A 56,079-nucleotide genomic window follows, 5' to 3' on the forward strand; every position below is an offset into this window, starting at 1 on the left:
GCTCGCCGAAAAAGGCTGGACCACCCGCACCAACGCCCGCGGCGAAACCGAATGGCTACCACCACCACACCTCGACCGCGGACAACCCCGCACCAACAGCTATCACCACCCCGAAAGAATCCTCCGCGACGGTGACGACGACGAACCCGATTGACGCAACGCCCAGCTTCGCCGCGCGCGGCAGCTCAGAACGCCGCTAGCTCACTCCCGCGCGGCCGCCTTCTCCAGCTCGGTGAGCGCCGGCTCGATGCGGTCGGCCATGTCGTCGATGTCGTTGGCCACCTCGGGCGTCGTCACGAAACCGAAGTCCAGATAGTCGGTGTAGGAGAAGCAGGTGATGTTCAGGGCGACGTCCATGACGGGCGGCCCAAGCGGCACCAGCGAATCCAGCCTGGCGCCGGCCATGTACAACGGGAACGGCGGACCCGGCACGTTGGAGACAACCAGGTTGATGGGGGCCAGGTTTCGCGACAGCCCGCTGGCGGTGTAGGCCCGCGCGGCCAGCCCGAGCAATCCCGGCGGCGTCGTTTCGGTCAGCCCCATGATCTGGTGCGCCGACAACGCCTTGGCCATCAGCTTGGCGTTCTGGGTGCTTTCGTGGATGGCCCGCAGCCGCTCGGCGGGATCGTCGACGTCGGTGGCCAACGAGACAGTCATCGAGCTCACCTGGTTGCCGACGTCGTCCTTGTTGTCGTCGGTGCGGGTGGAGACCGGGATCTGCGCGATGAGCGGCTTGGCCGGCAGCTCGCCGCGCTTCTGCAAGTACTCGCGGGCCGCCCCGGCCACGAGCGCCAGCACCACGTCGTTGAGCTTGACGCCGTAGGCATCTTTGACGGCCTTGGCCCGGGCCAGTTCGACGCGGCACCCGGTGATCCGCCGGTGCGGCGTCACGGGCGCATTGAACCGGGTCTTGGGCGCCTCGAAGTAGCGCGGGGGCCGGCCGCTGCTCACACCCAGCGCGGCGATCTGCTGGCGCACGGTCTGCTCCATCAGCCGGGCGATGCGGAAGGGCGTCTTGACACCGAGGTTGATGAGCGCACCCACCGCGCGCCGCTCCAGGCCCGGAATCTTCGATCCCACCAGCGATCCCACCGTTTCCTGTTGCGGCGGCCGCGGTTCCGGCGTGACATCCAAAAGAATTTCACCCAGGCCGGCACCCGAGACGCCGTCGACGATGGCGTGGTGCATCTTGGTCAGCGACGCGACCCGGCCGCCCTCGACGCCCTCGATCACCCACATCTCCCACAGCGGCCGGGCACGGTCCAGCTTGTAGGACATCAACCGGCCCACCAGCTCCTCGAGCTCGCGGCGGCCGCCGGGCGCGGGCACCGCGATGTGCCGGATATGGAAGTCGACGTCCAGGTCCTCGTCTTCGACGAACCACGGCCGGTCCAGCCCGAGCGGCGCGCCGGTGACCCGCCACCGCAGCTGCGGCAGTTCGGGCAGCCGCTCGATGATCAGTTCGCGAAGCCGCTGGAAGCTGTACTCGGGTGTTTCCTTCGGGTCGCAAATCGCCAGTGCGCCCACATGCATGTGCCAGCCCGCAGTTTCGGCCGACCAAAACGCCGCATCAACGCTTGAAAGCCGTTTCATCCCCCGACCGTAGCCCCCGCCTACTCGTTGCGAACAGCAAATGACGCGACCAGTTACGCGTCTTCCAGCAAGTCCGGTGTCACCGCCGACTCGGTGTCCGGAATGCCTTCGATCTTGGCCTTGCGGTCGGCCATCGACAGCAGCCGGCGAATGCGCCCCGCCACAGCGTCTTTCGTCATCGGGGGGTCGGCGAGGCGGCCGAGCTCCTCCAGCGAGGCCTGCCGGTGCTCGACGCGCAGCTTGCCGGCCGAGGCCAGGTGGTCGGGGACGGTGTCGCCGAGGATCTCCAGCGCGCGTTCCACCCGGGCGGCGGCCGCGACCGCGGCCCGCGCCGAGCGGCGCAGGTTGGCGTCGTCGAAGTTGGCGAGCCGGTTGGCCGTCGCCCGCACCTCGCGGCGCATCCGGCGCTCCTCCCAGATCAACCGGGTGTCCTGGGCGCCCATCCGGGTCAGCAACGCGCCGATCGCCTCGCCGTCGCGCACCACCACCCGATCGGCGCCACGCACCTCGCGGGCCTTGGCGCTGACCCCGAGCCGGCGCGCCGCGCCCACCAACGCCAGCGCGGCCTCCGGGCCGGGGCAGCTGACCTCCAGAGCCGACGACCGTCCCGGCTCGGTCAGCGACCCGTGCGCGAGGAAGGCTCCGCGCCAGGCGGCTTCGGCGTCGGCGACGCTGCCGCCCACGACTTGGGCGGGCAGACCGCGCACGGGCCGGCCGCGGTTGTCGAGCAGTCCGGTCTGGCGTGCCAGCGCCTCGCCGTCGTTGGCCACCCGCAGCACGTAGCGGGTGGTCTTGCGAATCCCGCTGGCCGACAACACATGCACGACCGCGTTATAGCCGTAGAGCTCGAAGATGTCCTTGCGCAGTCGCCGCGCGACGTTGCCCAGGTCCACCTCGGCCTCCACGACCACCCGACCGCCGACGATGTGCAATCCGCCGGCGAACCTCAGCAGGGACGTGACCTCCGCGCGACGCGCACTGACCGATTTCACGACCAGGCGGCTGAGCTCGTCCTTGACTTCGGTCGTCATCGCCACGCGTCGTCACTCCTCGGTCCGCTGCCGCCCGGTCCATCTCCACCGGTCTGTGGACTTGCACCGTCGACCCGAATTTCCGCGGTGGCCGTGACCGGAGGCGCTCCCGGACCCTTGTGGGCCGCCCGGACCCCGTCCAGGGCCGCCGCGAGTTTGCCTGGATCATGTAAAGGTGTACCAGGTCGGGCCACGTCGGCGAAGTGGACCTCGGCCGAAAGCAGCGTCGCCGTGCGGCGCAGGTGCTCCCGCTCCCGCTCACTGGGCACGCGCTCGGCGTCGATGATGATGTCGTGCACGGTGAACCCCGGCGCGTGCTGGGCCAACACGTGCAGATGACGCTCCACGGAGAAGCCGGCCGTCTCCCCCGGCTCGGCCATCAGGTTGAGCACCAGCGCCCGCCGGGCGGTGGTGGCCCGCAGCGCCGCCGCCAGACCCGGCACCAGCACGTGCGGGATCACGCTGGTGAACCACGAGCCGGGACCCAGCACCACCAGGTCGGCGGCCATGATGGCGTCGACGGCCTGCCGAGTCGCCGGCGGATCGGACGGCAGCAGGCGCACCCGCCGGACCTTGCCCGGTGTGGTGGCGATCGCCACCTGGCCTCGAATCAGCCGGAATATCCGCGGATCGGTCTCCAGGCCGGACACGTCCGCCTCGATCTGCAGCGCGATCGGACACATCGGCAGCACGCGGCCCTTGACGCCGAGGATGCGGCCCAGCTCGTCGAGGGCGGCCACCGGATCGGCCAGCACCTCCGACAGCCCGGCGAGCAGCAGATTGCCGATCGGGTGCCCCGCCAACGCCCCGTTGCCGCCGAAGCGGTGCTGCAGGATGGTCGCCCAAAGGCGCCCGTGTGGGCTGTCGGATGCCAAGGCCGCCAACGCCATTCGCAGATCACCCGGTGGCACGACATCCAATTCGCTGCGCAGCCGCCCGGAGGAGCCACCGTCGTCGGCGACGGTCACCACGGCGGTGACGTGCGGAGTCAGCCGGCGGGCCGCGGACAGCGTCGCGTACAGACCGTGCCCGCCGCCCAGCGCGACGATGCCCTGATTCGTCGGCGCGTTCATTCGCGACCCAGATCCCGGTGCAACACCCGCACCGAAAGTTGAGCTTCGCCCTCATCGGCCTTGAGGACCTGCATCAGCGCCTCGGCGATCGCAACGCTGCGGTGCTTACCACCGGTGCAACCGATGGCGACCGTCATGTAGCGCTTGCCCTCCCGGCGGTAACCGTCGACGACCAGAGACAGCAAGCGATGGTAGGCGTCGAGAAACTCCGCGGCCCCGGGCTGACTCAACACGTATTCGCTGACGGCCGGGTCTTGTCCGGTGAGCGGGCGCAGCTCGTCGACCCAGTGCGGGTTCGGCAGGAACCGCACGTCCATCACCATGTCGGCGTCCATCGGCAGGCCGTACTTGAAGCCGAACGATTCGACGGTGACGCTGATCGATGTGCTGGCTTCGCCACCGAACGCGCGCTCGATGCTCTCCCGCAAGCCCCGCACCGACAGCGTCGACGTATCGATGATCAGGTCGGCCGTAGCGCGCACCGGGGCCAGCATCCGGCGCTCGGCGGCGATGCCCTCGGCCAGGGTCTGGTCGCCCTGCAGCGGATGGCTGCGGCGGTTCTGTTCGTAGCGGCGCACCAGCATGTCGTCGGATGCCTCCATGAACACCACCCGCGGGCTGATGTTGCGGGTGGCCAGCTCGTTGCGCACCTCGTCGAGGTCACCGGTGAAGCCACGCGACCGCGCGTCCATCACCACCGCCAGCCGGGTGATCCGCGACCCCGCGTCCATGCCGAAATCCACCATCCGCGTAATCAGCTGGGGCGGCAGGTTGTCGGCCACATACCAGCCCAAGTCCTCGAGCACCTTGGCCGCAGTACCCCGCCCGGCACCCGATAGCCCGGTCACCAGAACCACATCGATGCCGGCCGGGGCATCTCTGGTGTGGCCCTCCGCCAATTCACCCGTCATTCGGCTTCTCCGGGCGGGTCAGGTCGCAACGCCTCCAGGACGGCGGTGGCGGTGGCCACACCGATACCGGGAACGGCCGTGATCTGGTCGACGGTGGCCTCCTTGAGGCGGGCTATGGATCCGAAATGGGTTACCAGCGCCTTGCGGCGATGCTCCCCCAATCCTGGCACCGAATCCAGCGCCGAGGCGGTCATTCGCTTGGATCGCTTGCTGCGATGGTAGGTGATCGCGAACCGGTGCGCCTCGTCGCGAATCCGTTGCAACAGATATAGCCCTTCGCTGTTGCGCGGCATGATGACGGGATCCGGCTCGGACGGCACCCATATCTCTTCCAGCCGCTTGGCCAGGCCGATCACCGCGACGTCGGTGATGCCGAGGTCTTCGAGCACGGCGCTGGCCGCGTTGACCTGCGGGGCTCCGCCGTCGACGACGTAGAGGTTGGGCGGATAGGCGAATCGGCGTGACTTTCCCTCGGGCGAAAGCATATTCGGATCGTTTTGTTCACTCAGGTGTCGCGCGAACCGGCGCCGTGTCACCTCGGCGATCGAGGCAACGTCGTCAGAGCGCCCCTGCCCGGCGGCTTCGCGGATCCCGAAGTGGCGGTAGTCGGACTTGCGCGGCAGGCCGTCCTCGAACACCACCAACGAGCCCACCACGTCGGTGCCCTGCACGTGGCTGATGTCGACGCATTCGATGCGCAGCGGCGCATCGGCCAACCCGAGGGCTTCCTGAATGTTCTGCAGGGCAGCCGATCTGGCGTTGAAGTCGCCGGCCCTTCTCAGCTTGTGTTGCTGCAGCGCGTCTTTGGCGTTGCGCTGCACGGTTTCGGCGAGCGCCCGCTTGTCGCCGCGGCGCGGCACCCGCAGCGCGACCCGAGAACCGCGCAGGCCGGACAGCCAGCTGACCAATTCATCGGAGTTGGACGGCAGGCAGGGCACCAGCACCTCGCGCGGCACCGGGTTGGCGGCTTCGTCGGCCCCTTGGTTGTCCTGGCCGCCCAGTTCGGCCTGCTCGCCGTAGAACTGCGTCAGGAACTGCTCGACCAACTGCTCCTCACCGGAATCACCTGCCTCCGCGGACTTTTCGACGATCCAGCCGCGCTGACCGCGCACCCGGCCGCCGCGGACATGGAACACCTGGACCGCCGCTTCCAGCTCGTCGTCGGCGAAGGCGACCACGTCGGCGTCGGTGCCGTCACCGAGCACCACCGCCTGCTTTTCCATGGCGCGCTTGAGGGCGCCGAGGTCATCACGAAGGCGCGCGGCCCGCTCGAAGTCGAGTTCGTCGGAGGCCGCGTGCATGCGCTGTTCCAGCTCGCGGGCGAAGCGGTCGGTCTTGCCGGACAGGAAGTCGCAGAAGTCGTCGACGATCTGGCGGTGCTGCTCGGCGCTGACCCGCCCGATACAGGGCGCCGAGCATTTGTCGATGTAGCCGAGCAGACACGGACGGTCGATCTGCTTGTGCCGCTTGAACACACCGGCCGAACAGGTGCGCGCCGGGAACACGCGGGTGAGCAGGTCCAGCGTCTCCCGGATCGCCCACGCGTGGGAATAGGGCCCGAAGTACCGGACGCCCTTGCGCCGCGGGCCGCGGTAGACCATCAGCCGGGAAAATTCTTCGTTGAGGGTGACGGCCAGCACCGGGTAGGACTTGTCGTCGCGGTAGCGGACGTTGAAGCGCGGGTCGAACTCCTTGATCCAGTTGTATTCGAGCTGCAGCGCCTCGACTTCGGTGTTGACCACCGTCCACTCGACCTTGGCGGCGGTGGTCACCATCTGCCGGGTTCGCGGATGCAGGCTGGCGACGTCGGCGAAGTAGGACGTCAGCCTGCTCCGCAGGCTCTTGGCCTTGCCGACGTAGATGACTCTTCCGTGCGTGTCCCGGAATCGGTAGACGCCTGGCTCGACCGGGATGGACCCGGGCGGGGGGCGATACGTGGCGGGATCTGGCACCCATCCAGGCTAGTAGTCGCGAGAGGGGTGCCGGCCCGGCGGGAGCACCGCCCGGCATGCCGGATTCGGCACCCCGGGCTTCGAGCCGCCCCGCGCTTGCCGCCCGTAACGCATTCGAGCGCTTGTTCGATATACAGGTCGGCCGCCGAGGGATCCGTCATTTCCCAAAAGGGCCGTCGACCTCGGGTTACGACGAGTAACCGACCGTGTGGACGGTTTGGGCGGCTCTTGTTCTGGTTACCAAGGGGGTAGCTGGACGTTACAGTGGGTGGCAATCAATGGAGGGAGTCCACAGATGTTCAAGCGCTCGTTGACCAGGCTCGCGATCGGCGTTGGCGGTCTGGCATTGGCGTCGACCGCCGCCGCCGGGGTCGCATCCGCTGCCCCCGATTACGGCCCGATGATCAACACGACCTGCAGCTACGACCAGGCGATGCGGGCGGTGCATGCGGAAAACCCGATGGCCGCCCAGTACCTCGACCAGTCGCCGCCGAACCAGCAGTTCTTGCAGCAGTACCTGGCGTCATCGCCGGATCAGCGCGTGAACCTGCTGCACGCCATCGAGCACAACCAGGGTGCACAGCAGGCTTTGCCGATCTTCCAGCAGATGATGACCGACTGTAAGAACTTCTGACGCATCCACCTGACGGGCTATCCGTGCGCGCACGGGTAGCCCGTTCAGTGGGTAGGCAGGTCGGGCCGATACCGCGCCAGTAGCGACCGCACGGAGTCCATGGCGTCGACCGCGCGCTCCTTGTCGACGGCCTGGATGGCCATCACCGGGATGTACTCGTCGTCGGGCAGGTCGATGCGCGCCCAGCGGTTCCCCACCGGGAACGAGACACCGGCGACGTCCGGCCACTCGATCAATTTGTCGCCCAGCAGGTTACGCACCGATATGCCGGCGGCCCCGACGCGCAACCGGGGCCGGGCAAACAGCAGCACCACCCCCGCGAGAACCAGGCCGAGCAGCGCCATCGCCACCTGGTCGCTGGTCTGGAATACCACCCCGGTGGATCCGACCTTGAGTAGAAAACCGATCGCGATGTGCACCGCGGCGATGGTGAAGGCCGCGCCGTAGGCGAACATCGGTGTGCGGTGGGGACGCAGTACGACGTCCCACCCCTGGCGCTCAGTCACGACCGAGCGCGCAGGTCACGCAGCGTCAGCGCCGCGGTCAGGGCCGCCCCGGCGGCCTGGGCGCCCTTGTCCTCGACCGACTCCGGAAGCCCGGCGCGATCGAGCGCCTGCTGTTCGGTGTTGGTGGTCAGCACCCCATTGGCAACGGGCGTCGACGCGTCGAGCGCCACCCGGGTCAAGCCCTGGGTCACCGCATCGCAAACATACTCGAAATGTGGTGTTCCGCCGCGTATCACGACGCCCAGGGCGATCACCGCGTCGTGGTTGCGGGCGAGCTCCTGCGCCACCACCGGGAGCTCGATCGCGCCGAGCACGCGGACCACCGTCGGGTTGTCGATGCCCGACTCGGCGGCCACCTTGCGCGCGCCCGCGAGCAGGGCGTCGCAGATCGTGCTGTGCCAGGTGCTCGCCACGATGCCGAGCCGCAGACCGGACGCGTCGAGCGCCGGGATTGCCGGCTCCCCGCTACCGCTCACAGAGCGCCACCGAATTCGCCTGGCAGATGAACCGATTCGTGAAAGTCGTCGAGGCCGGCCAGGTCATGGCCCATCTTGTCGCGCTTGGTCATCAGGTAACGGATGTTCTCCGCGTTGGCGCGCACCGGCAGCGGCACCCGCTCGATGATGTGCAGGCCGTAGCCGTCCAGCCCGACCCGCTTGGCCGGGTTGTTGGTCAGCAGCCGCATGGAGCGGACGCCGAGGTCGACCAGGATCTGCGCCCCGATTCCGTAATCCCTTGCGTCGGCTGGCAATCCGAGTTTGAGGTTGGCGTCGACGGTGTCCTCGCCGGCGTCCTGCAGCTGGTAGGCCTGCAGTTTGTGCATCAGACCGATACCGCGGCCCTCGTGGCCGCGCATGTAGAGCACGATGCCGCGGCCCTCCCGCGCGACCATCGCCATCGCGGCGTCGAGTTGGGGCCCGCAATCGCACCGGCGGGAACCGAACACGTCACCGGTCAGGCACTCGGAGTGCACCCGGACCAGCACGTCGTCGCCGTCGGCGTTGGGCCCGGCGATCTCGCCGCGCACCAGCGCCACGTGTTCGACGTCCTCGTAGATGCTGGCGTAGCCGATGGCGCGAAACTCTCCGTGCCGGGTCGGTATGCGGGCCTCGGCGATCCGCTCGATGTGCTTCTCGTGCTTGCGCCGCCACTCGATCAGATCGGCGATGGTGATCATCGCGAGGTCGTGCTCGTCGGCGAAGACCCGCAGCTCGTCGGTCTGCGCCATCGAGCCTTCGTCCTTTTGGCTGACGATTTCGCAAATCGCGCCCGCGGGTTGCAATCCCGCCATCCGGGCGAGGTCGACGGCGGCCTCGGTGTGGCCGGGGCGGCGCAGGACGCCGCCGTCCTTGGCGCGCAACGGAACCACGTGACCGGGGCGCGTGAAATCGTTGGCGATGCTCGCGGGATCTGCCAGCAGCCGCATGGTGGTGGCGCGATCGGAGGCCGAAATACCGGTGCCCACACCATTCTTCGCGTCGACGGTAACGGTGTAGGCCGTCCCGTGCTTGTCCTGGTTCACCGCGTACATGGGCAGCAGCCCGAGCCGGTCGCAGATGGCGCCGTCCAGCGGGACGCACAGGTACCCCGAGGTGTAGCGGACCATGAACGCCACCAGCTCGGGCGTCGCCTTTTCGGCGGCGAAGATCAGGTCGCCTTCATTCTCGCGATCCTCGTCGTCGATGACGACCACGGCCTTTCCGGCCGCAATGTCGGCAACCGCCCTCTCGACGGAGTCCAACCTCGTCATCGTCGCTACCTTGCTGTCTCAGGGGTCCGCGGGAAGAGCCCAAGTGTTGCATTCAGTATGAACCACCGCGGGAGGCCCGTTATCGCGATGCTGTTCACAGCGACCGCCGGCGCCCGCGAACCCGGGAGCTTGCGTATGTATACATACGGCGCGCAAAGGTCGACAATGGGTGTCATGGCGAGTCGAACCGCCAGGATGATTGCCGCGGCCTGCGGTGGCGTCGCCACGTTGGCCCTGACGCTCGGCGGTGTCGGCGGAGTCATTGGAGCCAATGTTCCGGACACGCACATCGACGCGGACCCTTCGCCGACCGTGGATCCGGCGCCTGCGGCGCCGGACGACCAATGCTGTGACCCGGTCCAACCCCAGGCGGCTGGCTGGCACTGCATCATCGGCCTGAACTGTGGGCAAATCCGCCCCCGTCCGCGGTCGCCCACGCCCGCCGCTCCCAGTGCGCCGCAGCAATAGGCCGGCGGGGCAAAACGGCTCCTGATCCGGTGCCAGCAATCTAGGCTGAGCGGATGAAAATCGCGGTAAGACTGGCGGCACCGGCCGTGACCTTGATGTTCGCGGCCGGATTAGCAGCGGGCGTCGCCTGCCCGCAACGGGCGACGGCCGATGCGTGCGCTGACGTCGGCGGTCGGCATGTGAGCGTCGGCGGGTGCACGGACCCGGGGCGCTGGGGTAACTGGGTCCTTCCGGCCGGCGCGATGACGGTCCCGCCACCCGACGCACCACCACCGTGCTACACCCCGTCCGGCGAGCCGTACTGGACGCCGCCGGGCGAACCCTGCTGAGCGAACCGGGGTGGGGCGGACTTTTCCGAACGCGACCTAACGCGGGGTGAGCAACCGCTCAACGTATTTGGCGATCACGTCGACTTCGAGGTTGACCTGCGTTCCGACCGGAGCGCGGCCCAGCGTGGTCAGCTCGCGGGTGGTGGGGATCAGCGAAACCTCGAACCAGTCCCCCGGTCCGGCACCGAGCCCGGAGACCGTCAATGAAATGCCGTCGACGGTGATCGACCCCTTCTCGACCACGTAGCGGGCCACCTCCGCGGGGATCTCGATCCGCACCACTTCCCAGTGCTCGGACGGCGCCCGGCTCACCACCTGGCCCGTCCCGTCCACGTGCCCCTGCACGATGTGCCCGCCGAGCCGGCTGTTGACCGCGGCGGCGCGCTCCAGGTTGACCGGGCTGCCCACCTGCACGGAGCCCAGGTTGGACCGGTTGAGGGTCTCGGCCATCACGTCGGCGGTGAACTGGCCGTCCGGCAGCAGCTCGACGACGGTCAGGCAGACGCCGTTGACGGCGATCGAGTCGCCGTGCCCGGCGTCGGAGGTCACGATCGGTCCGCGGATGGTGAGCCGGGCGGCGTCGGCGAGCATGTCGCAGCCGGTCACCTCCCCGAGCTCCTCGACAATTCCGGTGAACATTCCATCAGGTTATCGGCCGTCCGGATGCCGTAGTCGCACTGGTGAGCAGGCCAAAGCTTCAGCGCCGGGCCGACACCGCGGCCCCACGTCTCCCAAGCCGGTCATGGGCACCCACTACGATGCAAGATATGCAGACCCGCCGCCGTCTATCGGCCGTCCTCGCATCCCTGACCCTCGCCACCGCCTTGATCGCCGGCTGCTCGTCGGGCTCAAAGCAGAGCGGCGCCCCGCTGCCCGACGGCACGACCCTGGTCAAGCAGTCGGCCGACGCCACCAAGAATGTGAAGAGCGTGCATCTCGTGCTGAGCATTCAGGGCAAGATCCAGGGGCTGCCCATCAAAACGCTGACCGGTGACCTCACCACGGCGCCGGCCACCGCCGCGTCTGGCAACGCCACGATCACCCTTGGGGGATCCGACATCGACGCCAACTTCGTGGTCGTCGACGGAAACCTGTACGCCACGCTGACGCCCAACAAGTGGAGCGACTTCGGAAAGGCGTCCGACATCTACGACGTGTCGGTGCTGCTGAACCCGGACACCGGGCTTGCCAACGCGCTGGCGAACTTCACCAACGCCAAGGCCGAGGGCCGCGACACCATCAACGGTCAGAACACGATTCGCGTCAGCGGCAACGTCTCGGCGGATGCGGTGAACAAGATCATGCCCCAGTTCAACGCGACGCAGCCGGTGCCGAGCACCGTGTGGATCCAGGAGACCGGTGACCACCAGCTGGTCCAGGCCAACATGCAGAAGAGCTCCGGCAACTCCATCCAGGTGACGCTGTCCAACTGGGGCGAGCAGGTTCAGGTCACCAAGCCCCCGGTGAGTTCATGAGTTCGCAGACCGGCCGCCGCGTCGCCATCAGCGCCGGCAGTCTGGCGGTTCTGCTGGGCGCCCTGGACGCCTATGTCGTCGTGACGATCATGCGCGACATCATGAGCGACGTTCACATCCCGATCAACCAGCTCCAGCGCATCACCTGGATCATCACGATGTACCTGCTGGGTTACATCGCCGCCATGCCGCTGTTGGGGCGGGCCTCCGACCGGTTCGGCCGCAAGCTGGTGCTGCAAGTCAGCCTGACCCTGTTCATGGTGGGGTCGGTGGTGACCGCGCTGGCCGGGCACTGGGGCGATTTCCACCTGCTGATCGCCGGCCGCACCATCCAGGGTGTGGCCAGCGGCGCGCTGCTGCCGGTCACGCTCGCCCTGGGCGCCGACCTGTGGGCACAGCGCAACCGCGCCGGCGTGCTGGGCGGCATCGGCGCCGCACAGGAGCTCGGCAGCGTGCTGGGCCCGCTGTACGGGATCTTCATCGTCTACTTGTTCCACGACTGGCGCTACGTGTTCTGGATCAACGTCCCGCTGACCCTGATCGCGATGGCGATGATCCAGTTCAGCCTGCCGTCGCACGAAAAGGTCGAGAACCCTGAGAAGGTCGACCTGGTCGGCGGTGTGCTGCTCGCGGTCGCCCTCGGCCTTGCGGTCATCGGCCTGTACAACCCGCAACCCGACGGCAAACAGATCCTGCCGAGCTACGGTCTGCCGCTGGTCATCGGGGCGGTCGTCGTCGCGGTGCTGTTCCTGCTCTGGGAACGGTTCTCGCGCACCCGGCTGATCGAGCCGGCGGGGGTGCACTTCCGCCCGTTCCTGGCCGCGCTGGGCGCATCGCTGGCGGCGGGCGCGGCGCTGATGGTGACGCTGGTCGACGTGGAGCTGTTCGGCCAGGGCGTGCTGCAGATGGACCAGACGCAGGCAGCCGGGTTGCTGCTGTGGTTTTTGATCGCGCTGCCGATCGGCGCGGTGCTGGGCGGCTGGATCGCCACCCGGGTCGGCGACCGGGTGATGACCTTCATCGGGCTGCTGATCGCGGCCTACGGCTACTGGCTGATTCACTTCTGGCGCCAAGACGTGTTGAGCCAGAAGCACGACATCTTCGGGGTCTTCAGTGTTCCCGTGTTGCACGCCGACCTTCTGGTCGCCGGCGTGGGCCTGGGCCTGGTGATCGGCCCGCTGACCTCGGCCGCCCTCCGGGTCGTTCCCTCGGCCCAGCACGGCATCGCCTCCGCGGCGGTCGTGGTGGCCCGGATGACGGGCATGCTCATCGGTGTGGCCGCGCTGAGCGCGTGGGGCCTTTACCGGTTCAACCAGATCGTCGCCGGGTTGACGGCCGCGATACCTCCCAACGCCTCGCTGCTGGAGCGGATCGCCGCGCAGGGGACGATGTACCTCAAGGCGTTCGCCATGATGTACGGCGACATCTTCAGCGCCACCGTGGTCATCTGCATCGTGGGTGCGCTGCTGGGCCTGTTGATCGGTGGCCGCAAGGAACACGCCGAGGAAACGGAAGTGCCCGAGCCGCAAACGATCTCATTGGGCGAGCGCTAGGCGCTCCTACTCGCCGCGCGGCACCAGGCTGAGCAGCAGATCCGGGCCCACGCGGTCGACTCCGTCGAATTGCCAGCGCAACGCCCGCGCGATGGTGGGCACCCCGACGTCGTTGACCGCCGAGACCGGGCCGCCGAGCAGCATCGGCGCGACGTAAACCAGCATGCGGTTGACCGCCCCGGCCCGCAGAAACGCGCCCGCGAGGGTGGGGCCGCCCTCCAGCAGGACGTCGGTGCGGTCCGAAAGCGCCTTGATCACCTCCATGGGATCGTGCGTGCGAATCACCATGGTCCGCGAATCGTCGTTGAGAACCTTTGCCTCCGGCGGTATCTCGCGCATGCCCACCACCACGCGCAGCGGTTGCCGGTCGGCCAGCGAGCCGTCGGGCAGCCGCGCGGTCAGCACCGGATCGTCGGCCAGCACGGTGCCGGTGCCCACCACGATCGCGTCCGCGGCCGCGCGGCGGCGATGCAGGTCCAACCGCGAGGCCTCGCTGGAGATCCACTGACTGGTGCCATCGGCGGCCGCGCGGCGGCCGTCGACGCTGCTGGCGTACTTCCAGGTCAGGTGCGGCAACCCGGTCCGCTGCTTGTGCAACCACTCCCGCAGCGGTCCACCGGCCACTTCGTCGGCCAGCACCCCGGAGGTCACCCCTACGCCCGCTTCCGTCAGCCGGGCCGCGCCCCCGGCGGCGATCGGGTTCGGGTCGGCGACGCCGTAAACCACCGCGCCCACCTTGGCGTCCAGCAGGGCGTTCACGCACGGTGGGGTCTTGCCGTGGTGGTTGCAGGGCTCCAGCGTGACCACCGCGGTCCCGCCGGCCGCCAGCTCGCCGGCCCGCCGCAGCGCCAACACCTCGGCGTGGTCGCCACCGGCGGGTTCGGTGCCGCCGACTCCGACGACCTCGCCGTCGACGTCCAGGATGACGGCGCCCACCGGCGGATTCGGATAGGTGGCGCCCTTGACGTGGTTGGACTGCTCGATCGCCAGGCGCATGGCCGCGTCGAGGCCGCCGGCGGGTTGGTTCATCGGCGCAAGTGCGGCGACGCGGCGGCGGCCTGCCTCCGCAGCGCCACGATGGCGGCCTCCGGGTCCTCCGCGCCGTAGACGGCCGAGCCGGCGACGAAGCAGTCGACGCCGGCCTCGGCGGCCTGCTCGATGGTGTCGTCGTTGATGCCGCCGTCGATTTCGACCAGGATCGTCAGCTCCCCCGCGTCGATCAGCTTGCGCGCGGTGCGGACCTTGCTCAGCACCTCGGGGATGAAGCTCTGGCCGCCGAAGCCGGGCTCGACCGACATGATGAGCAGGGTGTCGAACTGCGGCAGGATTTCCAGGTACGGCTCCAGCGGGGTTCCCGGCTTGACGCTGATGCCCGCCTTGGCGCCCGCGGCGCGGATGTCGCGCGCCACCGCGACCGGGTGGTCGGTGGCCTCGGCGTGGAAGGTGACGTTGTAGGCGCCCGCCTCGGCGTAGCCGGGCGCCCATCGGTCGGGGTCCTCGATCATCAGATGGCAGTCCATCGGGATGGCCGTGGCGGTGAGCAGGCTCTCGACCACCGGCAGGCCGATGGTCAGGTTGGGCACGAAATGGTTGTCCATCACGTCGACGTGCAGCCAGTCGGCGCCCACCACCGCGGCCGCTTCGTCGGCCAGCCGCGAGAAATCGGCGGACAAGATGGACGGCGCGATCAGGGGCCTACCGGTGTTACCAGGCATGTGCGCCACACTACTGAGCCGCGCCGGACGGTTCACGCTTCGCGGCGCAGCGCGGCGGCGAACATCGCGTCGGTGCCCTGCCGGTGCGGCCACAGCTGGACGTGCGGCCCATCCCCCAGCCCGGTGACGGGATCGAACAGCGGCCGGGTATCCAAGGCGCACACCGGGTGCCGGCGCAGCGCGTCGGCGACCACCCCGACGGTTTCGGCGAGGTGGGGCGAGCAGGTCGCATAGAGCACCACACCCCCAGGCCGGGTGAGCGCGATCGCGGCGCCCAGCAGCTCGCGTTGCAGCTTCGTGAGCGTCGGCACGTCGGCCGGCTGCCGCCGCCACCGCGCCTCGGGTCGGCGCCGCAACGCGCCCAGCCCGGTGCACGGCGCGTCGACGAGCACCCGGTCGAAGGTCGGCTCGAGATCGGTCTGCCGCCCGTCGACCCGCAGCACGTCGACCGGGAGCCCCCGGGTGTTCTCGGCCACCAGGTCGGCGCGGCGCGGGTTCGGCTCCACCGCAGTGACGCGGGCCCCGGCACCGGCGCCCAAGGCGGCCAGCAGCGCGGTCTTGCCGCCCGGTCCGGCGCACAGATCGAGCCACCGTCCGGTGTCGTCCTCGACCGGTGCCAGCGCCAGCGCCCGCGCCACCAGCTGGCTGCCCTCGTCCTGGACCAGCGCGGCGCCGTCGCGCACCGGCGACAGCCGCCCGGGGTCGCCGCCCGGCAGGTACACCGCATAGGGCGAATACCGGCCGACCGTGCCACCCACGGCGTCGGCCAGTTCCGCGGCCGTCAGTACCCCGGGACGGGCCGCCAGGTGCACCTGAGGCCGTTCGTCGTCGCTGGCCAGCACCGCGTCGAGCTCGGCCGCGGCAGGCCCCAACGCGTCGGCGAAGGCCTGCGCGATCCAGCGCGGGTGCGCATGCATGAAGGCGGCATGCCCGACCGGATCTCGCGACGGGTCGGGCGCCAGTTCCCCGACCCAGGACTTCTCGTCGCGCGCGGAGATTGCACGCAGCACGCCGTTGACGAAACCCGCTCGGGCTGAATCGAATTCGATGCCGGCCTGCTCGACCGTGGTGGACACCGCGGCGTACTTGTCCACCCGGGTACGCAGCAACTGGTACGTGCCGAGCCGTAGCAGGTCGAGCAGCACCGGGTCGATAGTGTCCGGCGACCGGCCGGCGGCGGCGCCGATGACCGCGTCGAGCAGGCCCCGGGTGCGGCAGGTGCCGTACGTCAGCTCGGTGGCGAACGCGGCATCGCGGCCGCTGATCCCGCGCTCGCGCAGCAGCGCGGGCAGCGCCAGGTTCGCGTATGCGTCGCGCTCGCTGACCGCCCGCAGCACCTCGAACGCCGCGGCGCGCGCGGGGTCGAGCGGCTTGCGCCGCTTGCCGTGCCCGCGAGCCGGCGGTCGGGGCCGGCTCACGTCGCCCGCACAGCGGAGTCGAGTCGGGCACCGCGCGCCCAGTCGACGGCATTCATGCGTTTCTTTCCGGGAGGCTGTATCTGGCCCAGTCGCACGGCTTGCGAACCGGTGCCGATCCACACGCCTTTACGGTCGACGTGAATAGCGCCGGGCGCCAACGATTCTGGGCCGTCCGCATCGACGTGCACCGGACCGAGCTTGACGCGAAGGTCGCCGATCAGCGTCCAGGCGCCCGGGCTGGGCGTCACCGAACGGATCCGGCGCTCCACGACGAGCGCCGGAAGGTCCCAGCGCACCCGGGCCTGCTCGACGGTGATCTTCGGCGCGATGCTGACGCCGTCGGCGGGTTGCGGCCGTGGCGTCAACGTCTGATCGGCGATGCCGTCCAGCGTGGTCGACAGCAGCGCCGCACCCGAAACAGCCAGCCGCTCAAGCAATTCGCCCGCGGTGTCGGTGGGCCGGATCGTCTCGGTGACGACGCCGTAGACGGGGCCGGAGTCCAGGCTGGGCTCGATTTGGAACGTGGTCGCCCCGGTGATGGCGTCCCCGGCCGCGATCGCCGCCTGCACCGGGGCCGCCCCACGCCAGGCCGGCAGCAGCGAGAAATGCAGGTTGATCCACCCGTGCGGGGGCACCGCGAGCAGTCCGTCGCGCAGCAACGCACCGTAGGCCACCACCGCGCAGCAGTCCGGCGCCAACTCCGACAGCTCGGCGACGAACTCCGGCGCGTTCGGCCGCGCCGGTCGCAGCAGCGGGATGCCACGGTCGAGCGCTTCGCGGGCCACCGGCGAGGGCTGCGGCTTGCCGTGCCGGCCGACGGCCGCGTCGGGCCGGGTCAGCACGGCGATCACCTCGTGACGCGGCGAGTCGATGAGGCGGCGCAGCGCGGGCAGCGCGGGTTCGGGGGTGCCGGCGAAGACAAGGCGCACCGGCACAGTCTAGAAAGCCCAGACGGCCGCCCCACCCGAAGTTGCCCGTGTACATTGTTTCTAACGCATACTATTGCTACAGGTCACCATCTCGCTCGGTGGCCGAACTGCCTTGCTAGGGACGACGAGGTCGAGTGGGCAGCCCTTTCCTTACCTTCAAGGAGGTCTGATGACTCTCGACACCACGATCAGCGATGCCGCCCCCCATCGCGCGGTATGGGCTCTCGGCGACTACGCCCTGATGGCGGAGGAAGTGATGGCCCCGCTGGGTCCGGTGCTGGTCAAGGCCACCGGCATCGGGCCGGGCATGCGAGTGCTCGACGTCGCGGCCGGCTCGGGCAACATCTCGCTTCCGGCCGCCGCGACGGGCGCCGCCGTGGTCTCCAGTGACCTGACGCCCCAGCTGTTGCAGCGGTCGCGGACCCGCGCCGCGGCCCGGGGCCTGACGATCGACTACCGGGAGGCCAACGCGCACGCGCTGCCGTTCGGCGACAGCGAGTTTGACGCCGTCATCTCCGCGATCGGCGTGCAGTTCGCGCCGGACCAGCAGCGGGCCGCCGACGAATTGGTCCGGGTCTGCCGGGCGGGCGGGACGATCGGCCTGATCAGCTGGACCCCGGACGGGTTCTTCGGCCGCATGCTTGCCACCATCCGGCCGTACCGGCCCAGCCTGTCGCAGGCCGTGCCGCCGGCCGCGCTGTGGGGACGTACGGGCTACGTCACCGGATTGCTCGGCGAGCGCGTAGGCCCGGTGACCGCGGTGCGGGGAATGCTGGAAGTGAACCGGTTCGACGACGCCGAGGCGGTGCACACGTACTTCAAGAACCACTACGGTCCGACGATCGAGGCCTACGCGAACATCGGCCACAACCGGGTGCTGGCCGCCGAGCTCGACGCCCAGCTGGTCGAGCTCGCGCAGCACTACCTCTCCAACGGCACCATGCATTGGGAGTATCTGCTGGTCACCGCCGAGAAGCGCTAGAGGTCGAGCTCGGCATCCAGGTGCACATCCGGTTCGCCGCCGGCGGCGGTGAACGCGGTCAGGGCCCGCACCAGCCCGTGGCGTTCCGGCGGCGGCATCTTCTCCACGATGGTGGCGATTTCGTTGCGCCGGTACGCGGTGACCTGACGAACGACCTCCCGCCCCCGCTTGGTCAGCGCGGCCAACAGCTCGCGACGGGACGTCGGGTGCGGTAGGCGATCGATCAGCCCTGCCGCGACGAGTCGGTCGACCATCCGCCCCGTTGCGGATGGTTGCACGCCGAGCAGACCGGCCAGGGTGGCCAAGTTGACCGGGCCCCGATTGGACAGGATCACCAACGTCCGGAATTGCGGGATCGTGATCGTCTCGTCCACCTGACCGATCGAGCGCGCCGAAATGGCAACCAGCAAGCGGGAAGCCGTCAGCAAAGCGTCAGTGATGACGTCCAGCGACTCGTCCGCAGTCGTCGCGTTGTCCGCTGCCATGTCGCCCCTTCTCCGGACCGTCTCCGGCATATCGGCGGCTAAAGATCAGGAAGTGTAACAACCTTCCAATGTCGTACCCAGGGATTATTTCCGACGCATACTATCCCCTCGGGCAGGATTTGGCGAGGTCACCCGATGTGCAGGGGGTCGATCTGGACCCGGACCGGCTCGTGGGTCTGGCGGGCGGACAGCACGCTCACACCGCGACGCAGCGCCGCGGCCAGCGCCAGGCCCTGCTCTCGCCGGGCGCGCACCAGCATGCGCGTCACGGGGACGCCGGCCGGTGTCCCCGCCGGGCGGCGCACACCCGCCGGCAAATCCACCGGCCCCAGCACGTCGGCCCCGTCCGGCAGCCCGGCCTCGTCGAGCAGTGCCGCCACCGCATCGGCCGCGCCGTCGAGCGCCGCCATATGCACGCTCGGCGGCAAGCCCACCTCGGCCCGAGCCGCCAGGTCGGCGTCCGCGTGACCCACCGGATCCCAGCGGATCAGCGATTGGACTGTGGGAATTGATGATTCGGCCACCACCAGCACCACCCCGCCTTCGCCGCGGGGACGCACCAAGGCGGCGGCGGTCATCCAGCGCCACAGCGCGTCCTCGGCGGCACGCAGGTCTTGTCGCCCCAGCAGCGCCCAGGTGTCCAGCAGCAGTGCCGCGCCGTAGCCGCCCGCCGCGCCGGGTTCCGCCCCCGGGGTGGCCACCACCAGGGCCGGGCCGGCGGCGACCGACGGCACGACACCTTCCCCGGACGAGGTGACCACCGCGGTACCGGGAAACGCGCGCCCAAGCTCCTCGGCGGTGCGGCGGGCCCCGACGACCACGGCGCGCACCGCGTCCGAACCGCAGCGCGCGCACCGCCGCGTCGGGTCGATGCGCCCGCACCACCGGCAGATCAGCGCCTGGCCGCCCTCCTGCAACGACAAGGGGCCCGTGCAGTGCCGGCACCGGGCGATCGTGCGGCAGCGCGCGCAGGCCAGCGACGGGACATACCCGCGCCGCGGCACCTGCACCAGCACCGGCGCCCCGGCCTCGAGCGACGAGCGGGCGGCGCGCAGCGCGATCGACGGGATGCGCGCGGTGCGCGCGGCCGGGTCGCGTTCGTCGGCGTAGCCCGTGTCGTCGAGGGCGACCACCCGCGGCGTGCGGGCGCGCACCACCGCCCGGGTCGCGACGATGTCATGGGCCCACCCGCTGCGCACCAGCGCCTGGGCTTCTGCAGTGCGCGCGTAACCACCGATCAGCGCCGCACAGCGCGCCTGATGCGCCCGCAGCATCGCCACCTCCCGGGCGTGCGGGTAGGGTGCCCGCGGCTCGGCCAGTGAATCGTCGGCGTCGGCCCACACCATGACGAGGCCCAGGTCGCTAAGGGGCGCGAAAACCGCGCTGCGAGTGCCGATCACCAACCGTGCCTGACCGCGCAGTGCCGCGAGCCACCGCCGGTAGCGGGCGGCCGGCCCCAGCCCGGCCGAAAGCGCCACCACGCCGCTCTCGTCGATCCGCGCGGTCGCGGCCCGCCACAGCGCGTCCAGATCCCGCTGATCGGGCACGATGCCCAGCACCGCCCGTCCGGCGCGGATGGTTTGCGCGGCCGCCTCGGCGAATCGGTCCGCCCACGACTCCCCCGGCAGCGCCTGCCAGACGGCCCGCGCGGCCCGGGACTCGGCCAGGGCGGCCAGGAACTGGGCGCCCCGGGCGTACCCCTCCCACGCCGACGGGTCGACGGGCGCGGGCACGGGCAGCCGGTGGGGCGCCGTCGGTTCCCGTTCCACCCGGGCGTGCCGGGCCGGCACCGCCAGGCGCAGCACGTCCGGCCGGGTCCCGGCGTAACGCGCCGCCACCGCGTCGACCAACCGGCGGATCTCCGGTGTCAGCACGGGTTCGGCTGACACGACGCGGTCCAGGTAGCCGAGCTTGCCCTGGTGGTCGGTGTCATTGCGGCGCTCCAGCACGAACGCGTCCACCAGGCGGCCGTGAAACCGCACCCGCACCCGCGCCCCGGGCTGGGCGTCGTCGGACTGCTCGGCCGAAACCAGGTAGTCGAACTCACGGTCCAGGTGCGGCACCGAGAGCATCGGCAGCACCCGGGCGATGGGTTCCACCTGCACGGGTGTGCGCGCGGCGCCGCTCACGGCACCCCGCGTCGAAACAGGTTGCTGCTCAACGCCTTTACCGTCCGGGTCAGCTTTCGGCCGGTTCCGGGGTAGCGGCGTCGGCCGGTGCCTCACGACCGAAGAAGAACCCGGCCGTCATCAGGATCAGCGCGGCGGCGTAGGACCACCAGATCGGCACCGCCAGTGCCTCGTTGCCCAGGATGAAGCGGCCGATGGCGATCAGCGAATCGGACGCCGCGAAACACACCGCCCCCACCGCCGTCCAGATCGTCGGCAGCTGCGCCACCAGCGCGGCGCACACCATTGCGGTCAGCACGAGGATGTAGGCCGTCACCGGAAGCCTCAGTTTGTCCAGATGCGGCCAGAACCACGCCAGCAGCGCGATGGTGGCCAGGCACATGGCCACCACGGCGGCGATGCGCGGCTTCGACGGACGCCTCGCCGCCAGGGGCAGGAGCGCGCCCAGGAAGCACAAGTGCGCCAACAGGAATGCGCCCAGGCCCACTACGAAGGACGGCTCCCACCACGGGATCGCCAGCGCCCAGTCGCCGATGGCCGACAGCAGCAGCGCCGGCATCAGCCACCGCCGCTCGCGGACGACGGCGTGGCCGACCGCGGCGGCGGTCAGCAACAACGCCATCGACGCCTTGAACAGCGGCTGGAGCACCCAGTGCCCGGTCAGCTCGGTTCCCGGCGGCGAACCCAGCGCCAACACCGTCAGGTAGACGCCATAGCCGAGCGCCGCCCAGCCGGCCACCACCCAGCCGCCGAAGACCAGACGCGGTGCGTACGGTACGTCCATGCCAAGCTTGGATAACACAGCCGACGAAAAGCCCGCGATCGACCCCATCCTGCAGAAGGTACTGGATGCGGTTCCCTTCCGGCTATCCGCCGACGACGGTGTTGATGCGGCGCGGCAGCGGTTCCGCGACCTGCCACGCCGGCCACTGCATCCCGAGCTGCGCGTCGAAGACCGCGCCATTCCCGGTCCGGCAGGGTCGATCGGCATCCGGATCTATTGGCCGCCAATCGATTCGGGCGTGAGCACCGGTAGTATCGCGCCGCCCGTCGTGCTGTACTTCCACGGCGGCGGGTTCGTCGTGGGTGACCTCGACAGCTACGACGGCACGGCCCGCCAGCACGCGGTGGGCGCCGACGCGATCGTGGTGTCCGTCGACTACCGGTTGGCGCCCGAGCATCCCTACCCCGCCGCCATCGAAGACGCTTGGGCCGCAACGCTTTGGACCGCCGAGCACGCCGGCGAATTGGGCGGTGATCCGAATCGGTTGGCCCTGGCCGGGGATTCAGCCGGCGGAACCATCACGGCCGTAACGGCACAGCGGGCGCGTGATAGCGGCGCACCGCTCATCGCGTTCCAGCTGCTGTGGTATCCCTCCACCATGTGGGACGCCTCGCTGCCGTCCTTCACCGAAAACGCCGCCGCGCCGATCCTGGATGTCAAGGCCGTCGCCGAGTTCTCGCGTTGGTACGCGGGCGAAGTCGACTTATCCGCCCCGCCACCGGGTATGGCGCCGGGACGCGCCGCGGACGTGTCCAACCTGCCGCCCGCCTACATCGCCGTCGCGGGTCACGACCCGCTGCGCGACGACGGCATTCGGTACGGCGAGCGGCTGGCCGAAGCGGGCGTTTTGGTCGAGGTGCACAACGCCGAGAACCTGGTGCACGGCTATCTCGGTTACGGCGGTGTGGTGCCCGCGGCCACCGCCGCGATGGAACGCGGGTTGAGCGCCCTGCGAACCGGGCTGCGCGGGTAAATGTGGGGCGTACGGTGAATCCATGACGGAGCCCACCTTCGCCCGACCCGGCATCGATCCGACGTTCAAGGCGTTGCTCGACGCCTTCCCGATGACCTTCAGCGCGGCCGACGGCGTGGAGGTTGCACGCTCGCGCCTGCGGTTGCTCCAGGTGCCGCCCGAAATGCTGCCGGACCTGCGCATCGAGGACCGCATGATCGGTCACGGGGGGCTCACCGACATCCCCGTGCGCATCTACTGGCCGCCCCTGGAGCCGGAGGAGGCGTTGCCCGTCGTCGTCTTCTACCACGGCGGCGGCTTCTGCCTCGGCGGCCTGGACACCCACGACCCCCTGGCCCGCGCGCACGCCGTCGGCGCCGAGGCCATCGTGGTGTCCGTCGACTACCGGCTGGCGCCCGAGCATCCGTTCCCGGCCGGGGTCAACGACTCCTGGGCGGCGTTGCAGTGGGTCGCCGAGCACGCCGCCGAGCTGGGCGGCGACCCCACCCGCATCGCGGTCGCCGGCGACTCGGCCGGCGGCAACCTGGCCGCCGTGATGGCGCATCTGGCCAACGAGAACGCCGGACCCGAGCTCAGCTTCCAGCTGCTGTGGTACCCGGTCGTCACCGCGGACCTGTCGCTGCCGTCGTACACCGAAAACGCCAACGCACCCATCCTGGACCGCGACGTCATCGACGCGTTCCTGTCCTGGTATCTGCCCGACCTCGACATCAGTGACCCGACGGCGCTGCCCGTCACCCTCGCCCCGGCGAACGCGACGGACCTGTCCGGGTTGCCGCCCGCCTACATCGGGACCGCCGAACACGATCCGCTGCGCGACGACGGGGCGCGCTACGCCGAGCTGCTGGACAGCGCCGGCGTGCCCGCGGAATTGAGCAACGAACCGAACCTGGTGCACGGCTACGCCAGCTTCGCTCTGGTGATACCCGCGGCCGGCGATGCCACCGACCGGGGGCTGGCCGCACTCAAGAAGGCACTCCACCCCTAGGCGGACACCGATGAGCAGCACTCCCGACTACCACACGCTGATCGTGGGCGCCGGCTTCTCCGGAATCGGCGCCGCCATCAAGCTCGACAACGCCGGACTGTCGAACTATCTCGTCGTCGAGGCTGGCGACGGGGTCGGCGGGACGTGGCACTGGAACACCTATCCCGGTATCGCCGTGGACATTCCGTCGTTCTCCTACCAGTTCTCCTTCGAGCAGAGCCCGGATTGGTCGCGGACCTACGCGCGGGGGCGCGAGCTCAAGGCGTATGCGGAACACTGCGTCGACAAATACGGGCTCCGATCCCGAATCCGGTTGAACACCAAAGTGCAAGCCGCCGAGTTCGACGACGAGCATTGCCTGTGGCGGGTGCAGACCGACCCCGGCGGCACGGTGACTGCCCGATTCCTGATCAGCGCCTGCGGGGTGCTCACCGTCCCCAACCTGCCCGACATCGACGGCGTGGACAGCTTCGGCGGCATCACGATGCACACCGCGCGCTGGGATCACGACCAGGACCTGAGCGGCAAGCGCGTCGCGATCATCGGCACCGGCGCCTCGGCCGTCCAGGTCATTCCCGAAATCGCGCCGATTGTCAAGCAGCTCACCATTTTTCAGCGCACCCCGATCTGGTGCTTCCCCAAGCTGGACGTCGCGCTGCCCGCACCGGCCCGCTGGGCGATGCGGATCCCCGGGGGAAAGGTCGTGCAGCGGTTACTGAGCCAGGCCTTCGTCGAAGTCACCTTCCCGATCTCCGCGCACTATTTCACGGTCATCCCGCTGGCCAAGAGGATGGAGTCGGCGGGGCTGGCCTATCTGCGCAAACAGGTTCACGACCCGACGGTGCGCGATCAACTCACCCCGCGCTACGCGGTCGGCTGCAAGCGCCCCGGCTTCCACAACGAGTACCTGGCCACGTTCAACCGGGACAACGTGCGGCTGGTCACCGAGCCGATCGACAAGATAACGCCGTCGGCCGTGGCCACCACCGACGGCGCGGACCACGAAGTCGACGTGCTGATCCTGGCCACCGGGTTCAAAGTGATGGACCCCGACGACGTCCCGACGTTCGCGGTCACCGGAAGCGGCGGCAAATCCCTGAGCCGGTTCTGGGACGAACACCGGCTGCAGGCCTACGAGGGCGTCAGCATCCCCGATTTCCCCAACCTGTTCACGGTGTTCGGCCCCTACGGCTACGTCGGCTCGTCATATTTCGCGCTCATCGAGACGCAAACCCACCACATCGTGCGGTGCCTGAAACGGGCCGAGCGCCAGGGCGCGACGCGCGTCGAGGTCACCGAGGAAGCCAACGACCGGTACTTCGACGAGATGATGCGCCGACGGCACCGGCAGATCTTCTGGCAGGACAGCTGCCGGCTCGCCAACAGCTACTACTTCGACAAGAACGGCGACGTGCCGCTGCGCCCCACCACCACGGTGGAGGCCTATTGGCGCAGCCGGCGGTTCGACCTCGACGACTACCGATTCACCGGCTGACGCCGGTGCCCGCGAACGGACGCAAAATCACCGTTTGCCTTGGTGATTCACGCGATTTCGGGTCTTATCGTCGAGTCCCCTAGACGGCGCGCTTGAGGTCGTCGACCTTGTTCAGCTGCTCCCACGGCAGCTCGATGTCGGTGCGGCCGAAGTGGCCGTAGGCGGCGGTCTGCGCGTAGATCGGGCGTAGCAGGTCCAAATCGCGGATGATGGCGCCGGGACGCAGGTCGAACACCTCCGGGACGATCTTCTCGATCTTGACCGGGTCGACCGTGGCGGTGCCGAAGGTCTCGACGAACAAGCCGACGGGGGCGGCTTTGCCGATGGCGTAGGCCACCTGCACCTCGACCCGCTCCGCCAGGCCGGCGGCGACGATGTTCTTGGCCACCCAGCGCATCGCGTAGGCCGCCGAGCGGTCCACCTTGGACGGATCCTTGCCGGAGAAGGCGCCGCCACCGTGGCGGGCCCACCCGCCGTACGTGTCGACGATGATCTTGCGGCCGGTCAGCCCCGCGTCGCCCATCGGGCCGCCCAGGACGAACTTGCCGGTCGGGTTGAAGAGCAACCGCGTCGACGAGGTGTCCAACGTGTCGTGTGCCAAATCGTCGAGGACGGTGTTGACCACCTTTTCCCGGAGATCGGGGGTCAGGGTGTGCTCCAGGTCGATGTCGGCCGCGTGCTGGGTGGAGATCACCACGGTGTCGAGGCGGACCGGAACGTTGTCCTCGTATTCGATGGTGACCTGAGTCTTGCCGTCCGGGCGAAGGTAGGGCAGGACGCCGTTCTTGCGCACCTCGGTCAGCCGCCGGGACAGGCGGTGGGCCAGCGCGATGGGCAGCGGCATCAGTTCGGGGGTGTCGGCGATCGCGTAGCCGAACATCAAACCCTGGTCACCGGCGCCCTGCGCGTCCAGCGGGTCCTGCTCACCCTCGACCCGGGCCTCGTAGGCGGTGTCGACGCCCTGGGCGATGTCGGGCGATTGCGCGCCGATGCCGATGTTCACCCCGCACGACGCCCCGTCGAAACCCTTGTCCGACGAGTCGTAGCCGATCTCGAGGATGCGCTCGCGGACCGTGTTGGTGATGTCGGCGAATGCCTCCTTCGCCGTCGTCGTCACCTCGCCGACGACGTGCACCTGGCCGGTGGTCACCAGCGTCTCGACCGCGACACGTGAGCGGGGGTCCTGCGCCAGCAGGGCGTCGAGGACCGAGTCGCTGATCGCGTCGCAGATCTTGTCGGGATGTCCCTCAGTCACCGACTCACTGGTAAACAGGCGACCATTTTCGCTCACAATCTCAATCCTTCCGAATAATTAGTTAGCCGAATTATATCGGCGGGCGTCGTCCGGCCAGCACCTGGCCTGGCGCCACAGGAGAACCGAACCTTATTACCCGCCGCCATGCAGGAACGTGGCGATCGCATCCACGATACGACTGGCCATCAGCGTCTTGGAGCCATGCTGCAGTGCGGACTCGGTGCCGTCGGACGCGAGCAGCCACCCGTCGTTGCTGTCCACCTCGAACGCCCTGCCGTCGCCCACCGCGTTGACCACCAACAGGTCGCAGCCCTTGCGGCGCAGCTTGGCGCGAGCGTGAAACAGCACATCGCCGTTGGCATCGCCCGTCTCCGCGGCGAACCCGACGATGGCCCGCATGTTGGGCAGCTCGCCGCTGGCGCGTGCCCGCACCGCGCCGGCCAGCACGTCGTCGTTGCGCACCAGCTCGATCGCCGGTGGCCCTTCGTCACCCTTTTTGATCTTGGCGGCGGAAACCTGCGCGGGCCGGAAGTCGGCGACGGCCGCCGCCATCACCAGCACGTCGGCCGCGGGGGCGTGCTTGGCCACCGCGTCCCCGAGCTGCTCCGCGGAGCTGATGTGGACCACTTCGACGCCGGCGGAACCGATCAGTCCGGCGGTGTGACCGGCGATCAGGGTGACCTCGGCGCCCCGCTGGGCAGCGACGCGGGCCACCGCGTAGCCCTGCTTGCCCGAGCTGCGGTTGCCGATGAAGCGCACCGGGTCGATCGGTTCGCGGGTGCCGCCGGCGGTCACCAGCACCTTGCATCCGGCGAGGTCGTAGGGAAGCGCGTCGTGGCGCTCCAGCAGCAGCTGGGCCAGCGTGGTGATCTCCTCCGCCTCGGGCAGCCGGCCCGAGCCGCTGTCGGCGCCGGTGAGCCGGCCGAACGCGGGTTCCAGCACCACCGCGCCACGGCGCCGCAGCGTCGCCACGTTGTCGACGGTCGCCGGGTGCAACCACATCTCGGTGTGCATCGCCGGCGCGAACAACACCGGGCATCTCGCCGTGAGCAGGGTCGCGGTCAGCAGGTCGTCGGCGCGGCCGTGCACCGCGCGCGCCAGCAGGTCCGCGGTGGCCGGCGCCACCAGAACCAGGTCGGCCTTCTGCCCGAGCTGGACGTGCGGCACCTCCGGGACGTTCTCGAAAACCCCGGTGTGCACCGGCTGGCCGGAGAGCGCCTCGAACGTGGCGGCCCCAACGAACCGCAGCGCGGATTCGGTGGGGATGACGCGGACCAGGTGGCCGGCCTCGGAGAGCTGACGAACGACCGTGCACGCCTTGTAGGCGGCGATGCCACCGGAGACGCCGACGACGATCCGTTTACGGTCCACAGCCTGCCCGGCCCCGTCCTAGTTACTCGCCCTCGGTGTGCTCGAGCAGGTCGGCGTGGATTTCACGCAGGGCGATCGACAGCGGCTTCTCCTGAAGCCCCGGCTCGACCAGCGGCCCAACGTATTCGAGGATGCCCTCGCCGAGCTGGTTGTAGTAATCGTTGATCTGGCGGGCCCGCTTGGCGGCGTAAATCACCAGGGCGTACTTGCTCGACACGCGGTCCAGCAGCTCGTCGATGGGCGGGTTGGTGATGCCCAGCGGGGTGTCGTAGGCGCCCTGCCCTCCGGCAGAGGGGTCAAACCGATCGGGGACGGCGGCCAACGCGGCGTCGGACTGCGGAATGGTCACTTAGGTCAATCTCCTCAACGTTCGAAGCGGTCAGAGCCCCGAAACGGCTTAACTACCGCTGGCAATTCGATGCTCAGTCTCGATTGGATCTGGTCTGACTGGTCTGGCCGGGCGCTTCATGCCGAGCCGGCGCAGTTTCCACCAGCAAGGATACCAATTCTGCGCACGCAGACTCCAATTGACTGTTGACCACGACCTCGTCGAAGTCGTCCTTGGCCGCCATTTCGACGCGGGCGGTCTCGAGGCGGCGCCGCATGGCCTCCGGTGTTTCGGTGCCGCGGCCGACCAGCCTGGACTCCAGATCTTCCCAGCTGGGTGGGGCCAGGAAAACGGTGATGGCCTCGGGCATCGCCTTCTTGACCGCCCTCGCGCCGGCCAGGTCGACCTCGATGAGCACCGGGATCCCGGCTGCGGTGGCGGTGCGCACCGGCTCGGCCAGGGTGCCGGATCGGTGCAGTCCGCCGTGGATGTCGGCCCACTCCAGCAGCGCGCCGTCGTCGATCAGCTGCTGGAAGCGGGCGGGGCTGACGAAGTGATAATCGACGCCGTCGACCTCGCCCGGCCGCGGCGACCGCGTCGTGGCCGAGACGCTGAAATGCAGGCCCGGTATCCGCTCGCGCAGGCACCGGACCACTGTCGACTTGCCGACCGCGGAGGGACCGGACAGCACGACCACGCGTCCCTTGCCCGATGGCGTGGGACGCGTCCCGTGCTCGACGTCCGGTCCCCCGCCGGCGCTCACTGGCGCTCCCGGGCCGGTGCGCCCACAGGGCGGGTTGGCCGAGGCCGGGTTAGGAGCCGAACTTTTCCAGCAGGGCCTTGCGCTGCCGATCGCCCAGGCCGCGCAGGCGGCGGGTGGGGGCGATCTCCAGCTCGGTCATGATTTCCTGTGCTTTGACCTTGCCCACCTTGGGCAACGCCTCAAGCAGCGCGGAAACCTTCATCTTGCCCAGGACTTCGTCGGTCTCGGCGTCCTTGAGCACCTGCGTGAGGTTGGTGCCGCCGCGCTTCAGCCGGTCCTTGAGCTCTGCTCTCGCTCGACGTGCGGCAGCCGCCTTCTCCAACGCGGCCGCGCGCTGCTCGTCGGTCAACTGGGGAAGGGCCACGATTCCTCCGTATCTGATCAATCAATCTCAATCGATCGCTTTTTGTCTGCGCCGGCACTTCAGCCAGCGCAGACGACCGTACTCAGGCCTCCTGACGAAATCTAACCCGACCCCCTGGTTCGGGGGGCAAACTCCCAGCATGAGCCCCGCGCGCGGCCCGAAAATCCGGTTCGCCGGACGCCACCGACGACGTCCGCGACTGGTGCCGTCCCGCCGGTCGCAGCGCCGTGTCGGGCGCCAAAATCAGGGCTCTGAGCTGCGGTTTTAGCGCACCGGAGCGGCGCGGTGGCCGTCGCCGGGGCGGCGGCGAAGGGCGGTCTCGACGGCCGGAAACCCCTCGTGCCGGGGATCACGCATTTTTCGTCGCGTGTCGCGCGTGTCGCGCTGATGCCTTCCGGCGCGCTTCGACCAGGTGACGATTGCTGGTACCAGCCCCAGCTAATACCGGCCGGGTTACCATCTAGCGGTGTCGAACCTGCGGATCCGTCAGGCCGCTGAGCTGCTCGGAGTCAGCGACGACACCGTCCGGCGATGGATCAACCAAGGATCGTTGTCGGTCAGTCACGACGCGGCCGGCCGCAAGGTCATCGCCAGCGAGGACCTGGCCCGGTTTTCCCGGACCAACGCGCCCGCCCCGCCGCCGGACCCGCTCAGCATCGGCAGCTCGGCCCGCAACCGCTTTGTCGGCCTGGTCACCAAGGTCACCAGCGACAAGGTGATGGCCCAGGTGGAGATGCAGTGCGGGCCGTTCACCGTCGTCTCGCTGATGAGCACCGAGGCCGCCGAGGAATTGCAGCTGCGGCCCGGCAGCGTCGCCGTGGCGGTCGTCAAGGCCACCACGGTGATCGTGGAGACCGCCCGGCCCAGCACGTCGATAGCGTCGGACTGACGCGCGCCTGGGGCCTCGGGCGCGACCCCGGTGGCGTTTCCGGTGCGCAGGGGCCCAGACGGCGCCCAGCGGGGCGTCTAGAGGGCTGCCAGATAGGCCACCGCGTCCAGCATCCGCTCGCCGGCCGCCCTCAGCTCGGGGACTCCCGGCCCGGCGCGCAGCACCTCGCGGGCCACCGCGGGCAGCAGCTGGCCGGGATGCGCCCCACCCAGCCCGGCGAGCGCCTCGGGCCGGCCGCCCTGCACCCCCAGCCCCGGCACCAGGACCGGTCCGCCCAGCGCGCTGAGGTCGGGTGCCTCGAGGACCGTCGCGCCCACCACCACGCCGACGTATCCGGGCCCGGCCGGCGTGGCGGACTTGTTCACCACCGCCGCCTGGTCGACGACCAGCTGGGCGACCGTGCGGCCGTCGAACGTGGCGCGCTGGACGGTCGCCCCCTCGGGGTTGGAGGTGGCCGCCAGCACGAACACGCCACGATCGTGCGCGGCGGCGGTCTCAAGCAGCGGCCGCAGCGAGCCGAACCCCAGGTATGGCGAGGCGGTCACGGCGTCGGCGGCCAGCGGCGAGTCTCCCGCCCAGGCGGCGGCATACGCCGCCATCGTGGTGCCGATGTCGCCGCGCTTCGCGTCGGCCAGAACCAGCACGCCCACCGACCGCAGGGCGGCGATGGTGCGTTCCAGCACTGCGAACCCGGCGGCGCCGTAGGGCTCGAAGAACGCCACCTGGGGCTTGACGACGGCGAACCCGGCGAACGCCTCGACGCAGATGTCGCAGAACGCGGCCAGTCCGTCGGCGGTGGTCGGCAAATCCCACGCGCGTAGCAGCTCGGGGTGCGGGTCGATGCCCACACACAGCGGGCCGCGTTGCGCCTTGGCCTCGGCCAGCCGGAGGCCGAACCGCGTCACCGGATGCCCTCGCTTGGTGCGGCGCCCTGCCCGATGAGGCTGTGCAGTTCTTGCAGGGACCGCACGCCGATGTCGCCGCGGATGCCGGCCTCGATGCCCTGGATGGCGGCCGACGCGCCCTGCACCGTCGTGACGCAGGGGATGTTGACCGACACCGCGGCCGAACGGATCTCGTAGCCGTCGATGCGGGGGCCGGAATTGCCGTAGGGCGTGTTGATCACCATGTCGACCTCACCGGCCTTGATCGCGTCGACGGCGGACACCGCCGGGCGGCCCGGCTGCGCCGGCTCGAAGTGCTTACGCACCTCGTCGCAGGGAATCCCGTTGCGGCGCAACATCTCCGCGGTGCCCTCGGTGGCCAGGACGCGGAAGCCCAGGTCGGCGAGGCGCTTGACGGGGAACACCAGCGACCGCTTGTCCCGGTTGGCGACCGAGACGAAGATGGTGCCCTCGGCCGGCAGCGACCCGTACGCGGCGGTCTGGCTCTTGGCGAAGGCGCTGCCGAAGTCGCGGTCGATGCCCATCACCTCGCCGGTCGACTTCATCTCGGGGCCCAGCAGTGAGTCGATGGCGGCCCCGTCGGCGCGGCGGAAGCGGTGGAACGGCAACACCGCCTCCTTCACCGCGATCGGGGCGTTCTGCGCCGCGTGGGCGCCATCCCCGGAGGCCGCCAGCAGGCCTTCGGCGCGGAGCTGGGGAATGGTGGCGCCCAACATGATCCGGGCGCACGCCTTGGCGAGCGGGATCGCGGTGGCCTTGGATACGAACGGCACCGTGCGGCTGGCGCGCGGGTTGGCCTCCAGGACGTAGAGCACGTCGTCCTTCAGGGCGTACTGCACGTTGAGCAGCCCGATCACCCCGATGCCATGCGCGATGGCCTGCGTCGCGTGGCGCACCTTCTCGATGTCGCTGCGGCCCAACGTGACCGGCGGCAACGCGCACGCCGAGTCACCGGAGTGGATGCCGGCCTCCTCGATGTGCTCCATGATCCCGCCGATGTAGACCTCGCTGCCGTCGCACAGCGCGTCGACGTCGATCTCCACCGCGTCCTCGAGGAAGCGGTCGACGAGCACCGGGTGTTCGGGTGAGAGCTCGGTGGCGCGGGTGATGTAGCCCTCCAGCGTCTCCTCGTCGTAGACGATCTCCATCCCGCGTCCGCCCAGCACGTATGACGGTCGCACCAGCACCGGATAACCGATCTCGTCGGCGATCCGGCGAGCCTGCGCGAAAGTCGTTGCCATGCCGTATTTCGGCGCCGGCAAGCCGGCGCCCAGCAGCACGTCGCCGAAGGCGCCGCGGTCCTCGGCCAAATCGATCGCCTCCGGCGGGGTGCCCACGATCGGGACCCCGGCGTCGGCGAGGCGCTGCGCCAGCCCGAGCGGGGTCTGGCCGCCCAGTTGCACGATGACGCCGACCACCCCTGGGCCGGCGCCGGCCGACTGCTGCTCGGCGCGGACCACCTCGCAGACGTCCTCGAACGTCAGCGGCTCGAAGTACAGCCGGTCGGCGGTGTCGTAGTCGGTGGACACCGTCTCGGGGTTGCAGTTGACCATCACGGTCTCAAAACCGGCCTGGCTCAACGTGGTTGCCGCGTGCACGCAGCTGTAGTCGAATTCGATGCCCTGCCCGATGCGGTTGGGTCCGGACCCGAGGATCAGCACCTTGGGCCGCTCGGTCTGCGGGGCCACCTCCGTCTCGGCCGCCGGGTCGAGTTCGTAGCTGCTGTAGTGGTAGGGCGTCTTGGCCTCGAACTCCGCCGCGCAGGTGTCCACCGTCTTGTACACCGGGTGGATGCCCAGCCGCGAACGCAGCGAGCGCACGCCGTTCTCCCCCGCCAACTCGGGCCGCAGCGCGGCGATCTGGCGGTCCGACAGCCCGTTGTGCTTGGCCCGGCGCAGTAGGTCGGTGTCGAGCACCGGGGCGTCGAGCAGCTCGGTGCGCAGCTTGCCCAGCTCGCCGATCTGGGCGACGAACCATGGGTCTACGCCGCTGGCCTCGGCCACCTGCTCGACCGAGGCGCCCAGCCGCAGCGCCAATTCGATGTCGTAGAGCCGGCCCTCGGTCGCGGTGCGCAGCCGGTCGAGCACCTCGTGGACGTCCCCGTCCGGGTCCGGCTTGGTCCAGAAACCCGCACGGGTGGTCTCCAGCGATCGCATCACCTTGCCGAGCGCCTCGATAAAGTTGCGGCCCAACGACATTGCCTCGCCCACGGACTTCATCGTGGTGGTCAGGGTGGGGTCCGCCCCGGGAAACTTCTCGAACGCGAACCGCGGCGCCTTGACGACGACGTAGTCGAGTGTGGGCTCGAAGCAGGCCGGCGTTTCCTTGGTGATGTCGTTGACGATCTCGTCGAGGCTGTACCCGATGGCCAGCTTGGCCGCGATCTTGGCGATCGGGAAGCCGGTGGCCTTGGACGCCAGCGCGCTGGACCGCGACACCCGGGGATTCATCTCGATGACGATCAGCCGGCCGTCGGTCGGGTTGATCGCGAACTGGATGTTGCAGCCGCCGGTGTCCACCCCGACTTCGCGCAGGATCGCGATGCCCAGGTCCCGCATCCGCTGGTATTCCCGGTCGGTCAGCGTCATGGCCGGCGCGACGGTGACCGAGTCACCGGTGTGCACGCCCATCGGGTCGAAGTTCTCGATCGAGCACACCACGACCACGTTGTCGTTGCCGTCGCGCATCAGCTCGAGCTCGAATTCCTTCCAGCCGTAGATCGACTCCTCGATCAGCACGTTGGCGCTGGGGCTTTCGGCCAGGCCGGCGCCGGCCATCCGGTCGACCTCCTCGACGGATCGCGCCATGCCCGAGCCGAGGCCGCCCATGGTGAAGCTGGGCCGCACCACGACCGGCAGGCCGAGTTCATCCACGGTCTCGCGGACCTCTTCCATGGTGAAACACACTCGGCTGCGGGCGGATTCACCGCCGACCTTGGCGACGATGTCCTTGAACATCTGCCGGTCTTCGCCGCGCTGGATGGCGTCGATGTCGGCCCCGATGAGCTCGACACCGTGCCGCTCCAGCGCCCCGTTCTCGTACAGCGCGACCGCGGTGTTGAGCGCGGTCTGCCCGCCCAGCGTGGCCAGCAGCGCGTCGATCTTGTTGCCGCGCTCGGCCTGCTGGGCGATCACCCGCTCCACGAACGCCGGGGTGATGGGCTCGACGTAGGTGTGGTCGGCGTACTCCGGGTCGGTCATGATGGTGGCCGGATTGGAGTTGATCAGGCTGACCTGCAGCCCCTCCGCTCGCAGCACCCGGCAGGCCTGGGTACCGGAGTAATCGAATTCGGCCGCCTGGCCGATGACGATCGGCCCCGAACCGATCACCAGCACGTGACGCAAGTCGGTGCGACGCGGCACTAGCGCCCCCTTTCGCTTTGTTGGGCGGCCATCAGCTCGATGAATTGGTCGAACAGGTATTCCGCGTCGTGGGGCCCGGCGGCGGCCTCGGGGTGATACTGCACCGAGAACGCCCGCCCGTCAGCGAGTTTGACGCCCTCGACCACACCGTCGTTGGCGCAGGTGTGGCTGACGACGGCCTGCCCGAACGGCGTGTCGAAGGATTGGCCCGCCTCGCCTTCCAGCGCGAAGCCGTGATTTTGTGCGGTCACCGCCACCCGCCCGGTGGCGTGGTCCATGACCGGGATGTTGATGCCGCGGTGACCGAAGACCATCTTGTACGTGGACAGGCCCAGCGCCCGGCCCAGGATCTGGTTGCCGAAGCAGATGCCGAACAACGGTATCCCGGCGCCCAGCACCTCGCGGGTGAGCGCGACGACGTGGTCGGCGGTCGCGGGGTCGCCGGGACCGTTGGACAAGAACACGCCGTCGGGCTTGATGTCGGCGATCTGCTCGAAGCTCGTCGACGACGGCAGCACATGGCTGCGGACGCCGCGGCGCGCGAAGTTCCGTGGGGTGTTGGTCTTGATGCCCAGGTCCAGCGCGACCACCGTGAAGCGTTGCGGTCCTTCGGGTTCCACGATGTAGCGCTCCGGGGTGCTGACCTCGCCGGCGAGGTCGGCACCCAGCATGGACTGCTGCCCCCGCACCCGCTCCACCAGCTCGGCCGGATCGGCGAGCGCCGCACCGGAGAACACCCCCGCCTTCATCGATCCGCGGGTGCGCAGGTGGCGCACCACCGCCCGGGTGTCGATGCCGGCGATCCCGACGATGTGCTGGCGCACCAGCTCGTCCTCCAGGGTGCCGGTGGCGCGCCAGTTGGACGCGCGCGGCGACGGGTCGCGCACCGCGTAGCCGGCGACCCAGATCTTGTCGCCCCGGCTCTCACCGTCCTCGGTGTTCCAGCCGGTGTTGCCGATCTGTGGCGCGGTGGCCACCACGATCTGCCGGTGGTAGCTGGGATCGGTCAGCGTCTCCTGGTAGCCGGACATGCCGGTGGAAAACACGGCCTCGCCCAGCGTTTCGCCGACCTTGCCGAACGGCGTGCCGGTGAAGACCCGCCCGTCCTCGAGTACCAGTAGGGCCTTGTTCGTCACGCTGCTTCCTCTTTCAGCCACTCGGCGTAGTCGTCGCGGTGGTTGGCGCGAAAGCCGGTGTCGATCTCGACTCCCGATGGCAGCCGCCACCGAATCGCCAATATCCCGATCCGGGCCGGCGCCCTGCCTCCCATGCTGCGCTCCATCCGGATAGCGCTGATCGAGTCCTCCGGAATCCAAATCGGTTTGGCCCGCAGCCGTTCCACCATGATTCCGCCGGAGTAGCGGGTCAGCACCCCTTTGCTTCGGTAACCCAGATCGCCGGCCGCGATCCGCTCGTTCCAATCCGGCGCCATCATGGAACCGCAATAGTGGCCGCGGGTGGTGGCGATCACCGCGCCCACCTGGTCGGGCACGTCGGGCAGGTCGCCGATCAGCTCCGCCTGCCGCAGCGAGCGGCGCCGCCAGCCGCGCATCATCAGCTGGATCACCACCGCGATCACCACCACCAGCACGGCCGCGAAGATCAGCGACCCCACCAGCGTGCCTGAATTCATACCGGGCACTTCCCGTCTCGAGCGGTGACCTTGCCGCGCAACAGGGTCGCCGTCACGGTGGCGGGCAGGGCCATCGACTCGAATGGCGTGTTGGCCGACCGGCTGGCCAGATCCGATCCGGCGACCGTCCAGGTGGCGTCGGGATCCACCACCGTCAGGTTGGCCGGCTCCCCCACTTCCAGCGGGCGGCCGTGATCGGGCAGCCCGACGATGCGCGCGGGGTTTTCACTCATCACCCGCGCGACGTCGCGCCAGGTCAACAGCCCGGGCGTCACCATCGTCTGCACCACGACCGACAGCGCGGTCTGCAGACCCAGCATGCCGGGTCGGGCAGCGGCGAACTCCACGCACTTCTCGTGCTCGGCGTGCGGGGCATGATCGGTGGCCACACAGTCGATGACACCGTCGGCCAGGGCCTGGCGCAACGCCACCGCGTCGGCGGCCTCGCGCAGCGGCGGGTTGACGCGATTGCGGCCGTCGTAGCTGGCCAGCCTGCCGTCGTCGAGCATCAGGTGATGCGGGGTGACCTCGGCGGTGATCGAGATCCCTTGTTCCTTGGCCCATCTCACGATCTCGACGGTGCCCGCGGTGGACGCGTGGCAGATGTGGACGCGGGCGCCGGCGTCGCGCGCCAGCAGCGCGTCGCGGGCGACGATCGATTCCTCGGCGGCCCGCGGCCATCCCGAAAGCCCCAACCGGGCGGCGGTCGGTCCCTCGTGGGCGACGGCGCCGACGGTCAGCCTGGGTTCCTCGGCGTGCTGGGCGATGAGCACCCCCAGGCCGGTGGCGTACTCGAGGGCGCGGCGCATCACCAGCGGGTCGTGCACGCAGATGCCGTCGTCGGAGAACATCCGGACCTGGCCGGCCCCGGCCGCCATCATGCCCATCTCGGTGAGCTCGGCGCCGGCCAGTCCGACGGTGACGGCGCCGACGGGGTGCACGTCGACCAGGCCGACCTGTTGGCCGCGGTGCCACACGTGGTCGGTGACCACCGGGCTGTCGGCGACCGGGTTGGTGTTGGCCATCGCGAACACCGCGGTGTAGCCGCCCAACGCCGCTGCGGCCGAACCGGTTTCGATGTCCTCGGCGTACTCGCGGCCGGGTTCGCGCAGATGGGTGTGCAGGTCGACCAGTCCCGGCAGCAGCACGTGACCGGTGGCGTCGACGACGTCCGCGGTGTCGGGAATCTCAAGGCCCGCACCGATTTCGGCGATCTGGCCGTCATCGACCAGCACGTCAACCCGATCGCCCTCGCCGTACAATCGGACCCCGCGGATCAGCACGCTCATGCCACGCCCTCTTCTCCTGCGGATTCCGCTCCCACCAGCACATGGAACAGCACCGCCATGCGCACGTGCACACCGTTGGAAACCTGTTGCAGCACGGCCGATTGCGACGAGTCGGCCACCGACGACGCGATCTCCATGCCGCGCAGCATCGGCCCAGGGTGCAGCACTGCGGCGTGGCCGGGCAGCATGGCCTGGCGGCGATCGGAAAGCCCGTAGCGGGCGGAGTATTCGCGCACCGACGGAAAGAAGCCGCCGTTCATCCGCTCGGCCTGCACCCGCAGCATCAACACGGCGTCGGCGGCGGGCAACTCGGCGTCGAAGTCGCCTGTCACGGTGACCGGCCACCCGTCGACCCCGACCGGCAACAGCGTCGGCGGCGCCACCAGCACCACCTCGGCGCCCAGGGTGTTCAGCAGCATGACGTTGGAGCGGGCGACCCGGCTGTGCAGGATGTCGCCGACGATCACGATGCGCCGGCCCTCGATGCCGCCCAGGCGCTGGCGGATGGTGAGCGCATCCAGCAGCGCCTGCGTCGGGTGCTCGTGGGTGCCGTCCCCGGCGTTGATCACCGACGGCCCGGAGTCGTTGCCGGCGCACGTCCAGTCGGCGAGCAGGTGCGCCGCCCCGGACGCCGGATGACGGATGATCAGCGCGTCGGCGCCGGCCGCCCGCAGTGTCAGCGCGGTGTCGCGCAGCGACTCCCCCTTGCCCACCGACGATCCGGCCGCGCTGACGTTGATGACGTCGGCGCTCATCCACTTGCCGGCCACCTCGAACGACACCCGGGTGCGGGTGGAGTTCTCGTAGAACATCGTGATCACGGTGCGGCCGCGCAGCGTCGGCAACTTCTTGATCTCGCGGCCCACCAGCGCCTCGGCGAACCGGTCCGCGTCGTCGAGGATGGCGGTGGCCTCGTCGCGGCTCAGGTCGCCGGCGGCCAGCAGGTGACGCGTCATCGCGAGATCACCACCCCGTCGCGACCGTCCTGCTCGGACAGCAGCACGTGCACGCTCTCGCCGCGGGAGGTGGGGACGTTCTTGCCGACGTAGTCGGCCCGCAGCGGCAGTTCGCGGTGGCCGCGGTCGACCAGTACCGCCAGCTGCACCACCCGCGGACGGCCGACGTCGCGCAGCGCGTCCAGCGCGGAGCGCACCGAGCGCCCGGAGTACAGCACGTCGTCGATGAGGATCACCAGCGCGTCGTCGATGCCGCCGGCGGGGATCGAGGTGGCCTCGAGCGGCCGCGGGGGCTTCTGCATCAGGTCGTCGCGGTAGAGGGTGATGTCGAGCCCGCCGTGGCCGACCTGAACACCGCTGTACTCGGCGATGTTGGTGGCCAGGCGGTTGGCCAGGATCACGCCGCGGGTCGGGATGCCCAACAGCACCACCCGCGGCGCGTCGGGATTATCCAGAGCGGTCTTTTCGGTGATCTGGTGTGCGATACGGGAAATGGTGCGACCCACGTCGGCCGCCGACATCAATTCCCGGGATTCGCGGCCCACGCCGCTCTCACCCAAAGCACCCATACGAGACTTGACCTCCTTCTCCGCCTCGCCGGACGGATCGTTAAAGGATGTCGACTGCCCGGCAGCGTAGCACTTCTTCGAAGGCGCGCCGGTGCGAGGCACGGGTGGTGCCGTCCCCGAACACCCGCTGAGCCCCACCCGTCCCAGGTGTCCCGCCGCGCTCGGGTTTCGCCCACCGCAGCGAAGGGACTTCGACCGCGCTACCCGCGAGTCTCAGTGCGCAGCCGCCGCTAGGTGCAGGGGTATTGCCCGTTGAGCAGACAATTCGACGGCGGCGTGAAGGAACCGCTCACCACGCCTCTCAGGCCACCCGTGGCTGAACCACCCGGTGCGATACTGCGATTCCAGTTCGCGGGGGTGAGAACGAAGTGGGTGCCCGATTGGGTGATGGTGCTGTTCCACGTGTGCACGACGGATTGTCCCGCCGGCATGTCGAAGTCAAGCCGCCAATCGGTCAGCGGCGCCATGCTCAAGTTGGTGACGGTGAAGTTGGCGATGAAACCGGTCTGCCACGCATGTTCCACCGACAACGTCGCCGACGCCGCAGCCGCATGAGCCGCGGGGCTCACGGCGAGTCCCATCGCACCAACCAGCAGTGCCGACACGGATACGTGAACCGCTGCGCGCCAGCGCTTCACGTATTTGCTCAGTTCGGCCATAGCAGCCAACAGTAGAACCACGCGGCCGAGATGGGCCGGCGCAGCGCGGGCATGCTGCCGGACCTTTGCCCAACCGAAACCGTCATGAAATTTTGGCCGGGAGACAACGGCGCGCTGGCCTGGGGACGGGCAGGATTCGTGGCCGCCGCACTGCGCCGCCAGCAGTATGACCTACCGCGTGCTGAACCGGCGAGCACCCTGGGTGAATGAGTGAATAGCGCCCCATCCGGTGACCGAACTAAAATCAACCCACGCGATCAGCATGATCAACGCGGCTATCGGTGTTGCCGCATCGAACGGGGGGCTCGCCCCCTGTGCGCCGTAGGCAAGGGCTGAGGATGCAAATCGTATTACTGATCTCCGGCGCCGCATTCATCGCCGCGGCGTTGGCCGTTACCATCCGCCGTCTCGTTCAGTCGCCACCGCGCTCGAAGCCCAGAGCTGCGACGTGCGCCACCGTGTTGCAGTTGGTAGCAGTTGCGGCATTCCTGGTGTTGGCCGCTCAGAACATGCACAGCCACAAAACAATTTTCTGGTTGCAAGTGGCAACCCTCGCGTTGATGGCGATCAACGTTGTTGTGACCCTGGTGCTACAGGAAAAGCCTCAGAAGCCTTCAGCGTAGGGGCGCCCTCTCAGTTGCGGCGGCTGCGTTTCCACCGAGCCTTCAGAGTCGCCTTGCCTAGTCGCCTCAACGGTGATGTCTCATCGGCCCGCTGACGATCTCTGACCAAACCTGCCGCTCGCCGCGGCGGCGGGATTTCGGACCGGGTCTTCGCCCGCGGCCGAGAAGACAGTACGTTCGGGTGGTGAGGAGCGAGGAGTTCTGGGTCAACCGCCGCGATGCCGGTGACGCGGTGGTGTTGCAGGTCAGTGGTGTGGTGGACATCATCACCGCGCCCTCGCTCGCCACGCATATAGACATTGCCCTGGCCGACACGCCCGCGGTGCTCGTCATCGACCTCACCGAGGTCGATTTCTTGTCCTCTGCCGGCATCACCGTGCTGGTCGAGGTGCATCGCCTGACCGAGAACAGCCCGACGTCACTGCGGGTGGCCGCCGACGGCTCGGCCACCAGCCGGCCGCTGCGCATCGTGGGCCTCGACGAGTTCATCGACCTCTATCCCACCGTTGATGAAGCCTTGGCCGCGGCTCCCCCGGACCCGACGCTAACCTGATTCGGGTGAATCTCGACGCCAATGCGGCCTCCATCCGCGAAGTGTGCGACGCGGGACTGCTCGCCGGTGCGCTGACGCTGGTGTGGCAGCGCGGAGAAGTGCTGCAGGTCAACGAAATCGGTCATCGCGATGTGGACGCGGGCCTGCCGATGCAGCGCGACACGCTGTTCCGGATCGCGTCGATGACCAAGCCGGTCACCGTCGCGGCGGTGATGAGCCTGGTCGACGAGGGCAAGCTGACGCTGAAAGACCCGATCGTGCGCTGGGCGCCCGAGCTGGCCGACGTGCGGGTGCTCGACGACCCGCACGGCCCCTTGGACCGGACGCATCCGGCGCGGCGCGCCATCCTCATCGAAGATCTGCTCACCCACACCAGCGGCATGGCCTACGGATTCTCGGTGTCCGGGCCGATCGCCAAGGCCTACGTGCGGCTGCCGTTCAACCAGGGCCCGGACGCCTGGCTGGCCGAGCTGGCCAAGCTGCCGCTGGTGCATCAGCCGGGCGACCGACTCACCTACAGCCACTCCATCGACCTGCTGGGCGTCATCGCGGCACGCATCGAAGACAAGCCGTTCCACCAGGTTCTCGACGAACGCGTGCTGGGCCCGGTGGGCATGCCCGACACCGGGTTCTTCGTGTCCCCCGAGGCGCGCCGGCGCGCCGCGACCATGTACCGGCTCGACGGGCAGGGCCAACTGCACCACGACGTGATGGGGCCGCCGCACATCACGCCGCCGTCGTTCCCCAACGCGGGTGGCGGCCTGTGGTCGACCGCCGACGACTACCTGCGGTTCGTGCGGATGCTGCTCGGCGACGGAGCGATCGACGGCGAGCGGGTGTTGTCACCCGAATCCGCCCGTCTGATGCGCACCGACCGGCTCACCGACGAACAGAAGCGGCACAACTTCCTCGGGGCGCCGTATTGGGTGGGCCGCGGCTTCGGCCTGAACCTGTCGGTGGTGACCGATCCCGCCAAGAGCGCGCCGTTGTTCGGGCCGGGCGGCCTCGGGACGTTCAGCTGGCCGGGTGCCTATGGGACGTGGTGGCAGGCCGATCCGAGCGCCGACCTGGTCTTGATCTATCTCGTGCAGAACCTGCCCGACATGTCCGCGGACGTGGCGGCGGCCATAGCCGGTAACACCTCGCTGGCGAAGCTCCAATCGGCGCAGCCGAAATTCGTCCGCCGCACCTATCAAGCGCTCGGCCTCTAGCGCCGTGGCCGATTACCCACCCGACCGCATCACCGGGCCGCGGCTGGTGCTGCGCCGGCCCGTGCTCGACGACGCCGGGGCACTCTTCCAGCGGGTGGCCCGCGACCCCGAGGTCACCAGGTACCTGATGTGGGCACCGCATCCCGACGTGGCGGCGACACGGCGGGTGATCACCGAAAAGCTCAACGCCACGGCCGACGAGCGGACCTGGGCGATCGAGCTGCGGCACAGCGGTGAGGTGGTCGGGCTGGCGAGCTGCCGGCGTCCGGTGCCGCACTCGGTCGAGATCGGTTATTGCCTGGGTCGACGGTGGTGGGGCAAGGGTCTGATGGCCGAGGTGCTCGACATGCTGTTGACCGCGCTCGACAGCGACCGGTCGGTGTATCGGGTGTGGGCCACTTGCAATGTGGAAAACGAGCGTTCGGCGCGGTTGCTGCAACGGGCCGGTTTCGTGTTGGAGGGCCGGCTGGCCCGCCACGCGGTCTACCCCAACTTGGGGCCCGAGCCGCAAGACAGCCTGCTCTACGCGAGGATTCTGCGCTGAGCACACTCGAACACCGCTGCCCGGGTTCGTCGAGCGCGATTACGGAGCGGCAGTCACCTCCCGATTCAGCGTAAATTGTGATGGCGCAGCGCTTTTCGGGTTGCCCGGTCCCGACGGTCGCAGCCGGGTGGGCACCAGCGGGACGGCCGCCAATGGGAACAGCGCGCAAAGCGCCCAGGCGGGCGGGTATTCGGCGGCGACGATCAGCGCGCCGAACAATGGTGGCCCTGCGGCGGCCATCAGTCGCTGAGTGGTGTTCTGCACGCCCAGGGCGCGCCCGCTCCAGAACGGGCCGGCGAACTCGGTGATGGCGGTGGCCTCGAGCCCATTGTCGAGCATCGCGATCACCGTGACGGCGGCCATGAGCAACACGTCGTAGCCCGACCCCGTGCCGTCGGTGAGGGCGAGCAGGAGCAGCGCCAGCGCGGCGGCGATGGCGATGGCGCGGACCGGCCGCATCCGCGAGCCGACGCGGTCCGACCACCGCCCGACCGCGATTCGGCCCAGCGCGCCCAGCAGCTGGCACACGGTGACCAGACCGCCGGCGGCAGCGACCGACCAGCCATGGCGATTCATCAGCCACACGAGCACGAACGTCACGGTCACCGTTTGCGGCATCATCAGCAGGGCGCCTACCGAGTGAATCCGCCACAGCACGAACGACCCGCGATATGGACTCGCCAGTTCCGTGTCGGTGGCCGCCTGGCGCGATTTCCGCGGCGGATCGACGATCCCCAGCGCGCTGGCCGCAGCCGCCACCGTGCACATGAGCGCGAGGAACATCAGCCCCGAACGGGGACCATGCTCGGCCAGCTCCGGAATCACCAACGCGCCCAACGCGATACCCAACGGCTGCGCGGCCTGGCGGATGCCCATCGCCAGGCCGCGTTGGTGCGCCGGGAACCACGCGGACACCAGCCGCCCGCCGGCGGTGTTACAGCTGGCCGCGGCCATCCCACCGAGAAAGAGGAAGACAGCGATGGCCACCATCGAATGGGCCGACGCCGCGGCGTAGGCCGCTGCCGCCGTGAGCGCCGAGCCCGCCGTCAGCACCAGCCGCTCGCCGACGCGGTCCAGCACCCAGCCCCAGAGCACAAGTGTCACCACCATCCCCCAGCTCGGCATGGACGACACCAGGCCGGCTTCCGTCAACGGGATGCCGCGGCGGCCCTGCAGCGACGGGATCAGGAACGCAACGCCATTGATGAACAGGAACGACGTCGCCGTCACCCCCAAGGAGACGATCATGACCGACCAGCGCGCGCCCGCGCCCAGTTGGCTCACGCTACCCGCCCCGGAAAGCATGCAAACCATCGTGGCACGACGTTCACCCGGCGCCTGGCGCCAAGAGCGCTGTAACTTATTGAACGCTAAGGCAATTGACACAAAAATCTCAGCGTCTACGCGCCGGCCGCCATCGCCCGAACTGCGAACTGTATTGTGCACCCGGCTGTTTGGGGCCCGGGCGGGACGGCCATCCGAGACCGCGATTCACAGTGTGGACACAGCGCTTTCTTATCCGCGCACTCAGCGTTTTCTCAGCGCGACTACCCTAGGAAGGCATCAACGACGACACCGGAAGACGACTGTGGATGAGTGACGTTTCGCGGCAAGCCCTGACCAAAGTGCCAGCAGTCACCCTGGGTTTCTGGATCATCAAGATCTTGGCGACCACGTTGGGCGAGACGGGCGGCGACACCGTCACGATGACGCTGAACTGGGGCTACGCGGCCGGGGTCGCCCTTTTCGGCGTCGCGCTGGTGGTGCTGGTTGCCGCTCAGATCGTCGCCAAGCGTTTCCACGCGAGCCTGTACTGGGCGACGATCGTGGCGTCGACGACGTTCGGCACGACGCTGGCCGACTTCGCCGACCGATCGCTCGGCATCGGTTACACCGGCGGGTCGCTCCTGCTGCTGGGTTGCCTCCTGGCCACCTTGGGCCTGTGGCGTTGGTCGGAGGGCACCGTGTCGGTCACCACCGTCTCGACGCCGAAAGTCGAGGCCTTCTATTGGGCGACCATCACGTTCTCGCAGACCCTGGGCACCGCGCTGGGCGACTGGCTCGCGGACACCCGCGGATTCGGTTACGAGCGTGGGGCGTTGGTATTCGCCGCCGGCCTTGCCGTCGTCATCGCGCTCTACTACTGGACCGCCCTATCGCGGGTCGCGTTGTTCTGGGTTGCGTTCATCCTGACCCGCCCATTGGGCGCGACGATCGGCGACTTCATCGACAAGCCGGTCGCCGACGGCGGCCTCAACCTGAGCCGCCCGCTGGCCTCGGCCGTGCTCGCGGTGATCATCGTGGCGTTGATCGTGGTCTTGCCGCAGCGTCCGGGACACCACCCCGGCGCGGCCCACGAAGAGGCGTGATGGCATGAGAGTCCTTCTCGTCGAGGACGAAGCGCGGCTGTCGGCCACTCTCGCTCGGGGGCTCAGGGCGGAGGGATTCGTCGTCGTGGCCGTCGGCACGGGCGTCGACGGCCTGCGGGAGGCGGTCGACACCGGCTTCGACGTGGTGATCCTCGACATCATGCTGCCCGGCCACAGCGGATACGAGGTGCTGCGCCGGATGCGGACGCAAAACGTGTGGACGCCGGTCCTGATGCTGACCGCCAAGGACGGTGAGTACGACGAAACGGACGCTTTCGACCTGGGAGCCGACGACTACCTGACCAAACCGTTCTCGTTTCGGGTGCTGGTGGCGCGGCTGCGCGCCCTGATGCGCCGCGGCGTGCCGGAGCGGCCCACGGTGCTGACCGCCGGATCGCTGCGCCTGGACCCCGCGCGGCACACCGTCCACCGCGACTCGACCCCGATCACGTTGACCCCCAGGGAATTCGGGGTGCTCGAATTCCTCATGCGCAACAAGGACATGGTCGTGACCAAGGCCGAGATACTGCGCAACGTGTGGGATGCGCACTACCGCGGGCCCGACAACGTGGTCGAGGTCTACGTGGGATATCTGCGTCGCAAGATCGATATTCCCTTCGGCACCAACACCATCGAAACCATGCGGGGCGTCGGTTACCGGCTGCTGTGCTGAGGGTCGCGTAACGGCAGGGACACCACCATCCGGGTTCCGCCGCCCGGCCGGTCCTCGATCGTGACCGAGCCGCCGTGAGCGGCGACCACCTCGGCGACGATCGCGAGGCCCAGGCCGGCTCCCCCGCCGCTGCGGGCACGGTCGGAATCCAGACGCACGAAGCGCTCGAACACCCGGGTTCGGTCGGCCGGGGAGATCCCCGGGCCGTCATCGCTGATGGTAACGATGGCCGTCCCGTTGCCGCTGCCGACTTGTACGGCGACACGCGAAGTAGCGTGGCGGACAGCGTTTTCCACCAGGTTGCGGATAATTCGCGAGATGGCCATCGGGTCGCCGGTGCAACGAACCGGACGGATGTCGGTGTCGATTGCGCAGCGACCCTCCCGTCGCACGCGGGTGACCTCGACATCGGCGACCTCATCGAGGGCCAGTACTTCCTTGCGCCGCACCAGGCTCTGCTCGTCGGCGCGGGCCAGCAGCAGCAGGTCTTCGATCAGCGCGTGCATGCGTTGCGCCTCGGGAAGCAGCGTGTTGACCGCCAACTCGGCGTCGAGCAGGTCTGGATGGGCCTCGGCCACTTCCAGCCCGGAGATGATGGTGGCCAGCGGGCTGCGCAGTTCATGCGACGCGTCGCCGATAAAGCGCTGTTGCGCACGGTGGCCGGCTTCGATACGGGACAGCATCCGGTTCATGGTCACCGCCAGAGCCGCGATCTCGTCGCGGCCATTGGGTACCGGCACCCGCTCGGCCAGGTCGGAGGTCGAGATCTCGGCCACGCGCGCGCGGATCGCGTCCACCGATCGCAGCGACCGGCGAACCAGCAAGAACGTCGCGACCGCCGCCCCCGCGATGACGATGGGCGCACCGGCCGCCAGGAGCAGGGCGACGGTCCGCGCGGTCTCCTCGACCGCCTCGCTCCCCCCGCCCACGAGCACCGTGTATTCGCCGGACGGGGTTGCGACCCGCTGACCGCTGACGCGCATGTCGTCACCCGCCACCGCGTCGTCGGGCAGACCGCGACGCAGCGCGAAGTCGAACCCGCTCACGGGAACGAGCGGCGTGGCGGGTGCGGAGCGCGACCGCTTGACCACCCGCCCGTCGGGGGCGATCACTTGCACGGCGACCACCCTCGGGTCGGTGGTCAACAGGGCGTTGTCGAGGCCGGCCGGCGGCTCGGCCTGCAGCGCCTTCGCCAGGTCGCGAACTCGTTCGGCGGCGGCATAATCGACGCCCACCAGTAGCGACCGGTACAGAATCGCGTCCAGCCCCGCACCGGCGAGGGCGAGGGCGCAGAGCACGACGACAGCCGACACGGCGGCCGAGCGAGCGGCGATGCCCCAGTGCGGGAGGCGAGGCGACAACACCCCTCCGATTCTGCAGGGCCGCGCCCAACCGGGAAACATCGAGGTCAGCCCTCTTCTCAGCGGCTTCTCAGCGATCGGCTCCTACGCTGACACCGTCATGTCTGGTACTGCACGCCCGGCGCGTCACAAGAACCGCGCGACCACCCGAATGCTGGTCTACGCCGCCATTGCCGTTGGATTGGGGCTGGTGGCAGCGGTGCCCGCGGGCGCCGACCCGGGCGTGTTCAGGACCCTCAGCTGCAGCTGTCCGGAAACGGCGCCGGCCGGCAGCCCGGCCCGCAGCGACGAGATCACCCGAGGGATCCGGGCAGGCGAGCTCGGCTGGGCGCAGCCCGCACCCCCACACCCGGCCCCGTCGCGCCCCTAGCCGCCGGCACCTTCGCTGACGGCTCGCGCGACACGGTCACCATTGCCGGTGCCGTTCATCCCCGTAGCGTCCGACGGCAACTCGAACGAGGGATACGCCGTACCCACCGCCGCCAGCGCCGCGTTCCGCTGGGCCTCCATCCGCGCCAGCGCCGTCTCGGTGAACACCGACAGCCCCAGGTCGGGGTTGTAGCCGTGTATCTCCTTCACGTCCAGCTGGGCCAGGAAGTAGATGATCTCCTTGGACACCACCTGACCGGGGACCAGCACCGGGAAGCCGGGCGGGTAGGGCACCACGAACGTGGTGGACACCAGCGTCTTGCCCTCCGCCAACCGCCGGCCCGCCATGCCGATCAGCACGTGCTCGCGATCGGACTCCTCGTATCCGGCGTAGAAGGCCGACCGCATGTCGCCGAAGATGCACGCGTCCACCGGCCGGAAGGCGACGTCGAACTCGCTGAAGTCGGGCAGGTGCGGCAGGTCCTGCGTGATCTCCTCGACGTGACGCTCCTGCAATGCCCGGTCGGCGACACTGGCGGCGTTCTCGGCGCGGTCGAAATCGATTGCCACCCTGCGTAATACGTCGAGGAGATAGTGCACGCTCGACCAGGTCACACCGATGGTGAAGATCAGCAGCACGCTGTTGATGGACGTCTTGTTGATCTGGATGCCGAATCGGTCCATCAGGATCTTTTCGCGGAAGTCGTATCCGTTCATCCCCGTCTTGCCGACGAACAAGGTCACCCGCGTCGCGTCCAGCACGAACTGATCGGACCGCCACGCCTCATTCCACTCGGCCAGCGCCCCCTGCCGGACCTCGCGGTAGGAACTCACCGACGACGCCCGAAACTCCTCGGGCACCAGGTCGGACTCGTCGAGGATGCGGAACCACTTGCTGATCAACCGGTCTCGGCGCACCCGGTGGCGGAATACCAGCGCCATGTCGTAGGTCTGCCGGACCAGCTGGAAGCCCTCGATGTCGACCTGCCGGCGCGCCAGGTCCAGCGAGGCCAGGAGTTGCTGGTTCGGTGAGGTGGAGGTGTGCGTCAGGAACGCCTCACCGAAGGCGTCGCGGGCCAGCGCGTTGAAATCCTGGTCCCGGACGTGGATCATCGACGCCTGCCGCAGCGCCGACAGCGACTTGTGCGTCGAATGTGTCGCGTACACGCGGACCCGCGCACGGGCGGGGTCGGGCAAGAGCGGGCGGTCGACCCACTCCGACCGATCGGCACCTTCCATCGATGCCGCCCAATCCCGGTACTCGGCAGCGTATTCCGGCGACGCCAGCATCTTCTCGAGGCGCTCGGCCGACACCATCGCCGTTCGCTGCCGGGCCCAGGGCACGGCCGTGGCGAACGCGTACCACGCCTCGTCCCACAGGAAGCAGATATCCGGCTTGATGGCCAGCACCTCCAGCATGACCTGCAGCGGGTTGTAGACCACGCCGTCGAAGGTGCAGTTGGTCAGCAGCAGCATGCGCACCCGGTCCAGCTGGCCGGCCGCCTCGAGATCCAGCAGCGTCTGCTTGATCGTGCGCAGCGACACCGCCCCGTAGATCGCGAACTGCGGCAACGGATAAGCATCCAGGTACAGCGGGTAGGCGCCGGCCAGCACCAGCCCGTAGTGGTGCGACTTGTGGCAGTTGCGGTCGATCAGCACGATGTCGCCCGGCCGGGTCAGAGACTGGACGACGATCTTGTTGGCGGTGGACGTCCCGTTGGTGACGAAATACGTGTGGTCGGAATTCCACGTGTGCGCGGCCTTATCCATCGCCTTCTTGATGTTGCCGTGCGGGTCGAGCAACGAGTCCAGGCCGCCGGATGTGGTCGAGGTCTCGGCCATGAAGATGTTGCGGCCGTAGAACTCGCCCATGTCTTGCAACGACTTCGAGTTGAAGATGCTGGCACCGCGCGCGACGGGCAGCGCGTGGAATTGGCCGACCGGTGCCGCCGCATACGCCCGCAGCGCATCGAAAAATGGCGTGGCGTAACGATTTCGAAGCCCTGCGAGGACGGTGCTGTGCAGGTCGGTGACATCGTTGAGCCGGTAGAACGTCCGGTCGTAGACGTCGGGCTCGGTGTCATCGCCCGCCGCGATGGACTCGTCGGTCAGCAGATACAGGTCGATGTGGGGCCGCAATTCGCGGATCCATTCGCCACACTCCACCCAGTCGTTGGCGCGGTCGGGAATATCCACGTCTTCGTTGGCCCCCAGCAGGGTGTTCATCAGCGGCAGCCGGTCTCGAGAGCGCAGTGGCAGGTCGTCGCGGATGATGGCGGCCTGGATCTCGCCGTTCAGGGCAACCGCGGCGATCGCGTCTTCGACGCTGGGCACCACCAGGATCTCGAACTGCACGTCGTCGGACGGGTTGCGCAGGTCCCGCAGGCATTCGGCCAGGCAGTCCGGGGCCGTCGCCGGCGCGTCGTCGGCGAGCAAGACGGTGTAGAACTGCTGTTGTTTGGCCTGGGCCACCAGCTCCTGGTCGGCCAGCGGCGCCGAGGTGTCGAAAAGCCCTGCGCGGTCGCCGTATTCGCTCAGCAGCCGGACGGCCATGGAAACCTCTTCGGTGAGCCGCACCGTGGACAGGCTCTCGAGGTGCGCGCGGAAGGTCGCCAGGTTCGCCGCACCCGGATACAGCCAGTAACGCTCGTAGGCGGCGATGCGGTCCATCAGGCGCTTGACCCGGGCCACGTCGTGGGTCTTGTCGAGCCCGGCCAGGTCGACCTCGGCGAGGTGGCGGCACGCGTCGTCGAGCAGATTCCAAGTGTCGACGCGGGCGTAGGACGGGTTGGCCACCGCCGCCAGCGCGGAGACGCGGAGTCGTCGCGGCTGGGTGGTGTATCGAGTCATGACCTCACCTGTTCTTCTGAGCGACTTGTATTCTCACCCCGCCGCGCTGCCCGCGTGATCGTTTCGCGTGAGCTCTCCTCAGCTGTTCAGCTCGTCGTCATCCTCGTCGGCGTCCACGATGCGCCGGTTGGCCCGCGTGCTGTCCACCCAGCGCAGGACCGGAAGCTCCCAGCGGCGGGCCGGCAACTCGGTGACGTCGGACAGCGATCGCACCACGGACTGGGTCAGGCCCATGAGCGCGGCCATCACGGGCAGCAGCGGCTGCAGCGGCCGCGCGGCGGTGCGAACCGTGCTGATGCGGCGGGCCACGATCAGCCGCTCGACGCAGTGATACAACCAGGCGCCCACCGCGAGCGCGTAGATCGACAGCGCCGACGCGACGATGGTCCAGCCGAAGGCGGCGCAGACCACAGCACCCAGCACCACCGTCGCGGCCAGCAACCCCGCGACGACGGCGCGCAGCTCCAGCCGGGTCACGCCTGGTGTTCCTCGGTTTCCGGCGCGCCGGCCGCACGGATGCGCACCGCCTCGGCGGCCGCCCGGATCTGCGGGGTCACCAGCATGACCTGGCCCAGCACGCCGTTGACGAAGCCCGGCGAGTCGTCGGTGGACAGCTCCTTGGCCAGTTGCACGGCCTCGTCCACGGCGACCGGCTCCGGCACGTCGTCGGCGTAGAGCAGCTCCCACACCGCGACCCGCAGGATGGCGCGATCAACGGCGGGCAGCCGGTCCAGCGTCCAGCCCTGCAGGTGCGAGCTGATCAAGTCGTCGATATGGGCGGCGTGCGCACCGACGCCCCGGGCGGCCGCGACCGTGTACGGCTGCAACGGCGCCACCTCGGAGTTCGCCGCGGCCAGGGTGGCGCGCCCGTCGACGACCTCGGCCGGGCCCAGCCCGCGGGCCTCGGCCTCGAACAACAGGTCGACGGCACGCTTGCGGGCCTGATGGCGCCCCCGGACGGGCCTGCTCACGCGTTGACGCGCCCCAAATAGCTGCCGTCGCGCGTGTCCACCTTCAGCTTGTCGCCGGTGTTGATGAACAGCGGCACCTGAATCTCCGCCCCGGTCTCCACGGTGGCGGGTTTCGTGCCGGCGCTGGACCGGTCGCCCTGCAGGCCCGGCTCGGTGTGCGTGACCTCCATCTCGACCGACACCGGCAGCTCGAGGTACAGGGGGGCCCCGTTGTGGAACGCCACCTGCACCGGCAGGCCCTCGAGCAGGAACCGGGCGGCGTCGCCGACCAGCGACTCCGGCAGCGGGTGCTGCTCGTAGTCCTGACTGTCCATGAACACGAAGTCCGAGCCGTCGCGATACAGGTAGGTGGCGTCGCGCCGGTCGACGGTCGCCGTCTCCACCTTCACGCCGGCGTTGTACGTCTTGTCGACGACCTTGCCGGAAAGCACATTCTTCAGCTTGGTGCGCACGAAGGCCGGGCCCTTGCCCGGTTTGACGTGCTGGAACTCAACGATCTGCCAGAGCTGGCCGTCGATCACCAGCACCAGTCCGTTCTTGAAATCGGCGGTGCTTGCCACGGTTCGGTGTATCTCCTAGAGGATGGACAGTCGTTCGCGACCTGTCTGCAATTTGTCCGTCAGTCTAAAGCGCGACGCGGCCCACGCCCGCGCGTCGGGTGGCGGCGGGAAGCTCCCGGCTTAAGGGCCGGCCTCGGCCGGCTCGCTCGGCGAGGGCCGCAGCGGCCTGATCATCGTCAAGAAGGGGACATTGAGCTTTCTCCCGCCGGAAAACGGCACCGGGACGGGGAAATACACGATGTCGATCTCCAGCCGCAGCTCCCGCAAGGGCTGGGCGTTCAGTTCCCACCGAAAGTCCCGCAAGCGCGCCAGCCCACGCTCGATTGGCTCCACCCCATTCACGCCACCCGACTTTACCCCCGGCCGCCGGCCGCCGAACCGCGCGGTTCGCCTAGGCCAGAACCGCGAAATCCTTCGGAAACCGGGTGAGCAACTCCGGCGCCTGCCCGCGGGTCGCCGCCGCCTCGCCGGGCACGACCAGGGTGTCCTCGATGCGCACGCCGCCGCGGCCCGGCAGGTAGACGCCCGGCTCGACGGTCACCACCGAACCGGCCAGCAACGTGCCGGTGGACGTGGCGCCGATCCCCGGCGCCTCGTGGATCTGCAACCCCACGCCGTGCCCCAGCCCGTGGCCGAACTGCTCGCCGTAACCGGCGTCGACGATCAGTTGGCGCGCCGCGCCGTCGACGTCGCGCAGGTTGGCGCCCGCCCGCAACGCCTCCCGCCCGGCCCGCTGGGCGTCGGCGACCAGCTGATAGATCTCCAGCTGCCAGTCGGCGGCCTTGCCGAGCACGAAGGTGCGGGTCATGTCGGAGTGATAGCCGGCCACCAGCGCGCCGAAGTCGATCTTGACGAAGTCGCCGGCGGCCAGCGCGGCGTCGGTGGGGCGGTGATGCGGGATCGCCGAATTCGGCCCGGCGGCCACGATGGTCTCGAACGAGATCGCGTCGGCGCCGTGGTCGAGCATCAGCGCCTCGAGCTCGCGGCTCACCTCACGTTCAGTCCGGCCGGGCCGCAGGCCGCCGCCCTCCACCAGGGCGGCGAGGGCGGCGTCGGCCGCCTCGCAGGCCAGCCGCAGCAGCGCCACCTCGCCGTCGTCCTTGACCTCGCGCAGCGCCTCGACGGTCCCGGCGGCCCGCACCAGCTCGGTGGCCGCCTTGCGCTCGCCGAGCTCGCCGGTCAGGACGTCGAAGGCGTCGACGGTCACCACGTTGCTTTCGAAGCCCAGCTTCTCGACGCCGTCCTCGGCGGCCCGGCCGACCAGGTGGCGCCCGAGGGCGCGTTCGATGGCGATCTCGAGCCCGGGCGCCTGCTCCGCGGCCTGGGTGCGATACCGGCCGTCGGTGGCCAGCACCGCGCCCCGATCGTCGGCGAAAACCAACAACGCGCCGTTAGATCCGGTGAAACCGGATAGGTAGCGCACGTTGTTCAGGTCGCTGACCAGCATCGCGTCCAGTCCAGCGGCTCGAATTTGCGCCTTCAGGTTGTCTCGGCGCTGAGAATGTGTCACGACCCTTGACGGTACTCGCTACGCTGATTGCCCATGAGGTCCTGGATGCTGCGCGGATTGGTGTACGCCGCGGCGATGGTAATCGTCCGCTTGTTCCAAGGCGCGTTGATAAATGCATGGCAGACGCAGGCCGGGCTATTCAGCGTGGTGCTGCTGCTTCTGTTCATCATCGGCGTGGCCGTTTGGGGGGTATTCGACGGCCGGGCCGACGCCCACGCGAACCCGGACCCGGACCGGCGCCGCGATCTGGCGATGACCTGGCTGCTGGCCGGCCTGGTGGCCGGCGTCCTGTCCGGCGCCGTCTCCTGGCTCATCGCGCTGGTGTACAAGGGTCTCTACACCGGCGGCCTGATCAACGAGCTGACCACGTTCGCGGCGTTCACCGCGCTCTGCGTGTTCCTGCCCGGGATCATCGGCGTGACCATCGGCCGCTGGCGGGTGGACCGGCAGTACGAGAAGGAGCCGGAGAAGCGCCACGGCCTTGGCGACAAGGAAGGGCGGGACAGCGACACTGACGTGTTCTCCGCGGTACGCGGTGACGACGCGCCGACCGGGGAGATCCCCACGGCGGGAGCGCAGCACGAGGAGCGGACCGCGGCGGTCGCCACGGCCGAGCGGGAGGCGCCCACCGAAACGATCGCCAAGACCGAGTCCGAGCCCAAAACCGAGGTGATCCGCAAGGCCGGCGACGAGCCCACCACGCCGGGCAGCGAGCCCGGCAAGGGCTAACCCTTGGCGGTTTCCGCCAGGTAGCGCAGGGCGAGCAGGTAGCCCTGGATTCCGAGCCCGACGATCACCCCCGTCGCGACCGGGCTGAGGTACGAGTGCCGCCGAAAGTCTTCGCGGGCATGCACGTTGGAGATGTGCACCTCGATCAGGGGCGCGCGTAACTCGGCGCACGCGTCGCGAAGCGCAACCGAGGTGTGGGTCAGCCCGCCGGCGTTGAGGATCACCGGTTCGCCCGCGTCGGCGGCAGAATGGATCCAATCCAGCAGTTGGGCTTCGTTGTCGCTTTGGCGCACAACGGCTTTCAAGCCGAGCGCGGCGGCCTCCCGCTCAATGAGCTCGGCCAGTTGGTCGTGCGTGGTGTCCCCGTAGACCTCCGGCTCGCGGCGGCCCAGGCGGCCCAGGTTCGGGCCATTGATCACGTTGACGGTGGGGGTCATCAGGCGTCCTCTTCGTCGGACAGCCCCGCGTATGCCGCCGCCAGCAACGACGGGTCGGGGCCGGCCAGCCGCCCCGGCTTGGCCAGGCCGTCGAGCACCACGAACCTCAGCACGCCGGCGCGCGACTTCTTGTCCTGGGCCATGTATTCCAGCAGTTGCGGCAACGCGTCGGCGTCGTAGCCGACAGGCAGGCCGAGCGCCGACAGGACGGTGCGATGACGCTGCGCGGTCGCATCGTCGAGCCGCCCGGCCAGCCGGGCCAGTTCCGCGGCGAACACCAGGCCCACCGACACCGCGGCACCGTGCCGCCACTCGTAGCGCTCCCTGCGCTCGATCGCATGCGCCAATGTGTGGCCATAGTTCAAAATTTCGCGCAGCTCCGACTCCTTCTCGTCGGCGGCGACCACCTCCGCCTTGACGGCGATCGAGCGCCGGATCAGCTCCGGAAGCACGTCACCCGCGGGGTCCACGGCGGCCTGCGGGTCGGCCTCGATGAGATCGAGGATCACCGGGTCGGCGATGAAGCCGGCCTTGACCACCTCGGCCATTCCGGCGACGAGTTCGTTGTGCGGCAACGTCTCCAGGGTCGCCAGGTCGACCAGCACCGCCAGCGGCTGATGGAACGCGCCCACCAGGTTCTTACCCGCGTCGGTGTTGATGCCCGTCTTGCCGCCGACGGCCGCGTCGACCATGCCGAGCAACGTGGTGGGAATGTGGACGATGTCGACGCCGCGCAGCCAGGTGGCCGCCGCGAACCCGGCGACGTCGGTGGCGGCGCCGCCGCCGAGGCTGACCAACGCGTCTTTGCGGTCAATCCCGATGCGGCCCAAGACTTCCCAGAGGAAGCCCACAACGGGAAGATCCTTTCCGGCCTCGGCGTCCGGGATTTCGATGCGGTGCGCGTCAACGCCCTTGTCCGCCAAGCGGCTTCGGATCGCTTCGGCGGTTTGCGCGAGCGGCGGTTGGTGCACGATGGCCACCCGATGCCGGTCGCAGAGCAGTTCGACCAGCTCGTCGCCCAGGTCGGTGCCGATGATCACCGGGTAGGGCGGATCGACGGCCACCTGCACGGTGTGGGTCATGTCGCCGCCTTCGCGTGGGCGTTCTCGGGGGTCTGCAGCCGGGACACGATGTAGCGCACGACCGCCCCGGGATTGCGGCGGTTGGTGTCGACGCGGATCGTCGACACGCGCCGGTACAGCGGGACCCGCTCGGCCATCAGCGCTTTGTATCTCTCGGCCCGGTCCGGGCCGGCGAGCAGCGGGCGCACGGCGCTGCCGCCGGTGCGCCGCACGCCCTCGTTGGCGCTGATCTCCAGGTAGATGACGGTGTGGCCGGCGAGCGCCGCGCAGACCCCCGGGCTGGTAACGGCCCCACCGCCGAGCGACACCACGCCGTCATGGTCGGCCAGCGCGGCGCGCACCGCGCCCTCCTCGATGCGGCGGAACTCCTGCTCCCCCTCCGCGGCGAAGATGTCGGCGATGCTGCGTCCGGTCTGCTGCTCGATCGCCGCGTCGGTGTCGAGGAACCCGACACCGAGCGCCTTGGCCAGGCGCCGCCCGATGGTGGACTTGCCCGAGCCCGGCAACCCGACGAGTACGGCCCTGGGTGCCATCACGCGGTACCCCGGGCGGCCGGCGCTTCCCGGTCGGCGACCGCGCGCTGATACGCCTCGATGTTGCGGCGGGTTTCGGTGAGCGAATCGCCGCCGAACTTCTCCAGCGCCGCCCGGGCCAGCACCAACGCCACCATGGCCTCGACCACGACGCCTGCGGCCGGCACCGCACACACGTCCGAGCGCTG

58 protein-coding genes and 1 pseudogene (1 of these 59 only partly in view) are annotated in these 56,079 nt (G+C 69.2%); 18 read left to right on the top strand and 41 right to left on the bottom strand.

From position 1 onward, the window contains the following. A pseudogene (locus tag A5756_RS26655) lies at positions 1-154 on the top strand (hypothetical protein); the annotation flags it as partial. 47 nt (positions 155-201) lie between these two features. Here the strand turns inward: A5756_RS26655 and A5756_RS00310 are convergent. Genes A5756_RS00310 through uvrC form a run of 5 tightly spaced genes read right to left on the bottom strand, consistent with a single transcriptional unit; the run spans position 202 to position 6,560 of the window. Further along, entirely contained in the window at positions 202-1,593 is a 1,392-nt protein-coding gene (locus tag A5756_RS00310; RefSeq protein WP_066945045.1) for a wax ester/triacylglycerol synthase family O-acyltransferase, read from the bottom strand. A 53-nt stretch (positions 1,594-1,646) separates the two neighbouring features. Continuing rightward, positions 1,647-2,624, bottom strand: a complete 978-nt coding sequence (gene whiA / locus A5756_RS00315) for a DNA-binding protein WhiA (RefSeq protein WP_139272911.1) — start codon at positions 2,622-2,624, stop codon at positions 1,647-1,649. Continuing rightward, complete coding sequence (yvcK, locus tag A5756_RS00320; RefSeq protein WP_066945072.1) at positions 2,621-3,697, bottom strand: uridine diphosphate-N-acetylglucosamine-binding protein YvcK; 1,077 nt, start codon at positions 3,695-3,697, stop codon at positions 2,621-2,623. Before yvcK ends, whiA begins: the two co-directional genes overlap by 4 nt. Then, positions 3,694-4,608: an RNase adapter RapZ gene (gene rapZ, locus A5756_RS00325; RefSeq protein ID WP_066945075.1), complete on the bottom strand. Its 915-nt coding sequence runs from the start codon at positions 4,606-4,608 to the stop codon at positions 3,694-3,696. Before rapZ ends, yvcK begins: the two co-directional genes overlap by 4 nt. Next, the gene (uvrC, locus tag A5756_RS00330) at positions 4,605-6,560 is read right to left on the bottom strand and encodes an excinuclease ABC subunit UvrC (RefSeq protein WP_066945078.1); all 1,956 of its coding nucleotides are present in this window, start codon (positions 6,558-6,560) and stop codon (positions 4,605-4,607) included. Before uvrC ends, rapZ begins: the two co-directional genes overlap by 4 nt. Before the next feature lie 295 nt (positions 6,561-6,855). Here uvrC and A5756_RS00335 point away from each other — a divergent pair, with 295 nt between their 5' ends. Continuing rightward, the gene (locus A5756_RS00335; RefSeq protein ID WP_066945085.1) at positions 6,856-7,194 is read left to right on the top strand and encodes a hemophore-related protein; all 339 of its coding nucleotides are present in this window, start codon (positions 6,856-6,858) and stop codon (positions 7,192-7,194) included. A 44-nt stretch (positions 7,195-7,238) separates the two neighbouring features. Here A5756_RS00335 and A5756_RS00340 read toward each other — a convergent pair whose 3' ends face one another. Genes A5756_RS00340 through A5756_RS00350 form a run of 3 tightly spaced genes read right to left on the bottom strand, consistent with a single transcriptional unit; the run spans position 7,239 to position 9,450 of the window. After that, on the bottom strand, positions 7,239-7,649 hold the full coding sequence (locus tag A5756_RS00340) for a PH domain-containing protein (protein ID WP_066945088.1): 411 nt from the start codon (positions 7,647-7,649) through the stop codon (positions 7,239-7,241). A gap of 47 nt (positions 7,650-7,696) precedes the next feature. Next, complete coding sequence (ribH, locus tag A5756_RS00345) at positions 7,697-8,176, bottom strand: 6,7-dimethyl-8-ribityllumazine synthase (protein WP_066945091.1); 480 nt, start codon at positions 8,174-8,176, stop codon at positions 7,697-7,699. Then, on the bottom strand, positions 8,173-9,450 hold the full coding sequence (locus tag A5756_RS00350; RefSeq protein ID WP_066945094.1) for a bifunctional 3,4-dihydroxy-2-butanone-4-phosphate synthase/GTP cyclohydrolase II: 1,278 nt from the start codon (positions 9,448-9,450) through the stop codon (positions 8,173-8,175). Before A5756_RS00350 ends, ribH begins: the two co-directional genes overlap by 4 nt. Positions 9,451-9,971: 521 nt before the next feature. On the opposite strand from A5756_RS00350, the gene A5756_RS25165 reads away from it, so the two are divergent. Then, positions 9,972-10,247 carry a hypothetical protein gene (locus tag A5756_RS25165; RefSeq protein WP_232005297.1) on the top strand — a complete coding sequence of 92 codons (276 nt, stop codon included), beginning with the start codon at positions 9,972-9,974 and terminating at the stop codon, positions 10,245-10,247. A 36-nt stretch (positions 10,248-10,283) separates the two neighbouring features. On the opposite strand, the gene A5756_RS00360 is transcribed toward A5756_RS25165, so the two are convergent. Further along, a complete protein-coding gene (locus tag A5756_RS00360; RefSeq protein WP_066945102.1) occupies positions 10,284-10,886 on the bottom strand; it encodes a riboflavin synthase in 603 nt (200 codons plus the stop codon). A 128-nt stretch (positions 10,887-11,014) separates the two neighbouring features. On the opposite strand from A5756_RS00360, the gene A5756_RS00365 reads away from it, so the two are divergent. Together A5756_RS00365 and A5756_RS00370 are read left to right on the top strand one after the other, a co-directional pair. After that, positions 11,015-11,722 carry an LppX_LprAFG lipoprotein gene (locus A5756_RS00365; protein WP_066945106.1) on the top strand — a complete coding sequence of 236 codons (708 nt, stop codon included), beginning with the start codon at positions 11,015-11,017 and terminating at the stop codon, positions 11,720-11,722. Then, positions 11,719-13,275, top strand: a complete 1,557-nt coding sequence (locus A5756_RS00370; RefSeq protein WP_066945109.1) for an MFS transporter — start codon at positions 11,719-11,721, stop codon at positions 13,273-13,275. Before A5756_RS00365 ends, A5756_RS00370 begins: the two co-directional genes overlap by 4 nt. Positions 13,276-13,281: 6 nt before the next feature. On the opposite strand, the gene ribD is transcribed toward A5756_RS00370, so the two are convergent. Genes ribD through fmt form a run of 4 tightly spaced genes read right to left on the bottom strand, consistent with a single transcriptional unit; the run spans position 13,282 to position 17,337 of the window. Continuing rightward, a complete protein-coding gene (ribD, locus tag A5756_RS00375) occupies positions 13,282-14,304 on the bottom strand; it encodes a bifunctional diaminohydroxyphosphoribosylaminopyrimidine deaminase/5-amino-6-(5-phosphoribosylamino)uracil reductase RibD (RefSeq protein WP_066945113.1) in 1,023 nt (340 codons plus the stop codon). Then, positions 14,301-14,990, bottom strand: a complete 690-nt coding sequence (rpe, locus tag A5756_RS00380; RefSeq protein WP_066945258.1) for a ribulose-phosphate 3-epimerase — start codon at positions 14,988-14,990, stop codon at positions 14,301-14,303. The genes ribD and rpe overlap by 4 nt, the downstream gene beginning before the upstream one ends. A gap of 32 nt (positions 14,991-15,022) precedes the next feature. Next, the gene (locus A5756_RS00385) at positions 15,023-16,408 is read right to left on the bottom strand and encodes an RsmB/NOP family class I SAM-dependent RNA methyltransferase (protein WP_066945116.1); all 1,386 of its coding nucleotides are present in this window, start codon (positions 16,406-16,408) and stop codon (positions 15,023-15,025) included. Next, a complete protein-coding gene (fmt, locus tag A5756_RS00390; protein WP_066945256.1) occupies positions 16,405-17,337 on the bottom strand; it encodes a methionyl-tRNA formyltransferase in 933 nt (310 codons plus the stop codon). The genes A5756_RS00385 and fmt overlap by 4 nt, the downstream gene beginning before the upstream one ends. Positions 17,338-17,506: 169 nt before the next feature. On the opposite strand from fmt, the gene A5756_RS00395 reads away from it, so the two are divergent. Further along, entirely contained in the window at positions 17,507-18,319 is an 813-nt protein-coding gene (locus tag A5756_RS00395; protein ID WP_066945119.1) for a class I SAM-dependent methyltransferase, read from the top strand. Here A5756_RS00395 and A5756_RS00400 read toward each other — a convergent pair. The 3 genes from A5756_RS00400 to A5756_RS00410 form a co-directional block, all read right to left on the bottom strand. Beyond that, a complete protein-coding gene (locus A5756_RS00400) occupies positions 18,316-18,804 on the bottom strand; it encodes a MarR family winged helix-turn-helix transcriptional regulator (protein WP_066945122.1) in 489 nt (162 codons plus the stop codon). The genes A5756_RS00395 and A5756_RS00400 overlap by 4 nt on opposite strands. 128 nt (positions 18,805-18,932) lie before the next feature. After that, a complete protein-coding gene (locus tag A5756_RS00405; protein ID WP_066945263.1) occupies positions 18,933-20,876 on the bottom strand; it encodes a primosomal protein N' in 1,944 nt (647 codons plus the stop codon). A gap of 106 nt (positions 20,877-20,982) precedes the next feature. Then, positions 20,983-21,717: a lysoplasmalogenase gene (locus A5756_RS00410; protein WP_066945125.1), complete on the bottom strand. Its 735-nt coding sequence runs from the start codon at positions 21,715-21,717 to the stop codon at positions 20,983-20,985. On the opposite strand from A5756_RS00410, the gene A5756_RS00415 reads away from it, so the two are divergent. The 3 genes from A5756_RS00415 to A5756_RS00425 are packed head-to-tail and all read left to right on the top strand — an operon-like array spanning position 21,716 to position 25,173. Then, the gene (locus A5756_RS00415) at positions 21,716-22,690 is read left to right on the top strand and encodes an alpha/beta hydrolase (RefSeq protein WP_066945129.1); all 975 of its coding nucleotides are present in this window, start codon (positions 21,716-21,718) and stop codon (positions 22,688-22,690) included. The genes A5756_RS00410 and A5756_RS00415 overlap by 2 nt on opposite strands. Positions 22,691-22,712: 22 nt before the next feature. After that, positions 22,713-23,678 (top strand): alpha/beta hydrolase, encoded by a 966-nt coding sequence (locus A5756_RS00420; RefSeq protein ID WP_066945131.1) that lies wholly within the window; start codon positions 22,713-22,715, stop codon positions 23,676-23,678. 10 nt (positions 23,679-23,688) lie between these two features. Then, positions 23,689-25,173, top strand: a complete 1,485-nt coding sequence (locus A5756_RS00425; RefSeq protein WP_066945134.1) for an NAD(P)/FAD-dependent oxidoreductase — start codon at positions 23,689-23,691, stop codon at positions 25,171-25,173. A 79-nt stretch (positions 25,174-25,252) separates the two neighbouring features. Here A5756_RS00425 and metK read toward each other — a convergent pair whose 3' ends face one another. From metK to mihF, 5 genes are all read right to left on the bottom strand, one after another. Continuing rightward, positions 25,253-26,464, bottom strand: a complete 1,212-nt coding sequence (gene metK / locus A5756_RS00430; RefSeq protein ID WP_066945137.1) for a methionine adenosyltransferase — start codon at positions 26,462-26,464, stop codon at positions 25,253-25,255. 96 nt (positions 26,465-26,560) lie between these two features. Next, on the bottom strand, positions 26,561-27,799 hold the full coding sequence (coaBC, locus tag A5756_RS00435; RefSeq protein ID WP_066945140.1) for a bifunctional phosphopantothenoylcysteine decarboxylase/phosphopantothenate--cysteine ligase CoaBC: 1,239 nt from the start codon (positions 27,797-27,799) through the stop codon (positions 26,561-26,563). Positions 27,800-27,821: 22 nt separating this feature from the next. Next, entirely contained in the window at positions 27,822-28,148 is a 327-nt protein-coding gene (gene rpoZ, locus A5756_RS00440) for a DNA-directed RNA polymerase subunit omega (protein ID WP_055403752.1), read from the bottom strand. 73 nt (positions 28,149-28,221) lie between these two features. Then, positions 28,222-28,890, bottom strand: coding sequence for a guanylate kinase (gene gmk, locus A5756_RS00445; protein ID WP_082959160.1), 669 nt, complete (start codon positions 28,888-28,890; stop codon positions 28,222-28,224). 49 nt (positions 28,891-28,939) lie between these two features. Further along, positions 28,940-29,254: an integration host factor, actinobacterial type gene (gene mihF / locus A5756_RS00450; RefSeq protein WP_007171927.1), complete on the bottom strand. Its 315-nt coding sequence runs from the start codon at positions 29,252-29,254 to the stop codon at positions 28,940-28,942. Between the two features lie 466 nt (positions 29,255-29,720). Between mihF and A5756_RS00455 the strand changes: the two genes are divergently transcribed. After that, positions 29,721-30,143, top strand: coding sequence for a molybdopterin-binding protein (locus A5756_RS00455; protein ID WP_066945151.1), 423 nt, complete (start codon positions 29,721-29,723; stop codon positions 30,141-30,143). A 77-nt stretch (positions 30,144-30,220) separates the two neighbouring features. Here A5756_RS00455 and pyrF read toward each other — a convergent pair whose 3' ends face one another. The 8 genes from pyrF to A5756_RS00495 all read right to left on the bottom strand — a co-directional run bounded on the left by pyrF (position 30,221) and on the right by A5756_RS00495 (position 39,516). Then, the gene (gene pyrF, locus A5756_RS00460) at positions 30,221-31,048 is read right to left on the bottom strand and encodes an orotidine-5'-phosphate decarboxylase (protein WP_066945154.1); all 828 of its coding nucleotides are present in this window, start codon (positions 31,046-31,048) and stop codon (positions 30,221-30,223) included. Continuing rightward, complete coding sequence (gene carB, locus A5756_RS00465) at positions 31,045-34,410, bottom strand: carbamoyl-phosphate synthase large subunit (protein WP_066945157.1); 3,366 nt, start codon at positions 34,408-34,410, stop codon at positions 31,045-31,047. The genes pyrF and carB overlap by 4 nt, the downstream gene beginning before the upstream one ends. After that, on the bottom strand, positions 34,410-35,546 hold the full coding sequence (gene carA / locus A5756_RS00470; protein ID WP_066945160.1) for a glutamine-hydrolyzing carbamoyl-phosphate synthase small subunit: 1,137 nt from the start codon (positions 35,544-35,546) through the stop codon (positions 34,410-34,412). Before carA ends, carB begins: the two co-directional genes overlap by 1 nt. Then, on the bottom strand, positions 35,543-36,043 hold the full coding sequence (locus A5756_RS00475; RefSeq protein WP_066945163.1) for a transporter: 501 nt from the start codon (positions 36,041-36,043) through the stop codon (positions 35,543-35,545). The genes carA and A5756_RS00475 overlap by 4 nt, the downstream gene beginning before the upstream one ends. Further along, positions 36,040-37,332 carry a dihydroorotase gene (locus A5756_RS00480; protein ID WP_066945166.1) on the bottom strand — a complete coding sequence of 431 codons (1,293 nt, stop codon included), beginning with the start codon at positions 37,330-37,332 and terminating at the stop codon, positions 36,040-36,042. The genes A5756_RS00475 and A5756_RS00480 overlap by 4 nt, the downstream gene beginning before the upstream one ends. Next, positions 37,329-38,288 (bottom strand): aspartate carbamoyltransferase catalytic subunit, encoded by a 960-nt coding sequence (locus A5756_RS00485; RefSeq protein ID WP_066945169.1) that lies wholly within the window; start codon positions 38,286-38,288, stop codon positions 37,329-37,331. Before A5756_RS00485 ends, A5756_RS00480 begins: the two co-directional genes overlap by 4 nt. Then, complete coding sequence (gene pyrR, locus A5756_RS00490; RefSeq protein ID WP_066945172.1) at positions 38,285-38,857, bottom strand: bifunctional pyr operon transcriptional regulator/uracil phosphoribosyltransferase PyrR; 573 nt, start codon at positions 38,855-38,857, stop codon at positions 38,285-38,287. The genes A5756_RS00485 and pyrR overlap by 4 nt, the downstream gene beginning before the upstream one ends. Before the next feature lie 230 nt (positions 38,858-39,087). Next, positions 39,088-39,516, bottom strand: coding sequence for a cellulose-binding domain-containing protein (locus tag A5756_RS00495; RefSeq protein WP_066945175.1), 429 nt, complete (start codon positions 39,514-39,516; stop codon positions 39,088-39,090). A gap of 338 nt (positions 39,517-39,854) precedes the next feature. On the opposite strand from A5756_RS00495, the gene A5756_RS00505 reads away from it, so the two are divergent. The 4 genes from A5756_RS00505 to A5756_RS00520 all read left to right on the top strand — a co-directional run bounded on the left by A5756_RS00505 (position 39,855) and on the right by A5756_RS00520 (position 42,447). After that, positions 39,855-40,139 carry a hypothetical protein gene (locus A5756_RS00505; RefSeq protein WP_156659100.1) on the top strand — a complete coding sequence of 95 codons (285 nt, stop codon included), beginning with the start codon at positions 39,855-39,857 and terminating at the stop codon, positions 40,137-40,139. Between the two features lie 184 nt (positions 40,140-40,323). Next, complete coding sequence (locus tag A5756_RS00510; protein ID WP_197505716.1) at positions 40,324-40,692, top strand: STAS domain-containing protein; 369 nt, start codon at positions 40,324-40,326, stop codon at positions 40,690-40,692. A gap of 5 nt (positions 40,693-40,697) precedes the next feature. After that, a complete protein-coding gene (locus A5756_RS00515; RefSeq protein ID WP_066945187.1) occupies positions 40,698-41,903 on the top strand; it encodes a serine hydrolase in 1,206 nt (401 codons plus the stop codon). Positions 41,904-41,907: 4 nt separating this feature from the next. Continuing rightward, positions 41,908-42,447 (top strand): GNAT family N-acetyltransferase, encoded by a 540-nt coding sequence (locus tag A5756_RS00520; RefSeq protein ID WP_066945190.1) that lies wholly within the window; start codon positions 41,908-41,910, stop codon positions 42,445-42,447. Between the two features lie 39 nt (positions 42,448-42,486). Here A5756_RS00520 and A5756_RS00525 read toward each other — a convergent pair whose 3' ends face one another. Then, positions 42,487-43,752: an MFS transporter gene (locus A5756_RS00525; protein WP_082959961.1), complete on the bottom strand. Its 1,266-nt coding sequence runs from the start codon at positions 43,750-43,752 to the stop codon at positions 42,487-42,489. 287 nt (positions 43,753-44,039) lie between these two features. Here A5756_RS00525 and A5756_RS00530 point away from each other — a divergent pair, with 287 nt between their 5' ends. Both A5756_RS00530 and A5756_RS00535 read left to right on the top strand, forming a co-directional pair. Continuing rightward, positions 44,040-44,816 (top strand): hypothetical protein, encoded by a 777-nt coding sequence (locus tag A5756_RS00530; RefSeq protein WP_066945193.1) that lies wholly within the window; start codon positions 44,040-44,042, stop codon positions 44,814-44,816. Positions 44,817-44,820: 4 nt separating this feature from the next. After that, the gene (locus A5756_RS00535; protein ID WP_066945196.1) at positions 44,821-45,489 is read left to right on the top strand and encodes a response regulator transcription factor; all 669 of its coding nucleotides are present in this window, start codon (positions 44,821-44,823) and stop codon (positions 45,487-45,489) included. Here the strand turns inward: A5756_RS00535 and A5756_RS00540 are convergent. Next, positions 45,471-46,892, bottom strand: coding sequence for a HAMP domain-containing sensor histidine kinase (locus A5756_RS00540; RefSeq protein WP_066945200.1), 1,422 nt, complete (start codon positions 46,890-46,892; stop codon positions 45,471-45,473). The genes A5756_RS00535 and A5756_RS00540 overlap by 19 nt on opposite strands. 58 nt (positions 46,893-46,950) lie before the next feature. Here A5756_RS00540 and A5756_RS25170 point away from each other — a divergent pair, with 58 nt between their 5' ends. Further along, the gene (locus A5756_RS25170; RefSeq protein ID WP_082959959.1) at positions 46,951-47,220 is read left to right on the top strand and encodes a hypothetical protein; all 270 of its coding nucleotides are present in this window, start codon (positions 46,951-46,953) and stop codon (positions 47,218-47,220) included. Here the strand turns inward: A5756_RS25170 and A5756_RS00545 are convergent. The 6 genes from A5756_RS00545 to A5756_RS00570 form a co-directional block, all read right to left on the bottom strand. Next, a complete protein-coding gene (locus tag A5756_RS00545; protein ID WP_066945204.1) occupies positions 47,217-50,069 on the bottom strand; it encodes an aminotransferase class I/II-fold pyridoxal phosphate-dependent enzyme in 2,853 nt (950 codons plus the stop codon). The two genes, A5756_RS25170 and A5756_RS00545, sit on opposite strands and share 4 nt — an antisense overlap. Before the next feature lie 78 nt (positions 50,070-50,147). Continuing rightward, on the bottom strand, positions 50,148-50,546 hold the full coding sequence (locus tag A5756_RS00550; RefSeq protein WP_066945209.1) for an antitermination protein NusB: 399 nt from the start codon (positions 50,544-50,546) through the stop codon (positions 50,148-50,150). Continuing rightward, positions 50,543-51,040, bottom strand: coding sequence for a transcription antitermination factor NusB (gene nusB, locus A5756_RS00555; RefSeq protein WP_066945212.1), 498 nt, complete (start codon positions 51,038-51,040; stop codon positions 50,543-50,545). The genes A5756_RS00550 and nusB overlap by 4 nt, the downstream gene beginning before the upstream one ends. Beyond that, entirely contained in the window at positions 51,037-51,600 is a 564-nt protein-coding gene (gene efp, locus A5756_RS00560) for an elongation factor P (RefSeq protein WP_066945215.1), read from the bottom strand. The genes nusB and efp overlap by 4 nt, the downstream gene beginning before the upstream one ends. 120 nt (positions 51,601-51,720) lie before the next feature. Next, entirely contained in the window at positions 51,721-51,942 is a 222-nt protein-coding gene (locus A5756_RS00565; RefSeq protein WP_066945218.1) for a hypothetical protein, read from the bottom strand. Between the two features lie 49 nt (positions 51,943-51,991). Continuing rightward, positions 51,992-53,110, bottom strand: a complete 1,119-nt coding sequence (locus A5756_RS00570) for an aminopeptidase P family protein (protein WP_066945221.1) — start codon at positions 53,108-53,110, stop codon at positions 51,992-51,994. 33 nt (positions 53,111-53,143) lie between these two features. On the opposite strand from A5756_RS00570, the gene A5756_RS00575 reads away from it, so the two are divergent. Continuing rightward, positions 53,144-53,839 carry a B-4DMT family transporter gene (locus tag A5756_RS00575; RefSeq protein WP_066945224.1) on the top strand — a complete coding sequence of 232 codons (696 nt, stop codon included), beginning with the start codon at positions 53,144-53,146 and terminating at the stop codon, positions 53,837-53,839. Here the strand turns inward: A5756_RS00575 and aroQ are convergent. The 4 genes in view from aroQ to aroC are tightly spaced (each overlapping or abutting the next) and all read right to left on the bottom strand, a layout consistent with a single transcriptional unit that may run on beyond the window. After that, positions 53,836-54,276, bottom strand: a complete 441-nt coding sequence (gene aroQ / locus A5756_RS00580; RefSeq protein WP_066945227.1) for a type II 3-dehydroquinate dehydratase — start codon at positions 54,274-54,276, stop codon at positions 53,836-53,838. The two genes, A5756_RS00575 and aroQ, sit on opposite strands and share 4 nt — an antisense overlap. Further along, complete coding sequence (gene aroB / locus A5756_RS00585; RefSeq protein ID WP_066945230.1) at positions 54,276-55,358, bottom strand: 3-dehydroquinate synthase; 1,083 nt, start codon at positions 55,356-55,358, stop codon at positions 54,276-54,278. The genes aroQ and aroB overlap by 1 nt, the downstream gene beginning before the upstream one ends. Continuing rightward, complete coding sequence (locus tag A5756_RS00590; protein WP_066945265.1) at positions 55,355-55,891, bottom strand: shikimate kinase; 537 nt, start codon at positions 55,889-55,891, stop codon at positions 55,355-55,357. Before A5756_RS00590 ends, aroB begins: the two co-directional genes overlap by 4 nt. Next, a protein-coding gene (aroC, locus tag A5756_RS00595; RefSeq protein ID WP_066945233.1) for a chorismate synthase crosses the window boundary here: on the bottom strand, positions 55,891-56,079 show its 3' end. The gene runs 1,017 nt beyond the window's last position; 189 of the gene's 1,206 nt are visible here — the last part of the coding sequence; its start codon lies off the right edge, out of view; it ends in the stop codon at positions 55,891-55,893. The genes A5756_RS00590 and aroC overlap by 1 nt, the downstream gene beginning before the upstream one ends.

Origin of the sequence: Mycobacterium sp. 852002-53434_SCH5985345, from assembly GCF_001667155.1 — a bacterium.
Taxonomy (GTDB): Bacteria; Actinomycetota; Actinomycetes; order Mycobacteriales; family Mycobacteriaceae; genus Mycobacterium.

Coding starts and splice junctions, on each gene's coding strand:
- A5756_RS00310 (WP_066945045.1), bottom strand. CDS start 1,593: ATGAAACGGCTTTCAAGCGTTGATGCGGCGTTTTGGTCGGCCGAAACT.
- whiA (WP_139272911.1), bottom strand. CDS start 2,624: ATGACGACCGAAGTCAAGGACGAGCTCAGCCGCCTGGTCGTGAAATCG.
- yvcK (WP_066945072.1), bottom strand. CDS start 3,697: ATGAACGCGCCGACGAATCAGGGCATCGTCGCGCTGGGCGGCGGGCAC.
- rapZ (WP_066945075.1), bottom strand. CDS start 4,608: ATGACGGGTGAATTGGCGGAGGGCCACACCAGAGATGCCCCGGCCGGC.
- A5756_RS00335 (WP_066945085.1), top strand. CDS start 6,856: ATGTTCAAGCGCTCGTTGACCAGGCTCGCGATCGGCGTTGGCGGTCTG.
- A5756_RS00340 (WP_066945088.1), bottom strand. CDS start 7,649: ATGTTCGCCTACGGCGCGGCCTTCACCATCGCCGCGGTGCACATCGCG.
- A5756_RS00350 (WP_066945094.1), bottom strand. CDS start 9,450: ATGACGAGGTTGGACTCCGTCGAGAGGGCGGTTGCCGACATTGCGGCC.
- A5756_RS25165 (WP_232005297.1), top strand. CDS start 9,972: ATGAAAATCGCGGTAAGACTGGCGGCACCGGCCGTGACCTTGATGTTC.
- A5756_RS00360 (WP_066945102.1), bottom strand. CDS start 10,886: ATGTTCACCGGAATTGTCGAGGAGCTCGGGGAGGTGACCGGCTGCGAC.
- A5756_RS00365 (WP_066945106.1), top strand. CDS start 11,015: ATGCAGACCCGCCGCCGTCTATCGGCCGTCCTCGCATCCCTGACCCTC.
- A5756_RS00370 (WP_066945109.1), top strand. CDS start 11,719: ATGAGTTCGCAGACCGGCCGCCGCGTCGCCATCAGCGCCGGCAGTCTG.
- ribD (WP_066945113.1), bottom strand. CDS start 14,304: ATGAACCAACCCGCCGGCGGCCTCGACGCGGCCATGCGCCTGGCGATC.
- rpe (WP_066945258.1), bottom strand. CDS start 14,990: ATGCCTGGTAACACCGGTAGGCCCCTGATCGCGCCGTCCATCTTGTCC.
- A5756_RS00395 (WP_066945119.1), top strand. CDS start 17,507: ATGACTCTCGACACCACGATCAGCGATGCCGCCCCCCATCGCGCGGTA.
- A5756_RS00400 (WP_066945122.1), bottom strand. CDS start 18,804: ATGGCAGCGGACAACGCGACGACTGCGGACGAGTCGCTGGACGTCATC.
- A5756_RS00405 (WP_066945263.1), bottom strand. CDS start 20,876: ATGCTCTCGGTGCCGCACCTGGACCGTGAGTTCGACTACCTGGTTTCG.
- A5756_RS00415 (WP_066945129.1), top strand. CDS start 21,716: ATGCCAAGCTTGGATAACACAGCCGACGAAAAGCCCGCGATCGACCCC.
- A5756_RS00410 (WP_066945125.1), bottom strand. CDS start 21,717: ATGGACGTACCGTACGCACCGCGTCTGGTCTTCGGCGGCTGGGTGGTG.
- A5756_RS00420 (WP_066945131.1), top strand. CDS start 22,713: ATGACGGAGCCCACCTTCGCCCGACCCGGCATCGATCCGACGTTCAAG.
- A5756_RS00425 (WP_066945134.1), top strand. CDS start 23,689: ATGAGCAGCACTCCCGACTACCACACGCTGATCGTGGGCGCCGGCTTC.
- A5756_RS00475 (WP_066945163.1), bottom strand. CDS start 36,043: ATGAATTCAGGCACGCTGGTGGGGTCGCTGATCTTCGCGGCCGTGCTG.
- A5756_RS00480 (WP_066945166.1), bottom strand. CDS start 37,332: ATGAGCGTGCTGATCCGCGGGGTCCGATTGTACGGCGAGGGCGATCGG.
- A5756_RS00485 (WP_066945169.1), bottom strand. CDS start 38,288: ATGACGCGTCACCTGCTGGCCGCCGGCGACCTGAGCCGCGACGAGGCC.
- pyrR (WP_066945172.1), bottom strand. CDS start 38,857: ATGGGTGCTTTGGGTGAGAGCGGCGTGGGCCGCGAATCCCGGGAATTG.
- A5756_RS00495 (WP_066945175.1), bottom strand. CDS start 39,516: ATGGCCGAACTGAGCAAATACGTGAAGCGCTGGCGCGCAGCGGTTCAC.
- A5756_RS00505 (WP_156659100.1), top strand. CDS start 39,855: ATGCAAATCGTATTACTGATCTCCGGCGCCGCATTCATCGCCGCGGCG.
- A5756_RS00525 (WP_082959961.1), bottom strand. CDS start 43,752: ATGCTTTCCGGGGCGGGTAGCGTGAGCCAACTGGGCGCGGGCGCGCGC.
- A5756_RS00530 (WP_066945193.1), top strand. CDS start 44,040: ATGAGTGACGTTTCGCGGCAAGCCCTGACCAAAGTGCCAGCAGTCACC.
- A5756_RS00535 (WP_066945196.1), top strand. CDS start 44,821: ATGAGAGTCCTTCTCGTCGAGGACGAAGCGCGGCTGTCGGCCACTCTC.
- A5756_RS00540 (WP_066945200.1), bottom strand. CDS start 46,892: ATGTTTCCCGGTTGGGCGCGGCCCTGCAGAATCGGAGGGGTGTTGTCG.
- A5756_RS25170 (WP_082959959.1), top strand. CDS start 46,951: ATGTCTGGTACTGCACGCCCGGCGCGTCACAAGAACCGCGCGACCACC.
- A5756_RS00545 (WP_066945204.1), bottom strand. CDS start 50,069: ATGACTCGATACACCACCCAGCCGCGACGACTCCGCGTCTCCGCGCTG.
- A5756_RS00575 (WP_066945224.1), top strand. CDS start 53,144: ATGAGGTCCTGGATGCTGCGCGGATTGGTGTACGCCGCGGCGATGGTA.
- aroQ (WP_066945227.1), bottom strand. CDS start 54,276: ATGACCCCCACCGTCAACGTGATCAATGGCCCGAACCTGGGCCGCCTG.
- aroB (WP_066945230.1), bottom strand. CDS start 55,358: ATGACCCACACCGTGCAGGTGGCCGTCGATCCGCCCTACCCGGTGATC.
- A5756_RS00590 (WP_066945265.1), bottom strand. CDS start 55,891: ATGGCACCCAGGGCCGTACTCGTCGGGTTGCCGGGCTCGGGCAAGTCC.